The sequence below is a fragment of the Streptomyces canus genome (genome assembly GCF_001514145.1).
GTDB lineage: Bacteria > Actinomycetota > Actinomycetes > Streptomycetales > Streptomycetaceae > Streptomyces > Streptomyces canus.
The window spans coordinates 1-57,671 of sequence record NZ_KQ948683.1; the positions used below are offsets into that span (position 1 = coordinate 1).

Sequence of the window (57,671 nt, forward strand, 5' to 3'; positions counted from 1 at the left end):
GCTTGCGGGTTCCGGACCCGCGCTGACCGACACCGTGCTCCTGGACGGCGGCGGGCTGTCATCCAGGGCCCCACGGCTCGACGCGGAGGAGCTCGTGCCCCTGCTGGACCTCGGAAATGCGTCGCTTCTGGATGAGGGGGGTCCGGCGAACCGGTTCGGCCCATCTGAGGGGAAAAGAACCGCTTGCCGTGCGTATCGGTGGCTCAGCTGTAGAGGTTCTTCTGCCAGCGGTGCCTGGCCAGCAGCGCGAGTTCCTCAGCGGTCAGCGGCGGTGCGTCGGCGATCGCCGCGTCGCGTTCCACGTTCGTCAGGGACCGCATCCCGACGATGACCGTGGAGACCGCCTGGCCGGCGAGTGCGAACCGCAACGCGGTGGACGCCAGCTCATCGACGCCGAGGTCAAGGTCGGCGAGGAGCGTGTCCACCCGCTTCTCGACCTGGTCGGGCCGGTCCTCCCGGAAGTACCAGTTGCGCCAGTCGCCTTCGGGGAACGTGACCCCCGAGCGGATCAAGCCCGTCAAAGCGCCCTCGTCGAGTGCGACCCGTGCGATCACCCCCACGCCGTACTCCTCGCAGGCCTGGCAACAGCGCGTCGGACGGGGCCTGTTCGATGATGTTGTGGATCACCTGGACAGTGTCCAGCACCCCGGTCCGCAGCACCGTGAGCACGTTGTCTGGCCGGTGGTCCTTGACGGAGATCCCGAAGAGCCTGATCTTGCCCTCCTGTTTGAGGGCGTCCACCGTCTCCAGCAGGTCGCCGCGGCCGGTCCACTCGTCCTCCTAGGTGTGCAGCTGGAGCAGGTCGACGTGGTCGCGGCCCAGTTCGCGCAGACTGGTCTCAAGGCTCTCGCGCAGGTGCGAGCTCGGGAACGTCTCCATGACGTCGAGTCCGCTGGGCTCCAGCGGAACCGGGACCTTGGGCCGGGCCTTCGTCGCCACGTACACGCCTTCGCCGCCGCCCGGGAGTTCCTTGAGCGCACGGCCGACGACGCGCTCGCTGCGGTCGTACCCTCTGGCCGTGTCGATGAAGGTGACGCCCAGGTCGAGGGCGCGGTGCAGGGCACGGACTGCGGAGTCGTCGTCGGCGCCGACCCACGCCCCCTGCCCCAACCCCCAGGCCCCGTAACCGATTTCCGACACGGTCAGGTCGGTACGGCCGAGTTCTCGATAACGCATGTGATGTTCAGACTCCTTTGCTGTCGTCAGCGTCGGACGGAGGTGTGGCACCGGCCGTCCAGGACACAGGATTCAGATCGAGCCGGACGGGCTCGTCGCGGTCGCAGTGCAACGTGCCGTCGACGGCCCGCGCGGCGGCGACCTGGAGTGAGGAGCGGCGAGTGGCGTAGGTGTCGTCCTCCGCGGCGTCACCCACGCGCCCCGGGTGGGTGAAGTAGAAGACGTAGGCCGTCTCGCCCTGGACGACCACATCGGCGTGGAGGCCGATGGTCTCGTCGTCGGGGCGGCTGCCCGGCTTGTCGAGGATCAGGCCCTGGTGTTCCCAGGTGGTCAGGTCGTCGGAGCGCAGCACGCCCTGGCCGCGCCACTCGTCGACGAGCATCCAGTAGTGGCCCCCGAGTTCGAAGACGTTGGGGCCCTCATGCGGGCGATGGCCGACGGCGAGGCCGGTGGGGTGCCACTGGTACAGGTCGGGGCTGTCGGCGGCATAGGTGAGCGAGCCGCGGCGGCCGTCCTTGAACCACATGCGCCAGCCGCCGCCCGGCAGCGGGAACACGCAGGCGTCGATGACTCCGTCGGATCCGAGGTCCACAGGGCCGTGATGGGTCCAGTTCAGCAGGTCGGGGCTGGTGTAGTGGTGGATGGCGGCGGCGCCGTTCCAGTCGTCGCGGATGCCGCGGATGTAGCTGACGTACATGTGGTAAAGGCCGTCGTGCCAGATGATCTCCGGTGCCCAGAAGGTGTTGCGGCCCCACTCGGTCTCCAGGCCGGGCAGCGTGCCCCGGTAGGTCCAGGTGCGTCCGCCGTCCGCCGAGGCGGCGACGCCCAGGTCGGTGCCGTACACCCAGGAGACACCGGGGCCGGGGGCGGTGGTGCGGCGATTGGTGTAGACGAGCCACCATTCGCCCGTCTGGCGGTTGAAGACGGCGACGGGGTCGGCGGCTCCGTCGTGGATCGGGTCACGGAAGAGCGGGGCACGGGCCACGCGGTTCACGGGGGTCTCCCTTGTTCGTGCTCGTGCGGTGCGGCGGGTTCAGCCGCCCGTCGACTCCCGGACCACCAGCGAGAAATCGCCGACGAGGTCCCGGTGCCCCGTCGACGGCTGGATCTGCTCGATGCGCCTGGTGAGGAGGTCGACCGCGCGTTCGGCCATGCCGTCGTGGTCCGGGTCCACGGTGGAGAGGGAAGGGATGAAGAACTCGCTCTCCGAGACGTTGTCGAAGCCGATCACCTTGACCTGCTCAGGCACCTGGATCCCGGCGTCTGCCAGCCCCCGCAGCACACCCATGGCCAGGGAGTCGGTGATGCAGAACACCCCGTCGAAGTCGAGCCCGCTCCGAGCCATCACCCGGGCACGCTGCGCGCCCTCCCGCATGCCGAACCTGCCCACCTGCTGGATCAGGGTCGGGTCCGATGGCAGGCCCGCGGCCTCCAGTGCCTGCCGGTAGCCGGTGAGCCGGAGGCTGGAGGTGTCGACCTCCTCCACGGCCCCGCACAGGATCGCGATGCGCCGGCAGCCCCGCTCGACCAGGTGGCGGGTGGCCGCCCGGGCCGCTTCCAGGTTGGGCATGGCGACGTGATCCACGGGACCTCCGAAGATCCGGTCGCCGAGGACGACCACCGGGTGGTCCACCTTGAGACGCTCGGAATCGGCCTGGCTCATGCCGGCGGCGGTGAGGATGAGCCCGTCGTACTGGTGGTTGCGCGACAGGGACAGCGCGTCCAGCTCGTTCTCCCGGGAGGCGGTCTGCTCGATGCCCACCCGGAGATTGCGCCGCTCGGCGGCGGCGATGATGCCGGCGGCCAGCCGTCCGTAGTAGGGGCTGTTGACCTCGGGGACGGCGAGCCCGATGACCCCGGTGCGGCCCTTGCGCAGGTTGCGGGCGGCGAGGTTGACCCGGTAGTCGAGCCGGGCCATCGCCTCCAGGACCTTCTCGCGCGTCGACGGGCGGACGTTCGGATGGTCGTTGATGACGTTCGACACGGTCATCGGCGAGACTCCGGCCTCTTTCGCCACGTCCTGGATCGTTACCACGCTTGCCCCCGGTCTGCGGTGCTGAGATCCCCCGACTCCATTACACCTCGGTCTGGCTCTCCCCGAACGAGGGCCGAGGCCCGGGCCGGGCGAGGTGCGCCGGGCGGACTGAGATGGTGGACGGCCAAGCCGTGGGCAGGCAGGTCGGCGGTCAGAGTCGTGCGCAGTGCTCCTGCTGGGCTGTGCGTCCTCGGCACGACTGTGTGACACGCAGTGGTGCTCTCTGTGGTCCGCTCAGGTTTTTGTGGCACTTTCCCGTGGCTGTCCGTCCGTGAGGTGCAGGAACATGATCGTGCCCCGGGTAACGTCCGTGTCAATGCGAGGCCGGTGAGCGCAGCAATCGCGCTCCCGGTCTCCCTGAGAATCCGCCGCGTGCCCAGGAAAGCGACGCGGGGTCTCCGCCCCGCCCGGGTCCACACCGGAGCGGGCAGAGTTCGGCGGGGCGGATGCCCTAGCCTCCGAAGCGCCACGGGCGGCAGGTGCCGCACACGATGAGCACCCGCACCGCACCCGGTGGCGACGGCCCACGGTCCACCGGCGGGCGTCCACACCCAGCCCGGCACGACGGACCGCCTCCCGGCACCCGGGAAAACCCGGGATCGCCCAAGGAACCTCAGCCCATCAGCGTGGTTCAGGCCGTGGTCGCCGGAGTTCCACTCGTCTACGGAGTCGGTGCCGACGATCTCGTCGGCGGTCCAGCCGGTACCCGCCGCGGGCAGCCGGGCGGCCACGGCACGGTGCGGGATGCCGCGCATGATGTGCGGGCCGAACCGCAGCCGGAGTCGGTGCACACTGGCGGCCGGCGCCGCGATTCCCGCGCCGCCCGCCGCCGAGGGAAACTCGTGCGGCGCGGGTGGCCGACGGCCGTGGCCGTTGAGGACCGGCGGAGAGTCAGGGTTGTAGCTGTGGGCACGGGCGGTCGGCTCGTACGACCGGGTTTCCCCGACGACGGTGCCCCAGCCGTGGGCCGACAGGTGCTCGTGCAGGAATACCACGTTGCCGAGGACCTCTTCGTCGGTGACGGTGGTGCCATGGCAGTCCCTTCTGTTCCAGCCCGTCGGTGGACGCAGGCGCAGCTCGGGGATCGGGCGTGCGGGTGCGGTCACGGTCGGTCGCTTCCGATACGGGTGCGCAGGACGGTGAAGGAGTGCGGCGCCACGGCGCAGTCCGGCCCGGTCAGCCGGTCGTGGGCCGGGGTGGCCGGGGCAGGGCCGAAACGGCTGTCGGCGTCCGGGGAGACGGTGAGGGTGGTGCGCGCGTAGCCGGTGTCGCCCTCGGCGCCGGACAGTCGGACGCGGACCGTGGCGGCTTCCGGCGTGGTGTTCGCGATCTTGACGATCACCTCGCCGGTGGCGCTGTCGCGGACGGCCGAGACGGCGAAGACCTCGGGCTGGGGCCGGACGTCCTCGACGTCGTGGACCAGTTCGCCGTCGCGGTAGCACCGGATGCGCCGGCCGTCGACCTCGACCCGCAGGTCGTACCAGTGGCCGCTCTCGACCGGCTCGGCCCGGCGTTCGCTGAGTTCGTCCGGTACGCCGTCGTCCACGCGCTGCAGCCACGTCGAACGGTTCTCCCAGCCGCCGAGCGTCCAGTGGCACCAGTTTCCCGGCGATGTTCCGGCGAAGCCCAGGACGAAGCCCTCGGCACCGTCCGTCTTCCGGGCCCGTACGGACAGGACGTACGACGGTCCTTTCACCCCGTCCGGCAGCAGCAGCCTGGCATCCGTTCCGGTCGCGGTCTGCCGGACACCGCCCTCACCGTACGGCTCCCATGTGCCGGACTCGGCCTGCCAGCCGCCGAAGTCCGGGGCTCGCTCGGGCTCACCATTCAAGGGGCCGAGGAACACGTCCGTGAACTCCGCGCGTGTGTCGGTGCCGGTTCCGATGTGGACCGTGTGCCGTGGGGTCTGCGGAGCGGACGGCTCTTGGGGTGCGCGGGTGACCGTGACGGGCAGTGCGGTGTCGCCCGAGTTCACCGAGTGCATCTGCTGGACGTGGTAGTTGAGGGTGGGCCAGACGTTCGTGTTGTCGAAGTAGATCAGGTCGGGCAGCCACTGGGTGTGGTCGCGCTTGGCAAGCAGCGGGGCGTAGGAGGCCAGGCGCACCACGTCGCCGTTGCGTTCCATGGCGATCATGTAGGCCGCTTCGGCGATCGCGCTGAGGCCGTGGTTGCGCCAGCTGCCATACTCGCCGATGTAGAGGTGGGGGCCGCCCCGGTCCATCGTCTCGAAGCGGCGGGTGTTCTCCAGGAGCCAGCGGGGCGATTTGTAGGAGTGCTCGTCGACGACGGGAACGTTCCGCTCGCGGGCGAAGGCCCAGCCGTTCTCCCAGTCCTCGCCGAAGGTGGACGGGCCGAGGGTGCCAATGACCGTGATCTCGGGGTGGTGCTCGCGCAAGGCGTCGTGGATGCGGGAGAAGCGGTCGCGGAAGGTGTCGGTGATGGTGTCCTCGTTGCCCACGCCCAGGTACTCCAGGCCGAACGGTTCGGGGTGCCCGGCGGCGGCACGCACGGCTCCCCAGGGTGAGTCGGCGGGGCCGTTGGCCCACTCCACCAGGGCCAGCACCTCCGCGATATAGGAGTCCATGTCCTCGTCGGGTATGCCCGCCTGGCCGGTCACGTCGCTGTTCTGGCAGCAGACCCCGGCCGGCACGACGGGCAGCGGCTTGGCGCCGATGTCCTCGCAGAACTGGAAGTACTCGTAGTAGCCGAGGCCCATCGACTGGTGGTAGTGCCAGATGTTGAACTGCTGGCGGCGCTCGTGCAGCGGGCCGACGGTCTCGGACCAGCGGTACATGTTGCCGAGCCCCTGACCGTGGGCTAGACAACCGCCCGGGAAGCGCAGGAACTTGGGCTTCAGGTCGGCGATCGCCTGCGCCAGGTCGGCACGCAGACCGCCCGGCCGGTTCCGGAAGGTGGCCTGCGGGAAGAGCGAGACCATGTCCAGGTGGACGGTCCCGGTCCCGGTCGCGGTGAGGGTGAATCGGGCGTCCGGGTCGGTGGCCTCGCAGGTGATGACCGCCGCGTGCCGCTGCCAGGACCCATCCACGGGTCCCAGCTCCACCCGGCCGTGCACCCGGCTGCCGTCCCGGCTCTCGATCTGCGCCACCAGCCGGACCACGGTGCCGTGGGCCAGGCGGGCGAAGGCGCTCACGTCGTAGGTCTCGCCCGCCCGGACGGGGATACCGTCGAAGCCCTCGTTGCGCAGGCCCGCCCCGAGGCCCGCCGTACCGGTGGTGGCCGTGTGCAGGACCGCGTAGTGCGGGTTGACCGCGTGCAGTGGGTCGTCGGTGGAGACCGTGAGCCATCCGGCGGCGCCGTCCCGCTCCAGCAGGTCCCACGCGGTGAGGGCGTGCCAGTCCGGGTGGTCGGCGGGGCCGTACTCGAAGGACCTGTTCTGCACCAGCTCGGCGTACAGCCCGCCGTCCGCCGCGTAGTTGAGGTCCTCGAAGAACGCGCCGAACAGGTCGGGCGAGATGGCGGTGCCCGGGGCCCGAGTGTCCACCTCAACGACCGTCTCGACAGGGGGGTTGGCGTCGGGCACGGAGATACTCCTGCGTGGGTGTGGCGTTGCGTGAACGGTGTGACGGGCGGCCCCGCGGGGGAGCGCGGGGCCGCCCGGGACTACTTGGCGTACATCAGCGTGCCGAAGCCGAGCTGGTCGTAGCCAGTGCTTTCGGAGCCGTAGTCGCCGCCTCCGCCCTCGGTCCCGACGAGGTCGTAGTACATGGACGAGATGTACTTGTCGTCCAGATACAGGCGCCGGTTGTAGTGGAAGTGAAGCTGTGCCCACACCGGGCGGATTTGACCGCGGCTGGCGTCACCGATCACCGTCTGGGATGCGGTGGCGCAGCTCTGTCCGGTGCCCCAGGTGTAGGTGGTGAAGGGGACGTCCTGGCCGATGTTGTACTTGGCGACGTACTGCGCGGCCTTCATGAACCTCCGGCCGTCGTAGCCGTACAGGTCCTCGCCCTGGTTCCAGGCCATCTCGCAGATGGCGCCCATCTGGCCCATGCCCATGACGGTGTGTCCCTGGTCGCGGCCGGACTCCTGCCACTGCCCGAGGGCGTAGCCGTCGCTGTCCGTGTACAGGTACGGCACGGCGTGGGCGATGGCGCCGTTGCCCGCGCCGGACTTGAAGTAGGTGACGGCCTGGTCGTACTTGGCGCTGTCCTCGTTGAGGATGCCGATGGCCAGGACCGAGGCGATGTTGCACAGGTCCCAGTTGGCCCAGTAGTTGGTGATGCAGGCGCCGTTGTGGTTGGTCAGGAAGTCGTTGTTGAGGGGGTAGAAGACGCGTTCCATCATCTCCTGGGCCGCGGCGAGGTCGAATCCGGCGTAGTCGCGCATCAGCTCGCAGGCGTTGGCGAACTGCCAGCCGTAGATGCCGGCGGCGAGGAACCGGTCGGCGTTGCCGGTGACCTCGGTCAGCGTGGTCGACCACGCGTTGAGGATGCCGGCGGCGCAGACGGCGTTCGCCTCGGTGCCTTTGACCTTCCAGCGCAGCGCGTTCTGGTAGGCGGCTGCGATGTCGTTGTAGAGCAGGCTGTAGTTCTGTCCGGTGCCGCCGCGGATGATGGTGGCGGTGGCCCGGTTGGTCCAGGTGGACTGGGAGTGGGAGTTGGCGGTCAGCTTGTTCCAGCCGGACAGCCAGGGGTCGATGCCGGCGGCGACCCGGACCTTGGCCCGGTTGATGTCGCCGGCGTTGTGCAGCATGCCGGGGTGCGCCCAGACGGACGGTGCGGCGGCAAGGGCCAGGTTGCGGGCACCGTGCCGCTTGCCGGCGGCGTCGGCCGAGCCCACGGAGGCGGCCCCGAGTGCGCCGGCGAGAGCGGCTCCGCCGGCGGCGCGCAGGATGCCTCGGCGGCTCAGCAGCTCGCCGCGGAGGGGTTGCGGTGTGTTTTGGTCGAGTGGGGGGAGATCGTTGCGGCTCATGGGATGTGCATCTCCAATCAAGCGGGCCCCGACCGGCTCTGGCCGGGGGTGATGCTGACTTGATCGAACTGCGTGGTGCCGAGGGTCAGCGGGCTGCGGGAGCAGACCACGAAACCCACGTAGTAGGGGGCGTCACCGAAGCCGGGGATGTCTCCCGCGGCGAGGGGGGTCCAGGTGACGCCGTCATCGGTGGAGGCGTAGGCGGTGAAGGCGGTCCCGGTGCGCTTCAGCCGCAGCAGGCAGGGGGTGGTGACCGCACCGTTGCCCGTGAAGGCCGATCGTCCGGCCACCGTGGTGCGGAGCATGAGCTGTGCGGTGGTGCCGCCGGTGACGATCGCCCCGGCCGCCTGGTCGAACGGCGACAGGGACTTGGCCATCAGCAGGCCCACCCGGTCGGCGGTGGCGCCGGTGCGGGAGACCAGGCGGGCGGTGACCTCGCAGTCGCCGGTGACGGGCCGGCGTACGAACTGGCCTGTCATTCCCTGGTTGTTGACGGTCAGGTCCACCCCGGCACCGCGCACGGTGAAGGTCCCGTCGGCGCACGACGTGCTGCCGGGGGTACGGATCGCGACCACGCCCAGCGTCCCGAAGGCGCGCTCGTCGAGGACCACGTCACCGAGGTCGCCGTACGTCCAGGGGGACGGCGGGGGTGTGCCGACGGTGAGGGTGAGGGTTCCGGTGCCGTCGCCGGCCGCGTTGCCCGCGGTGGTCCCGACGATGAACTCGCCGGTCTCGTTGGGGGTTCCGGAGATCAGGCCGGTGCGCTTGTCGATGCGCAGGCCGTCGGGGAGGCCGTCCGCGGTGAAGCGTACGGGTTCGTGTGAGGCGCGCAGGAAGTGCCGGAACGGAACGCCCTTGTTGGCGAACGCCATTGCGGCAGAGATGAGTTGGGGCGTGGAGGGCGCTGGCATGGAGGCCGCCGCCGACTCCGAGAGCGGGCCGCGTCCGCCGGCGTTCGTCTTCGCGACGACGTAGTGGTACGCCGTTGCGGGCGTGCCGGTGGCGTCCGCGTGCCGGATGCGGGTGCCGAAGCCGACGGGGCCGATGCCGGTCGCGATGGTGTGGTAAGGGCCGTCGGCGTCGGTGGCGCGCAGCACCTTGTAGCGGGCGGAGAGGTCCGGGTCGGTCCAGGCCAGCTCGACGGCGTCCGCACCGGCGGTCGCCGTGAGGCCGATGGCGGCACCGGCGGGGCGGGGCACGGACCACACCTCTCCCGACTCCGAGGTCACGGTGACGTTGTCGAAGGCACCGGTGCCGGTCTCGGCGTAGGCCTCGTCGACGCCGAGGCACGAGGTCAGGACCAGCCCCGCGCACGCGGTGTGCCCCAACCCGACCTCGGTGGTGCCGACTTCGGTCCAGCGGATGCCGTCCGGGGAGATCGCGCCGGTGCAGCGGCGGCCCTTGCGGGTGACGCGGACCCAGTACGGCGTACGCAGCCGGTAGCCGTCGCCCGCGCCCTCGACGTACGGGGCCTCCAGCGGGGTCGCCGACTCCGGCAGGGTGCCGAGACTGGAGATCGGGAAGGACGCGTTCACCGTGATCGCGTCCTGCTGGGAGGGCGGCACGGGGGTGCTGCCGGTCGCGGAGACGTCAGCGCCGGCTGAGGGGCGTACGGTCCACACGCCGCTCCAGGTGTGCAGCGGCAGTCCCTGGATCAGCATCGAGGCATGGGCGGCGTCCGCGTCGAGGCCCGCCCGGACGGTGACGCCGATCTTGGAGTACTGCGAGCTGAGCGGCCACACGATCCGCGCGGTGACCGTGCCGTCCCCGCGCAGCGGGAGATGGACGAGGCGGTGGGTGTCGGCGGTGCCGGACGCCTCCAGGACGAACCGCTCGCCGTCGAAGGCCGCGGAGCCGGGGATCTCCACCTCGCCGACGTCCCGGGTGGCCCAGGGCTCGGGGAGACCGGCGGTGGCGGCCGCGAGGCTCGAAGTGGCGCTGGTGCCCAGGGAGTTGGTGGCGGTGACGGTGTAGTAGTAGGTACGCCCGGACCGTACGCCGTCGTCCGCGTACGACGTCCCGTCGACCGCCGACGCGATCTCCTCGTACTCCCCTTCGGGTCTGGCCGCCCGGCGGACGGTGTACGTCGTCGCCCCCACGGACGGCAGCCACGCCACGGTGACCGACGTGCCGGCGCCGACCGCGGTGACGCCGGACGGTGCCGTCGGCACGGCCGGATCCGGCGCCTTCGTGCCGGCGTAGGCGAAGGTCCCCCAGCCGGGCAGGTCGTCGTTGCCGCCCTCGACGACCCGCGTGCCGCCGGTGCCGCGGAAGACGGCCGCCCTGGTGTACGGGGTGTCGAGGCCGCGCACTCCCGCGTAGTGAGCGTAGTACATCTCGTAGATCGGCGGCAGATTGCCGCGGACCTTCTCCGAGACGGTCGTCTTGATGTACTTGCCGGTGCGGTCGAGGTCGGGGGCAAAGGAGACGTCGCCGCCGAGGTTGTAGCGGGCGGCGTACTCGGCGTTCGCGAGGATGCGGTGGTCGTCGAAGGCCCACAGGTCCACGCCCTGGTTCCAGGCGACCTGCGCGGCGTCGCCCATCAGGCCGACGGCGAGCTGCTCGTGGGCCTGGTCACGGCCGGACTCCTGGCCCTGGCCGCCGGCAGTGACGACACGGCCCCGGACGCTGCCGTTGCCGGCGCCGGCCGCGGCGAACCGCAGCGCGTCCTCGAAGAGAGTGCGCTCCTCGCAGAACACGCCGATGGCGAGGATGGACTGAAGAGCCGTCAGGTCCCAGTTGCCGTTGGCGTAGAGCATGTACCCGGAGACGGCCGGATACCAGACGTCCAGGAAGGACCGCTCGCAGCGCGCGATGTCCGCGGCCGCCCAGCCGTCATAACCGCTGTGCCTCAGCAGTTCGGCCGCGTTGACGAACTTGAAGGCCTGCAGGCCCGCGCCGAGCGGCCCGTCCGCACCGGTGATCATGGTGAGGGAGGCCGACCAGGCGCTCAGGATGTCGCGGGCCTTGTCCGCGTGGGCGCGCTCGCCGGTGACACACCACATCAGCGCGTTCTGGTAGGCGGCGGCCGCGTCGGCGGGGGCCTGGTTCTGGAAGTTGGCGGGACCGCGGCCCCAGGAGGTGATCTGCCCGGTGTTCTGGACGGCGTACGTCGACTTCGAGCGGGCGTGGGCGGCGAGGGCGAGGTAGCCGTCGTAGACCGGCGACTCCTTTGCGGCCACCGCGGCCTGCATGCGGGCCAGGTCGTCGGCGGTGTGCAGGAGGCCGGGGTGGGCGAAGCCGCCGGCTCCGGCGTCGATCTGTGCGGCCGCCCGGGCGGCGCCGGGCACGAGCAGTCCGCTCGCGCCCGCCGCCAGCAACAGGGCCGCCGTGCCGCCGAGGAAACCCCGGCGGCTGGTGGCGGGAAGGCTCATGACGCGGCGGCCGCCTCGGCCTGGGCGGTGGTCAGGAACTTCATGTTGGTCACGTGCTCGTTGGCGTGCCACTGCACCATGTCGGTGGTGTAGTACCAGGTGGGCTTGCGCATCGTGTCGGCGATGACCAGGCCGTTGACCACCAGGTTCTCGAAGGTGACGTTCTTGATGGCGTGGTCGGCGTCGTAGCCGAGGAACAGCGACGGGTGGGCGTGGGTGCCCGTGTAGGTGAGGTTCTTGATGTAGACGTCCTCGATGCCGCGGCCGACCGAGGTGTTGTACTTCTTGTTGTACATGATCCTGAAGTTGAGGAGCTGGCCCCAGCGGAAGTCCTCGACCCGTACGTCCTCGATGCGGATGTTCTTGATCAGGTTGGAGTCGCCGGCGTTGAGGGCGATGCAGCCCTGGTAGTTCATCTGGGGCTCGCGGTGGTCGACGATGTCGACGTTCTTGATGACGATGTTCTCGATCATCTCCGGGTTGTCACTGTTGCCGTGCGTGCCGATGTTGACCGGGTGCGCGACGTCCGCCCACAGGGTGGCGTTCTCGATGGTGACGTTGCGGGTGTCGCCGTACCACTCGCCGCGGTGGGCGTAGATGGAGTGGCAGTCGTCGGAGCTGCGGACGAAGCAGCCGTTGTAGGTGATGTTCTTGGAGCTGTAGAGGGGGAGGCCGTCACCCCACTGTCCCCACGTGAACACGCGGACCTTCTTGACCAGGCCGCCATCGGCCTCCCAGCAGCCCAGGCCGTTGCCGAGCAGGATGACGTCCTCGACGCGGATGTTCTTGCTGCGTTCGAGCTGGACGCCGCCGATGTTGCCTCTCGGCCGCAGCACGCCGCGGCCGCGGAGGGATGCCTTCTCGGCTCCCCTGAAGTTGATCTGCCCGGTGACGACGGCGCCGCCCGCCAGGTAGACGGTCTTGCCGCTGGGGACGAGAAGGATGTCGCCGGGGATCGAGTGCGTACCGGGGCCGAAGTAGATGACGTCCGGGTCGTCCGCGGCCGGCACGTTGTGTTCGACGCGGTTGGTGATGACGTGCAGGCAGTCGAAGATCTCGTCGTTGATCTGGACGACGACGTCCTTCGGCTCGTCGAGGGTGAACCGCACGGTGTCACCGAGGAGTTCGGGCTTGATGCCGTGCGAGTCCGGACGCACCCGGGCCTTGGTGGTGCCACCCTTGAGGTAGGTGACCTCCAGCTCCACGGTGTCCTGGAAGTCGAAGTACACCAGCGACGAACCCCAGACCTTGCCGGAGCCGGTGGTGGCGTTGATCTCCTTGACACCATGCTCGTAGCAGGCGAGCGTCTGCCACTCGCCGTCGGGGGCGGTGCGCACCCGCACCTTGAAGGTTCCTCTGGTGCCCACGCCGGTCGGTATCGGGTAGGTGACCAGCTTCGGCTTGGGGGCGGTGTCGCCGTCCGCCGTGCCGTCGGCGTGGGCCGCCGTCGCGGTCAGGGAGGACAGTCCGGCGGCAAGGGCGGCGGCTCCCGCGGCCTGGAGGGTTCTGCGGCGGGTCAGGTCCGTGCTCATGTGCGGCTCCTTGTCAGGATGAAATATGGCTGGGAACGGGTTTCTTGAGGCCGGGGCCGACGGCCGGCAGCGGTGCGCGGCCGGCCCGGCCCAGGTGGATCACAGCGCTGGGTAGGTCAGCCCAGCGGCGCCCGGACGGTGACGAACGAGTGGGGCGGCAATGTCAGGGTGAGCCCCTGCTCGGTCACCTTCAGGTCGTCGAAGGGGCGCGGGCTGACCGCCTCCGGTGTGCCAGGAGTGTTGTGGTCCTGGAGGCGGCCGGCGGTCAGGATGCGGGCGGTCGGCTCGCCTGTGGTGCGGCCGCGCAGGTCGAGGGTCACCTCGACGGGCTCTTCGGCGTCGAGGTTGGACAGCGAGATCAGCACCGCCCCGTCCTTGACGCTGGCGGAGGCGGACAGGGTCTCCAGCTCCGTGTCCCCGACCGTGCGGCGGGTGTCGTCGCCGCCCAGGTGCACGGCGAGCGAGGTGGCGTCCTGGTGGCCCTTGTTCATCTCGAAGACGTGATACGTCGGGGTCAGGACCAGCGCATCGCCGTCGGTGAGGATCATCGCCTGCAGGACGTTGACGGTCTGGGCGATGTTCGCCATGTACAGGCGCGCGGCGTGCTTGTGGAAGATGTCGAAGTGCGTGGAGGCGACAAGCGCGTCGCGCAGGGAGTTCTGCTGGAACAGGAAGCCCGGGTTGGTGCCCGGCTCGACGTCCCACCATGTGCCCCACTCGTCCAGGACCAGGCCGACCGTACGCCCCCGGTCGTAGATGTCCATGACCGTGGAGTGGCCGGTGAGGATGGTGTCGATCTTCCGGGCCGCGACCATGGTCCGGTAGTAGTCGGCAGTGTCGAAGTCGGTGGCACTGCCCTTCGCCTCCCACGGGCCGGCGATCGTGTAGTAGTGCACGGACAGGCCCTGGAAGAAGTTCTTCGGGGTGGCCTCGCAGCCGAAGCAGCTGATCTGCTGCATCAGCGTCTCGGTCCACTTGTAGTCGTCGTTGGAAGCGCCGGACGCGATGCGGTAGAGCTTGTTGTCGCCATGGTCACGGCAGTACGTCGCGTACTGCCGGGCCAGGTCGGCGGAGTACTCGGCGCGCATGTTGCCGCCACAGCCCCAGGTCTCGTTGCCGATACCCCAGAACCTCACGCGCCACGGCTCGTCACGGCCGTTGGCCCGGCGCAGCCTGGCCATCGGACTGTCGCCGTCGCGGGTGAGGTACTCGACCCACTCACTCATCTCCTGCACGGTGCCGGAGCCGACGTTGCCGCTGACGTAGGGCTCGGTGTCCAGGAGTTCACACAGGGCCATGAACTCGTGGGTGCCGAAGTGATTGTTCTCCTCAACGTCGCCCCAGTGCGTGTTGACCATCCGGGGGCGCTGGCCGCGGGGGCCGATGCCGTCCTTCCAGTGATACTCGTCGGCGAAACAGCCCCCCGGCCAGCGCAGATTGGGGATGTTCAGGGCGCGCAGAGCCTCGACGACATCGAGCCGGATGCCTCCTTCGTTGGGGATCGGCGAGTCCTCCCCCACCCAGAACCCGCCGTAGATGCAGCGGCCGAGATGCTCGGCGAAGTGGCCGTAGAGATGGCGGCTGATCGTCGGGCCCTCGATGTCGAGGTTGATGACCGCGGTGGCGTTGGGCACGGAGGTACTCCTGCAAGGGATGTGGCGGAGTGTGAGCGGGCGTGGGGCGCGGTGCGCAGCCGGAGGTGGCGCGGGGTCCCCACCCGTGGTGGCTTCGTCGGAGGCGTCACGAATGCTTAACAACCGGTTTCTTGTAGCGATACAAGAAGCTGCCATCGCGCCGCCTCAGGAGTCAAGAGGGTTGCACCAAGCTCTCGCTCGGCGGGCACGCCCGCGGTCGGACCCATGGAATACGGGGCGTTCCAACCTCTTGACACTGCCTTGGAGCCGGTCCTAGCGTTCGCCGAGCAATTACAACCGGTTTCTACCCGTGGGCGTTTCGGGGCGTCACGCCACACGGTCGAAGTACCGGACCCGCAACGCCCGGCACCCACAGTGCGGGCGGTGTCGCCGACCCCTTGCCCGCCAGGCCGCCCACCACGGCCGGGCGCACACCGGGCTTCCTTCTCTCCCGCCCCCTGCGCCTTCCTGCGCGGCAGCACCCGTCTCCCGCATCCCAGCATGCTCACCGCACGAAAGGCTGCACCGTCATGCCCGTTGCACCCAGAAGCTCCCTCGACCGGCGCCGCTTCCTCACCGCCTCCGCCGGCGCCGCCTTCACCGCTGCCGCCCTGCCCGGCTGTGCCTCCTCCGTCGACTCCGGGGGCGGTGCCAAGGGCGCCAAGGAGACGCTCACCATCATGGACGTCGCCTGGGAGAAGAAGGACAAGCAGAAAGCCGAGCAGGAGCTCGGCATGAACCTCAACATCGTCACGTACGACGTCACCAAGCTCAACGCCATGCTGGCCGGCAACAACCCGCCGGACGTGGTCCGCGGCATCGGCGCGACGGACGTGCCCTACTTCGCCGCGCGCGGTCTGATGGCCGACCTGGACACCTACTTCGCCAAGAGCGACGTGCTCAAGCCCTCCGACCTCGCCGCGGCCAACGACGTCTGGCGCTACGACAGCGAGACCAGGAAGCAGGGCACGGGTCCCCGCTACGGCATGGCCAAGGACTACTCGCAGGACTGCATGTTCTGGTACCGCACCGACATGTTCGAGGCGGCCGGACTGGAACTTCCCAGCGACACCGAACCGCTGTCCTGCGACGAGTGGCTGGACCTCGGCAAGCGACTGGTCAAGCGCAGGCTCGGCAAGGTGAAGGTGTACGGCCTGAGCGCCGGGCCCGTGGTCGCCCCCCTCACCACGATCATGTGGATGACCGCGTCCGCCGGCGGGAGTCTGTTCGCCGAGGACCTGGCCACGGTGGACTTCTCCTCGCCCGAGGCGCTCAAGGCGCTGCAGTGGTACCTGGACTACGCGAAGGCCGACATCGGCCCCAGCGTCGTCAACCCCAACCCGGACGGCTGGGACTGGCCCACCTACCAGGCCAACCGGATGGCGATGGCCAACGACGGCTACTGGTTCGGCGGGACGATCGGCGGCGACGCCAAGATCGCCGAGGTCTCGCGGTTCGCCCCCGCACCCCAGCTCGGCAGCAACCGCGTCAGCCCCTGTTTCGGCGGCACCGGCTACTGGGTCCCCAAGGGCGCCAAGAACAAGGACACCGCCTGGAAGTACTTCGAGTGGTACTTCGGCGGCAAGCTCGCCCAGGACCGCGCGACCACCGGCTGGGGCATCCCCTCCCTGAAGTCGCTGGTCCCGAAGATGCCGCAGGACACCGCGTTCCACAAGCAGTCCTACGAGGTCCAGCAGCGCGAGCTGCCCCACTTCTCGGTGCTGCCCGTCAGCCCTTATGCCCAGGTGGACGCCCTGAACGTGGTGCTCACCAAGGTGCTGCCGGACGCGGTCAAGTCCGGCACCGCGGCAGGTAAGATCGCCGACGCGCTCAACTCCCGGATCAACGACCAGCTCGCGCGGGGCAAGGAGCTGGTGGGGTGAGTACCGATCAGCTCGCCGGGCCGGACGCGCGTTCGCCGATGCGGGCGGCACTCGCCCGGCCCGGCTCGCGCCGGTCGCGCCGTCCCCGCTCCCTGCGGGCACGCCGGACCGGGGCCTTCTATGTGTTCGCCGGCCCCTGGCTGCTGGGCTTCCTGGCCATGACGGTCTTCCCGCTGGGCTACGCGCTGTGGCTGAGCTTCACCAACTCCGACGGCCTGTCCCCCAACGCCCGCTTCGTCGGCCTGTCCAACTACCGTGAGGTCTTCACCGACCCGGAGACACTGGCGTCGCTGGGCCGCACCGGCCTGTTCACCGTAATCACGGTGCCGCTGACGATCGCGGCGGGCCTCCTGCTCGCGGTGCTGCTGAACCAGCCGATCCGTGCCCGGGGCGTGTTCCGCACGCTGGTCTATCTGCCCGCCGTGGTGCCACCGGTCGGTTCTGCCCTCGTCTTCAAGCTGATCTTCGACCGTGACTCGGGCTCCGCCAACGGCCTGCTGGACCTCTTCGGCGTGAACGGACTCTCCTGGCTGGCGGATCCCTACGCCCGCTGGGTGCTGATCACGCTGACTGTGTGGGGCTGCGGGAACGTCATGATCATCTCGCTGGCGGGGCTCCAGGACATACCAGCGGAACTGCTCGACGCGGCGCGCATGGACGGGGCGAGCTGGTGGCAGTCCTTCACCCGGATCACCCTGCCCCTCCTCTCCCCCGTGCTGTTCTTCCAGCTGATCACCCAGATCATCGCCACGCTGCAGAGCTTCCTGCCGCTGCTCATCTCGGTCGACCCCACCCCCAAGGGCGTAGGGGCCGTCCCCGAGAGCAACCAGCTGATCATGATCGACGTCTTCACGCAGTACTTCTCCAACGGCCGCTACGGCTACGCCTCCGCCCTGCTCTGGGTGCTCTTCGCGTTCGTCATGGCCGTCACCTTCGTCGTCTTCAAGCTGAGCCGGGGAGTGGTCTTCTACTCCGTGGATCCCGAGCAGACACAGAACAAGCCCCGGACGATCGGAGACAGCTGATGGTCCTGGCCCGACGCAAAGTCGTCTACATGCTCCTGGTCGCGATCCTGGTGCTCATGCTCAGCCCCTTCGGCTGGCTCCTGATCAGCGCCTTCAAGGACCCCTCCGAACTGCGCGCGGTGCCCATCCACTGGTGGCCGCACCACCCGACCTTGGAGAACTTCCACCTGGCCCTGACCCTTTTCGACTTCTTCGGCTACGCCCGCAACTCGCTGACGATCGCCGGCATCTACTCGGTGCTGATCACCCTGGCCTCGGCCTGGGCCGGCTACGGCTTCGCGCGGCTGACCGGGCCCGGCAAACGGATCATCTTCGGGTTGATGCTGTCCACGATGATGACGCCGCAGATCATCACCCTCATCCCGACCTACCTGCTGTTCTCCAAGGCCGGCCTGCTCAACTCCTACGTGCCCTGGGTGCTGTGGGGACTGGCCGGCGCCCCGTACCTGATCTTCCTCTTCCGGCAGTTCTTCACCAACATGCCCAAGGAACTGGAGGAGGCGGCGATCATCGACGGCTGCGGGCAGATCCGCATCTTCTGGCGGATCTTCCTCCCGCAGTCCTGGCCCGTCATCGCCACCAGCCTGGTCCTCTCCTTCAGCTGGAGCTGGGGCGACTACATCACGCCCGCCCTGCTGCTGGACGACGACCACACCACGCTCGCGGTGAAGATGGCCACCGGCTACGTCACCGAGCAGGGCACCGGGCTCTACACCGTCGTCGGAGCGGGCGCCGTCCTGTACATCGTGCCCTCGCTGCTCCTGTTCCTGATCCTGCAGCGCAACTTCGTCACGAGCACCGCCACGTCCGGACTCAAGTGACCGGCCCGGCTCCTCGAAAAGGGGCCCCTCCACAGCCGACACCCGAGGCACCGCGGACCGGGTGGACGCTCTCGGTGTGTGGCGCCCCCGCCCCGCACCCGGCTCACGGCCATCCCCCGGCCGCCCGACGCCTCAGGGCTGCCCGCCCTGGCGCGGGCGCCGGTGACATCACCTGACTGGAGGTCATCCTCACCACGCCGGGCGGAATCGCGTACGGCCCGGTCCGCGCTATGCCCCGGACCCGGACCCGAGGCCGCGGACGGTGCCGCTGCCGCTGCCGGACAAGCGCATCGGCCTCCCCTTCGATGAGTGGAACGTCTGGTACCGGAAGCGGCCCGGCGGGCGTGTCCCCGACGACCGGCACGTGGCGCCGCGCCTCCCCGGAGGCCGTGCGCCCCGTCGTCGCCGGCTCGGTGTCCATCGCCCTCCCGCGGCACGCCGACCGGGTCACCGGCGCCGCGCCCACCCGACCCGTCGGCACCGCCCCGGTCATGGCCGAGCCCGGCAGCCCGGGGGCGGCTCACCTTCCTCGCTGCGCAACCAACTTCACGTGGCGCATTGCCCTCCTCGTCGGCGCCGCTGCTCTGGAACGTCATCCGAGGGTCACCGTCGACCATCGCCATCATCCCGATCCGAGAAGGAATCCCCAGCCATGACCATCGTCACCGCACAGGACGGCGTCCTCGAACGACGCACCCCGCACGAGGTCCTCCTCATCGAGCCCTGGGGGCCGCACTCGGTCCGGGTCCGCGCCCGCGCCGGTCACGCCCCCGACGACACACTTCCCGGCGCCCTCGACATCCCCGCCGCGTGCGCCGACGCCACCGCGACCGCGCACGCGGACGGCACCGCCCGCCTCGTCAACGGCCGCCTCACCGTAGAAGCCGACCAGGACGGCTCGCTGCGTTTCCTGCACACCGAAACGGGCCGCGAACTGCTCTCCGACAAGCGCCCCTACCAGGCGTGCCCGCAGGCGCGCTCCTACGCGCCGCTCGCCGACGGCACCCACCGCGTCGAGCAGCGCTTCGAGGCATACGACGGCGAGCGCATCCACGGCCTGGGCCAGCATCTGCACGGTTACTTCGACCAGAAGGGCCTGGTGATCGACCTGGTCCAGGGCAACACGGTGGTCACCATCCCGTTCCTGCACTCCTCCCGCGGCTACGGGCTGCTCTGGAACAACCCCGCGATGGGCAGGGTCGAGCTGGGCAGGGACGCCACCCGCTGGGTCGCCGACTCGGCCCACCAGATCGACTACTGGATCACGGCGGGCGACACCCCGGCCCAGATCATGGAGGCGTACGCCGAGGCCACCGGGCATCCGCCGCTGCTGCCCGAATGGGCCGCCGGTTTCTGGCAGTCCAAGCTGCGCTACAGCACGCAGGACGAACTCCTGGCGGTCGCCCGGGAGTACAAGGAGCGCGGGCTGCCGCTGTCGGTGATGGTCTGCGACTTCTTCCACTGGACCCACATGGGTGACTGGGACTTCGATCCCACCGACTGGCCCGACCCGGACGCCATGATCAAGGAACTGGAGTCACTCGGCATCAAGTTGGCGGTGTCTGTCTGGCCCACCGTGGATCCCGGCAGCCGCAACCACGACCCGCTGCGCGACGGCGGGCTCCTCGTCGGCGACAGCCACGGCGGTCTGCTGACCTTCCCCTGGCCCGCCCGCGGCCACGGCACGGACTACCAGCCGATGACCTACTTCGACGCCACCCATCCGGCCGCCCGCCGCCACCTCTGGCAGCAGCTGAGCGCGCACTACCACCAGCTCGGTGTCTCCGCCTTCTGGCTCGACGCCTGCGAGCCGGACCTGCCTCTCGAACTCGCCGCCCGCGCCCTCTACTCGGCGGGCCCCGGTACCCAGGTGGGCAACGTCTACGGGAAGTTCGTTGCCCGCGCCGTCGCCGAAGGCCTCAACGAGACCGGCGACGAGCGCCCGCTCAGCCTCGTCCGCTCGGCATGGGCCGGCAGCCAGCGCTACGGCGCCGCCCTGTGGTCCGGTGACATCCAGCCCACCTTCGAGTCACTGGCCCAGCAGATCCGGGCCGGGCTGAACGTCGCGATGAGCGGCATCCCGTGGTGGAACACCGACATCGGCGGCTTCCTCGGCGGCGACCCCACCGACCCGGCGTACCAGGAGTTGCTGGTCCGGTGGTTCCAGTACGGCACCTTCAGCCCCCTCATGCGGCTGCACGGCGACCGTGCGCCCAACCACCCCACCTTCTCCGCGGACATGACCGGCGGACCGAACGAGGTCTGGTCATACGGACAGCAGGCCTACCCGATCCTGACGGCGCACCTGCGCCTGCGCGAGCGGCTGCGCCCCTATCTGCTGGAGCTGTCCGACCAGGCGCACCGCACCGGGGCGCCGGTGATGCGTCCGCTGTTCTTCGGCTTCCCCGAGGACGCGCACGCCTGGACCGTCGACGACCAGTTCCTCCTCGGGCCCGATGTCCTCGTAGCGCCGGTCGCCGAAGCCGGAGTCCACAGCCGCCCCGTCTACCTCCCGGCCGGCGCACGCTGGACCGACACCGCCACCGGCGAGCTCCATGAGGGCGGCACCACTGTCGACGTTCCCGCGCCACTGGAACACATCCCGGTCTTCGTCCGCGAAGGCGCCGCCGTCGCGGACGCGTTCACGGAGTTCAGCGCCCGCTGACCTGTTCGCCTGCCCTCACAGGGCCGTGAACCGATCTGCAGCGGATGCCTTTCGCAAGCCGAGAGGTGTGGCTCCCGCCCGGAGTTCCGGCGGGAGCCACACGCATGTGAGGGAGGCTGAGGAGCGGGTCGCCGAGGTGGCACCGGATCTGGACTCAGTGCAGACACGCCCTACGACTCGGCGAGTGCGCGGGAACCCGGCGACCGGCAGCCCTGCGATCCAGCGCGGGCGGGGTCCGGGTGCGCCCACCGTCCGCGGGGGCCGTGGGATTGCACGGCCCAGGCCCACGCCGTAGGGCATCGGCAGAGTGCCGCCGGACCCGATCAGTCCGACGCCTCGCCCCGGAAAGATCGCCGCAGCGCTCAGCCCGATATGTGCGTGACGCCTCGGCGGCGCTCTGATCCTCGACACATCGTCGAACCGGTTCGACGAAGCTAGCACCGAGGAAACCGGGCGGCAATACCCGCGACACAGCGCCCTCGGCCGCACACGGGCGGCCATCCTGACCGGTTCGGGGTGATCCCGTACGTGGAATCCGGCACCTGGCCTGCCGGTAAGCGCGGGCCCTCCGCACCCCGACGTTTCCGGGCCGTTACGAGAATTTCCGTTCGAGGCGTTGACACCCACCCAGGTTGCTCCTACCTTCACTTCACGCGAACCGGTTCGACGATCGGCACCTGGCCGATTTCGCCCCCTGGAACCATCGAACCGATTCGACCGATCTCGGTAAGGAGCCTCCGTGAACATCGGTGAGATCGCCAAGCGGGCGGGTGTCTCGCGGAGCACCGTGTCCTACGCCCTGAGCGGGAAGCGCCCCGTGTCCGAGGACACCCGTCAGAAGATCCAGCGGGTCATCGACGAGCTGGGCTACCAGCCCAACGCGAGTGCACGGGCCCTGGCCAACGGCCGGACCAACACCATCGGTCTGGTCTTCCCGCCGGCCGGCAACCACTACACCGGCATGCAGCTGGACTTCATCGGCAGCGTCACCGAGGCCGCCGCGAGCTACGACTACGACGTGCTGCTCTCTCCCAGCGGCGCGGACAGCGACCGCTCCTTCCAGCGGCTGCTGGGCGAGCGACGGGTCGACGGCGCGATCCTGATGGAGATCCGGCTGGCGGACGACCGGCTCGACCACCTCACCGCGGTGGGCTTCCCCTCCGTCGCCATCGGCCGCACCGCCCACCCGGAAGGCAGCTGGTGGGTGGGCCTGGACCACACGGCACTGGCGGCGGCCTGTGTGCACCACCTCGCGGACCTGGGCCACCGCAGGATCGCCTTCGTCAACCGGCCCGAACAGCTCTTGCGGGCCGGATACGAGTCGGCCCACCGGGGTCTTGACGGATTCACCAAGGCCGCGGCGGAACGCGGCCTCACTGTCCGGACCTACTGCTGCGGGGACGATCCCGCCTCGGGCCATGCCTGTCTGGAGCGGATCCTGCACGACGACCCGGCCACCACGGCCCTGGTCACCCTGAACGAGGCCGCGCTCGGCGGACTCTACCGAGGGCTCGCCCAGGCCGGGCGTCACGTACCGCGCGACTTCTCCGTCACCGGGGTCGTGGCCAGCAGGTGGGCGGAGACGGTGACCCCGCAGCTCACCGCGGCGGACGTACCGGCCGAGCAGATGGGCCGCCTCGCCGTCGACCTACTCGTCGAGCGGCTCGACCACCCCGACACACCGGCCCGGCACCACCTGCTCACGCCGCCGATCTCGTTGCGCGCGAGCACCGCACCCGCCGGCACCACACCCACAGCCCCCGCCGCGGACCCGGGTCCCGCTTCCACACATCCCTGACCCTCCCCTTCACCTCCCGCACCCCATACCGCCGACTCCGCAACTACCACGCGGGTGCGGCGAGTCAGCAACCCTTTTTCACCCCTCCCCGGTCACACCTGTGCCGATCGCAGGGCACGCCTGTGCCAAAACCCATGAGGAACGCAATGAACACATCTGCCAGACGACGTCTCACCGCCGCGGTCCTGACCGTCCTCGCCGTCAGCTCGGGTGCCACCGCCTGCTCGTCCGGTTCCGGCAGTTCCTCGGCGAAGGATGCCGACAGCAAGACGTACACCATCTGGGACCCGTACCCGCAGTTCGACAAGACCTCGGCGTGGGCGAAGCTGCTGGACGGTTGCGGCACCAAGGCCGGGGTGAAGATCAAGCGGACCCCGTTCGACACCAGTGACCTGACGAACAAGGCGCTGCTGGCGGCGCAGCAGGACAACTCCGCGGACGTCCTCATCGTCGACAACCCGGTGGTGTCGACCCTGGCGGAGGCGGGCGTGCTGACGTCCACCGACGACAACAAACTGGATGTCTCCAAGGTCAGCCCCAACCTGCTCGCGGCGGGCCAGTCGGGCGGGAAGACGTACGGCACGCCGATCGGCGCCAACACCCTGGCCCTGTACTACAACAAGGCGGTGCTGAAGAAGGCCGGCGTGGACATAGCCTCGGTCAGGGACTGGACGTCACTGACGGCGGCGCTGGAGAAGGTCAAGAAGGCGGGCAAGAAGGGCATCACCTTCTCGGCGATCGGCACGGAGGAGGGCAGCTTCCAGTTCCTGCCCTGGTTCTGGGGTTCGGGTGCGAAGCTGACCCAGCTCGACTCGTCCGAGGGCGTCTCGGCGCTGTCGCTGTGGAAGAACTGGCTGGACAAGGGCTATGCCCCCAACTCGGTGATCAACAACACCCAGACGACCAGCTGGCAGGAGTTCGCGAGCGGCGACTACGCGTTCGCGGAGAACGGCACCTGGCAGCTCGCCAATGCCGAGAAGGCGGGCTTCGAGTACGGGGTCATTCCCGTCCCGGGCGCTTCGGGAGGCGAGGCCGCGGCCCCGACGGGCGGTGAGTTCGTCACCATCCCGGTGCAGAGTGACACCGGCCGGTACGCCACCTCGCAGAAGCTCGTGTCCTGCCTGACCAGCAGCCAGAACCTGCTCGCCACCGACACGACGCTGTCGTACGTGGCCCCCACCACCGAGGTCCAGGACGAGCAGGTGGCGGCGAACGCCGAGCTGAAGCCCTGGGTCGCCGCGGTCAAGGCGGCCAAGGGCCGCACCAGTGACGACCTGGGCACCAAGTACCCGAAGATCTCCGAGCAGATGTGGAAGGCCGTCCAGTCCGCACTCAGCGGGTCGGCGTCCCCGAAGGACGCCCTCGGCTCCGCACAGTCCGCCGTCAAGTAACCAGGACCCCGGCCAGCCGATGAAGCACACGACACCGTTGCCGGATCACCGGCCGGCGCGCGACCGGAACGGGGCGGCGACCGCCGCCCCGCCCCCGGCCCGCACCACGGCCCGGCGCCGACCCGCCTCCCCGCAGTGGGCCGCCTGGGCGTTCCTCGCCCCGGTCACCCTCTACCTCGTCCTCTTCTATGCCTATCCGCTCTACCGCAACCTCGACCTGAGCCTGCGCAACTACACCGTCCGCTCGTTCGTCCAGGGCAACGCCCCCTTCACGGGCCTGACGAACTACCGGACCGTCTTCGACGACCCGACCTTCGCCCCCGCCCTGCTGCACACCGCGGTGTTCACCGCCGTCTGCCTGGTCTTCCAGTACGCCATCGGTCTGGCGCTCGCGGTCTTCTTCCACCAGAACTTCCGGCTCTCCGCCACCCTGCGCGCCCTGTTCCTGGTGCCCTGGCTGCTGCCGCTGATCGTGTCGGCCTCGACCTGGTCGTGGATGCTCAACAGCGACTCCGGCATCGTCAACGCCGTGTTGAGCGGCCTCGGCCTCGGGCCGGTGAACTGGCTGACCTCGCCGTCCTGGTCGCTGGCCTCGGTGATCATCGCGAACATCTGGATCGGCGTCCCCTTCAACCTCGTCGTGCTCTACAGCGGTTTGCAGTCCATCCCGGCCGGCCTGTACGAGGCGGCCGCCCTGGACGGGGCGGGTGCCTGGCGGCGCTTCTGGAGCATCACCTTCCCGCTGCTGCGCCCGGTGTCCGCCATCACCCTGCTGCTCGGGCTGGTCTACACGCTCAAGGTCTTCGACATCGTATGGATCATGACCAAGGGCGGCCCGGCCGACTCCTCCACCACCTTCGCCACCTGGTCCTACCAGCTCGGCTTCGGCAACCTGCTGCCCGCCTTCGGCCCCGGCGCGGCCGTCGGCAACCTGCTCGTCGTCGCCGCCCTGGCCTTCGGCCTGGTCTACGTCCGGGTCCAGCGGAAGCAGGCACTGTCATGAGCAGCAACGACCGACGTACAGGAGGGAAGACGGCCGTCGGCCTGCTGCTGACCGCAGTCATGCTCTTCCCGGTCTACTGGATGCTCAACGTGTCCTTCACCCGCGACCAGGACATGCGCAAGAGCCCACCGGACCTGTTCCCCGCCCACGCCACCCTGGAGGGCTACCGGGCCGTCCTCGACCAGCAGTTGCCCTACCTCGGCACCAGTCTCGTCATCGGCCTCGGCACCGTGGCCCTGACCGTGGCGCTGGCGGCACCGGCCGGGTACGCCCTGGCCAAACTGCGCCCGCGCGGAGGGAGCCTGCTCAGCTTCCTCTTCCTGGTCGCCCAGATGATCCCCGGCATCATCATGGCGATGGGCTTCTACGCCATCTACCTGCAGCTCGGCCTGCTCCAGTCCGTGCCCGGCCTGATCGTCGCGGACTCCACTCTCGCAGTCCCCTTCGCCGTACTGATCTTCACGGCGTTCATGTCCGGCATCCCCGGCGAACTGCTCCAGGCCGCACAGATGGATGGCGCCGGGCCGTTGCGCACCTTCCGGTCGATCGTCCTGCCGATGAGCCGCAACGCCGTCGTCACGGTGTCGCTGTTCGCCTTTCTGTGGTCGTGGTCCGACTTCGTCTTCGCCAGCACACTCGCGGGCGGCGGCGCCCACGAGCCGATCACCCTGGGCATCTACCACTACATCGGCAACAACAACCAGCAGTGGAACGCCATCATGGCCACCGCCGTCGTGGCCTCCCTGCCCGCCGCGGTGATCCTCGTCCTCGCCCAGCGCTACGTCGCCGCCGGCGTGACCACCGGTGCCGTCAAGGACTGAGCCCATCAACCCACCACAACGACCGGCCAGTTGTCGGTCGGCTGCTGCCCCCTGCTCCAGAAACGAGTCACGCCACCATGACCGCCGCACCGACCGGCCCGGCCTTCCCCGTCCACGACATACCCTTCAGCACGCCCGGATCGTGGTTCGGCATCTCTCCCGTGCTGGCGGAGAAGACGCGCGCCGAGGACCTCCACCTCGTCTCGCACCAGAACGGCATGCACGCCGTCCTGCGCCTCCTCCCCCTCGACACGGCGACGGGCGACCGCGCCGAGACCCGCGTCGAGGCGACACCGGGCCTGCTCAGCTGGACCGGCGCGGCAGGCCGCATCGACCTCGCCTACGAGTCGCCCGACACCGTACGCATTCACGGCCAGGAGCTGGATCTTCGCGTCACCGCGGCGGCGCAGAAACTGACCCCCTTCGGCGGCACCTACTTCTACCGCGACCCGGTGGACGACGCGCACGTGTTCACCTCCTACGAGACCGGGCGCCGCTACCGGATCACCGTTCTGTCCGGCACGGTCGCCGACGTGTCCGGTTCCCAGGCCCTGGGCACAGCTGACCGCGGTCTCACGGTCATCGCCGAACCCGACGGATCATGGGAGATCGCGGTCGAGGAACTCGACAGCGCGCGACGGCCCTACCGCTCGTCGGCGACGTTCGGCGAGGTCCATGAGGCCGCGCGGCAGTCGTTCGCCGAGTTCTCCGGCACCGTCGCCCCGTGGTGCTCGGCCGTCACCCCGGCCGCCGAACTCGCCGCCTACGTCGTCTGGTCGGCGACCGTGCGCCCGGCGGGTCTGGTCACCCGGCCCGCCGTGCTGATGTCCAAGCACTGGATGGACAAGGTGTGGAGCTGGGACCACTGCTTCAACGCCCTTGCCCTGGCCCCCGGTTCCCCCGGTCTCGCCTGGGACCAGTTCTCCCTCCCCTTCGACCACCAGGACGACAGCGGCGCACTGCCCGACTCCGTCACCCACTCCGAGGTCCTCTACAACTTCGTCAAACCGCCCATCCACGGCTGGGCCTTCGGTCACCTGCGCCGCCTGCTCCCCGAGCCGCTCACCCCGGCGCAGCTGACCGAGGCGTACGACAGACTGACCCGCTGGACGGACTTCTGGCTGACCGCGCGGCGCGCATCCGGCGCCACCCTGCCCCACTACCAGCATGGAAACGACAGCGGCTGGGACAACGCCACCACCTTCGACCCCGGACGCCTCGCCGTCACCGCCGACCTCGCCGCCATGCTGATCCTCCAGCTCGACGAACTGGCCCTGCTGGCCGGCGAACTGGGCTTCCCGGACGACGCCCGGCGCCGCACCGAGACAGCCGACGCCATCCAGGCGGTACTGCTGGACGAGCTGTGGGACGGCGAACGGTTCCTGAGCCGGCCCGCTCACGGCGGAGCCCCAACCGAGAGCGCCAGCCTGCTCGACCTGATGCCGATCGTGCTCGGTGACCGCCTGCCCGCCAAGGTCCGTGACCGGCTCGCCGAACAGATCGAGACCCACCTCACCGCGTTCGGCCTGGCGACCGAACACCCCGGCTCCCCCCACTACGAGCCCGACGGCTACTGGCGCGGCCCGATCTGGGCCCCCTCCACCGTCCTCATCGAGGACGGCCTGCGCCGCGCGGGACATGAACGCCTCGCGGACGAGATCAGCGCCCGCTTCCGCGCCCTGTGCGAAACCTCCGGCTTCGCCGAGAACTTCGACGCCCTGACCGGCCAAGGACTGCGCGACCGCGCGTACACCTGGACCGCATCCAGCTACCTGCTGCTGGCCCGCGACCACCTTCGCCGCGCGGACACCGCGACCGACAGCACTGTCACCGCCACCGCCTGACCCGCGAGCGACAACCCCACCCAGACGTCCGGCACGGGGGCCGGCGCAGCAACAACCAGCCGCTCATCTCTGAAGGGACACGAGCACATGCCAAGAATCGGGCAAAGACGCTCGACCAGGGGACGCCTTCTCCACGGCATCGCCAAGTCGCTGCTCTCGCTGACCGTCATAGCCGGGGCCACCACCGTGATGGCGACGCCGGCCTCCGCCGCCACCCCCACCCTCACCGTCGACCTGGGCACCACCACCGGAGCCTTCCACGGCGGTGCCTCCGGGGCGCTGTACGGCCTGGCCGCCCCGGACGTACCGACGAACAACCTCATCGAGGGGATGGGGCTGCAGACCACCAACACCAAGTACCAGGACGGTCAGCAGCACCCCGGCTCGGACGCGCTGGAGGTCGCCAAGCCCTTCGTGGACAGCGGCGGCAAGGACGTCTACATCTACATGACGGACGTGTACCGCACGTTCTCCTACGAACGCGCCAGCTACGCCGCTTACCAGGCGGCGATGAAGACCCAGGTCGAGCAGGCGATGGCCAGCCCCTACAAGGACCGGATCGTCCTCGTCCCCTACAACGAGCCCGACGGCATGTGGTACCCCGGCATGCGCACCCAGGCAGGGCCGCTGGCCGCCTTCAACGCCGAGTGGCTGCAGACCTACAACTTCATCAAGGGCATCTGGCCCGAGGCGCGGCTGGCCGGCCCCAACCTCTCCAGCTACACCAGCTTCGCCTTCAACGGCTTCCTCACCTACTGCAAGGCCAACAACTGCCTGCCCGACGTCATGACCTGGCACACCCTGGGCAGCCCGGCGGCCGTACGCAGCACGGTCGACTCCTACCGCGCGCTGGAGACCGCCGCGGGAATCACCACACCGCTGCCCATCAACCTCAACGAGTACGCCTACCGGTACCACCTCACCGACCCCGGTCAGATGGTGCAGTGGATCTCGGCCCTCGAGGACGAGAAGGTCGACGGCAACCTGCCGTACTGGAACATCAACGGCACCCTCGGCGACTCCGCCGCCGGCCAGAACACCCCCAACGCCCAGTGGTGGCTGTACAACTGGTACAGCTCCATGAGCGGCAACACCGTCAAGGTCACCGGCGCCTCCAACAACGACGCGTACACCCTGCAGGGCCTGGCGAGCCTCGACACGGCCAAGAAGCAGGCCCGTGTCATCCTCGCCGGCGGCGGCACCAGCGGTGACTCGAACACGGTCATCCAGAACATCGACCCCGCGGTCTTCGGCAGCACCGTCCACGTCAGCGTGTTCCAGGACCGCTACAGCGGATACATCGGCGCGGCGGGCACCCCGACCCGGCTGTCCGACGCGGATGTCGCCGTCGGTTCCGACGGCTCGATCACCCTCCCCATCACCCTCGACGCCATGTCCGCGTACGAGGTGATCGTCTCCCCGGGCGGCACCGGCAGCGCCACCGCCTCCGACAACACCTGGTCGGCGTCGTACGAGGCCGAGAACGCCACCCTCAGCGGCAGCGGATACAACATCAACACCGAGGGCACGACCGGGAGCATCGCCAAGTTCGCCACTTCCGGCACCAAGGACGTCGGCGGTCTGCGCACCGGCTCCAGCACGGTGATCTCCTTCCCCGTCTCCGTGCCCACCACCGGCGACTACAACCTGTCGGTGTTCGGCAACAGCTCCGCCACGTCGACCGCCGTCAAGGGCCCGACGAACGTGTACGCACGGGTCGACGGCGGCGCCTCCACCAGGATCGACATACCGGTGGGCTTCCAGTGGGTGGTGTGGGGCCACAGCGACACCACCGTGCACCTCACCTCGGGCAGCCACACCATCACGTTGGCCACCACCGGCGACAACGGCGCGGCCACCGACGGCGACGCCATCATCGACAAGATCGACCTGCAGTACAAGGACGCCTCCGTCCAGGGCACCACGCTCTACGAGGCCGAGCAGGCCGTTCTCTCCGACAGCGGCACCGCCACCTACACGTCCCAGGGCCAGTCCGGGGCCGGTGCGGTGAACCTGACGAGCGGCAAGTCCGCGACGTTCTGGGTCTACTCCGCGCGAGACGGATACGCCGACCTGACCTCCCGCTTCCGCAACACCGGTCAGGCCGACCTCACGGTCAACGGCAAGACCGTCGACGACCAGACCCTCTCCGGGGCGACGCCCACCGCCTGGTCCACCTCCACCAACCGGGTCTATCTGGACTCCGGCATCAACAAGGTCAAGGTGACCGGCACCAGCGGCACCCTGGCCCTGGACGACCTGGCCGTCACCCCGTTCAGCGCCACCGACGCCGTCACCACCGGCAACGTCGTCACCTACCAGGCCGAGGACGGCACCCTCACCGGCACCGCGGCCGCCGACACCACCTACAGCCAGGCCGACGGCGGCGTCGTCACCGGCATCGGCGACGGAACAGCCAACTCGCTCACGCTCAACGTCGACGCGCCCTCGGCGGGCACCTACGCCATGACCATGCGCTACGCCAACGGCGAGAAGATGACCGTCAGCCGCGGCAACCCCGACATCCTGGTCGAGCACGCCGACGTCAGCGTCAACGGCGGCGACACCACCCGCGTCAACTTCGCCAACACCCTGCACTGGAACCAGTTCGCCGACTACACCGTGCCCGTGACCCTCACCAAGGGCACCAACACGGTCAAGTTCACCGCCTCACAGCTCTACAACTACGACGGCACCACCATCGGCCTGGTCTACTCCGGCGGCGGCGCCGACATCGGACAGCCGATGCGCTCCAGCTCCGCGCCGCACTTCGACGAAATCTCCTTCGCACCGCAGAGCCTGCACATCGGCGCCTCGACCGGCTTCTCCTCCACGGCCGTCGCCCAGCACAGCTCGCTCTGCCTCGAAGACCCCTCCCAGTCCAGCGCCGACGGCACCCAGTACCAGCAGAACACCTGCGGCAGCGGCCAGGAACAGGTCTTCGACTTCCACCCCGTCAGCGGCGCCACCGACACCTACACCGTCGTCAACCACTCCAGTGGCAAGTGCCTCGACATCTCCGCCTACTCCAAAGCCAACGGGGCCGCCGTCCAGCAGTGGACCTGCCACGGAGGCACCAATCAGCGGTTCAAGCTGAACGCGGTGACCGCGCTCGGCAACAGCCACGACTACCAGCTCGTCGCCGTCAACAGCGGCAAGTGCGTCGACGTCAGCGACATCTCCACCACCGCCGGCGCCCTCGTCCACCAGTGGACCTGCGACGCGACAAGCGCCCTGACCACCAAGAAGAACCAGATCTGGCGGCTGCTCGGCAAGGACTGACCAGCAACGGATTCCGCTGAGTCGCCCAGCCGGTCGACAGGAACAGGCCCCGCTCCCCTGCAGGGCCCAGGAGAGGGCCACGACACCCGGTCGTGGCCCTCTCCACATGCATACCAGCGTCTCCAGCCCCCGCCGACTGCCGTGGTGCGGCCGGGAGGGCCCCGCGCCCGGCAAACACACCGGGCCGGAGCCGGTGGGCCGCCTTCTCGCCCGTCACCCACGCCTGCTTCTGATCGTGGCGCACATGGGAACGCCGGAGTACACCGACTTCCTGGACCGCCGTGGTGTCGGACAACAGGGGGATGCGCGACTTCCTGGACCTGGCCGAGCGGTACGACGAGGTGCTCTGTGCACGACCCTGGCATTCGCGGATTTCAGCGAGCGCTTCCACCCCTTCCCGGGGACCGAACGCGGCCGGCTCGCCGACCTGGGCGATCGGATTCTGCTCGGCTCCGGGGTCCTGGCCTCCGGGGAGCTCTTGGAGATGGCGTCCAGGGCCACGAGCCTCAGGAGGCCGACGCAATTTCACCAGAGCGTCTCAGTCTTCTCGGCGCCGTCATGTCCAGCCCTGGGCAGTGGCACCGCGACCCTAGGATATTTAATTTAAGATAGGATAGATTTCTTCTGTCGAGCGCGACACGGGAGCAGGCCTTGGCGACACCACTGTTGGATCAGCCCGACGACTGGACCGAGCCCGGCGCCCACCCCGTCGTGGAGCATGTCTACCGCGTCCCTCTGGCGCTGCCCGTGGACGGACTGGCGGCGGTCAACGTCTATCTGATCGAGGATCCCGGCGGACTGGTACTGATCGACGCGGGCTGGGCCAGGCCGGAGACCGAGAAGGCGCTCGTCGAGGCACTGCAGAGCCTGGGACACGGACTCGGGGACATCGACCAGGTCATCGTGACCCACGCCCACTGGGACCACTACACCCAGGCACTGGCGTTGCGCGAATCGCTGGGCACCCGGGTGCGGGTCGGCCGGGAAGAGCGTCACACGATCGAGGGCTTCGACCTGGACGACGGGATATGGCCCCGCCAGGTCGACCTGCTGCGCGAGTGCGGTGCGCCCGGGCTGGCGGCCCTGGTGGATGCCGTGCCGGTAGAACAGCAGGACCGGGACATGCCGTTCGGCCCACCGGACGCATGGCTGTCGGACGGTGAACGGATCGTCCTAGCGGACCGCCGTCTGGACGTGCGGGCCACACCCGGCCACACCCGCGGTCATGTGGTGGTCGGGGACCCCCGCGCAGGCCTGCTGTTCTCCGGTGACCACGTACTGCCGCACATCACCCCGTCGCTGGGATTCGAACGGTCGCCGGAGAAGTACCCGCTGCGGTCCTATCTCGCCTCCCTGCGCATGGTCCGGGAACTGCCGGACGCGCTGCTGCTGCCCGCGCACGGACCCGTGACCAGGAGCGTCCACACGCGGGTGGACGAACTGATCGCGCATCATGAGGAGCGGCTGGACGAGGTGCTGCGCCAGGTGGCTTCCGGCGCGGAGACGGCCTACGCGGTGGCGCGCGCTCTGCCGTGGACCCGGCGGCAGCGCCGGCTGGACGACCTTCCACTCGTCCACCAGATGACCGCGGTGCTGGAGATCGACGCCCACCTGGACGTCCTGGCCCAGCAGGGCGCGGTCCTCTGGCAGCGTGCCGACGGAGTCCGGCGGTTCGCTCCGGTCCGTTGACCCGCCGTGCTTATCAGGCGAGCACGACGGCGTACCTCCAGTCCAGGACGTCGCGCGGCGGTTCGTCGGCGTGGACGGCGCGGACCTTCGACCGCAGATGCACCAGCCCGCCGTGACCGTCCAGCGGGTGTACGCGCTCCACGGCGACGGTGCTGTGCAGGGTGTCGCCCTCGTGGACGGGGCCGAGGTGGTCGCAGCCGTGCCACCCGGCCACGGTGACAATGGACGGGAGAGCCCGGGCCGCCTGGGCGAGGGCCACGCCGATCGTGTGGCCGCCGTAGACCAGCCGCCGGCCGCCCGCCGCGCTCTGATCGTGATGCGCCATGGCCACGTTGAGCGTCAGCCGCGCCAGCTCGGGCGCGCTCGACACGACGTCCCCGCCGCCGACCTCCCAGAGGGTCCCCTCGGCGAGGTCGGTCGGCCGGGGTCCGGCCACCCGTTGCGCGAACCGGTCGAGTCGCCATCCCTCAGCGACGGCGGCGAGCGCGGCACCGCCGGGCGCGGCACCCACCACGTCGAGGTCGGCGGCGTGGCCGGTGTCCGTGTCCGGGTTGCGCAGCGGCAGCATGGCGCAGCGCCAGAAGTCCAGCACCGGGCGGTCGTGCTGATCGGTGGTGGTGATCCTCAGGGCGGCCAGTCCGGTGGGGCGACGCCCCTCGCGCGCCCTGTTCTGGCGCAGCGCGACGACTTCCGTGGTGGTGCGCAGGGTGTCGCCGATGAGGGGGGCACGGCGCAGGACCAGCCCGCGGTAGAAGAGATTGGCCTTCACATGATGGGTGGCCAGCGTGGACTGGCCGATGGCCACGTCCCAGACCAGGGCCGGGTGCGCAAGTGGGGCCCGGCCGGTCACCGCGCGGCTCAGCTCCTCGTCCAGCGGGAGCGCGAGCCGGTCCCCCACGATCGCCTGGTGGGTGGCGGCGTGCCCGGCGGTGAGCGTCATCGCGGGTGCCCCGCCGAAGACCTGACCCACCGCCAGTTCGTCGAAGTACGGCCCCTCGGCCGTACGCTCCGTACGAGCCGTGGATGCCGTGTGCACCGTTTCCACCGTACGTTCCTCGCTCATGCCCGCGAGCCTCCCGCCTTCGCCAGTACGCGTCGCGCCGACAGCGCGACGGCCTCGTCGAGCATCCGGCCGTCCAGAGCGACGGCACCCTTGGCTTGCACCCTGCCCCGCTCCAGCGCGGCCAGCACCGCCCGTGCCCGCTCCACCTCGTCCGCCGTCGGCGTGAACGCCTCGTTCACCGGCTGGATCTGGCCGGGATGGATGACCCACTTGCCGTCGAAGCCGAGCTGCGCGGCGCGCTGCACGTGCTCGGCGAACCGCTCGTCGGCCGCCACCCCGAGATACGGCCCGTCCAGGGCGGCGAGACCCGCGCTGCGGGCTGCCGTCAGGACGCCGTCCTGGGCGCGCAGCCAGGTCTCGGCCGGGACGTCCGCCGCGCGGCCCAGTGAGGCCGCCAGGTCGGCGTAGCCGATGATCAGGGTGGTCAGCCGAGGAGTGGCCGTTACGATCTCCCGCAGGTTGGCCAGGCCGGCCGCCGTCTCGATCAGCGCCTGCACGGTGACGGGCTCGACGCGCCCGGCGGCGGCCTCAACGCCGTCCAGCAGCCGCTCCACAAATGCCAGGTCGCCGGCGGACTCCACCTTGGGCAGCACGATCGACGCCGCGCCCGCCCGGCCCGCGCAGACGATGACATCCTCATGGCACCACGGCGTCCGTGGCGCGTTGACCCGTACGGCGATCCGCGGGCCGATCTCCGCGGACCTGTTCAGCCAGGAGGCGACCAGGTCCCGCGCTCCGGCCTTGCCGGCCGGGGGCACCGAGTCCTCGATGTCGAGCACGATCTCGTCCACTGCGGATGCGGCCGCCTTCGCGATCTTGCGATCGTCCGATCCCGGCACCGACAGACACGACCTGACCGCACCAACCGGGTTGTCCTCAGCCATCCGAACCCCTCTCGTCACTTAATTTAATTTAGACTATAATCGGAGGCCAAGCAGCGGAAGCCGAGCGAGGAGACCCGTATGCCCATCCTGTCCGACGAGGAACAGGCCGTCGTCGACATCGTCCGGGAGTTCGTCGACCGGGACGTACGGCCCGTGGTGCGGGAGCTGGAGCACGCCAACGCGTATCCCGAGAAGCTGATCGAGCAGATGAAGGCACTCGGCGTCTACGGCCTGGCCATCCCCGAGCCGTACGGCGAGGCGCCGGTCTCCACATCCTGCTACGTCGGCGTGACCGAACAGCTGGCCCGGGGCTGGATGAGCCTGGCCGGAGCCATGGGCGGCCACACGGTGGTCGCCAAACTGCTGCTCGCCTTCGGTACCGAGGAGCAGAAGAACCGCTACCTGCCGAGGATGGCGACCGGCGAGGTACGGGCCACGATGGCGCTGACCGAGCCGGGCGGCGGCTCCGACCTGCAGGCGATGGGCACCGGTGCCCGCCGCCTGCCGGACGGCGGGTATGTCGTCAACGGCACCAAGACCTGGATCAGCAACGCCCGCCGTTCGCAGCTCATCGCACTGCTGTGCAAGACCGACCCCGGCGCGTCACCCCGCCACAAGGGCATCAGCGTCCTGCTCGTCGAGCACGGTCCGGGTCTCACCGTCTCGCGGGACCTGCCCAAGCTCGGCTACAAGGGTGTCGAGAGCTGCGAACTCTCCTTCGACGACTATCACGCGCCCGCCGAGGCGCTCCTGGGCGGCGTCGAGGGACACGGCTTCGCCCAGATGATGAAGGGTCTGGAGGTCGGCCGGATCCAGGTGGCCGCCCGGGCGCTCGGCGTCGGGCAGGCGGCCTTCGACGACGCGCTGCGCTACGCCCAGGAGCGCGAGAGTTTCGGCAAGCCGATCTGGAAGCACCAGTCGATCGGCAACTACCTCGCGGACATGGCCACCAAGCTCACCGCGGCCCGCCAACTGGTGCTGCACGCCGCGGAGAAGTACGACTCCGGAGGCCGCTGCGACATGGAGGCTGGCATGGCCAAGCTGTTCGCCTCCGAGACGGCGATGGAGATCGCGCTCAACGCCGTACGGATCCACGGCGGCTACGGCTACTCCACGGAGTACGAAGTCGAGCGCTACTTCCGGGACGCGCCCCTGATGATCGTCGGCGAGGGCACCAACGAGATCCAGCGCAATGTCATCGCCGCCCAGCTGATCAGCCGGGGTGGCCTCGTGTAGGGCCACGCACCAACCGCGGCACCCCGCCACCGCCGTACATCGGCGACGCCCACGTTCGCACAACCGCCCGGAGGACCAAGTGAAACTGTCGATGCTGCTGTCCAGGTACACCGGTGATCCGGTGGAGACGGCCCGGCTGGTCCGGGACCTGGAGTCGGCCGGCCTGGACATGGTGTGGGTCCCGGAGGCCTACGGCTTCGACGCCATGACGCTCGTCGGCTACCTCGCCGCGACGACCGAGCGGATGCAGATCGGGACCGGCATCGTCAACGTCTTCACCCGCACCCCCACCCTGCTGGCCATGAGCGCCGCCTCCGCGGACAGTCTCTCCCGCGGCCGCTTCGCCCTCGGCCTCGGTGCTTCAGGACCGCAGGTCGTCGAGGGCTTCCACGGCGTGCCGTTCGATCAGCCGCTGCGGCGGATCACCGAGACCATCGAGATCTGCCGCAAGGTGTGGCGCCGGGAGGCACCCCTGACGCACGACGGAAAGGTCTACCAACTCCCCCTGCCCGCCGACCGGGGAACAGGGCTCGGCAGGCCACTACGGCTGATCAACCACCCGTACCGCAACAACATCCCCGTCTACTGTGCGTCGCTGATGGAGCGCTCGCTGCGCGCGACGGCCGAACTGGCGGACGGCTGGCTGCCCTTGTTCTTCATGCCGGACAGGGCGAAGGAGGTCTTCGGACCCGCACTCGCCGCGGGGACCGCGCGCCGCTCACCCGACCTGGCACCGCTGGACATCGTCGCCGGCGGCCCGGTCGCCGTCGGCGAGAACCTCCCGGTCGACGATCTGCTCGACCGGGAACGGCCGACAGCCGCCCGGTACATCGGCGGTATGGGCGCCCGGGGCAAGAACTTCTACAACGACCTGGCCTGCCGGTACGGCTTCGAGGCCGAGGCCAAGGTCATCCAGGACCTCTACCTGGACGGCAAGCAGCGGGAGGCCGAGGCCGCAGTCCCCCGGGAGTGGCTGGTCCGTACCACGCTGATCGGGCCGCCCGGTCATGTCGCGGAACGGATCCACGCCTACCGGGAAGCTGGCGTGACCACTCTCAGCCTGGACCCGGTCGGGCCGGACCCGGCCGGCACGGTCGAGGCGGTACGGAGCCTGGTGGACCACCTATAATTGATCCGTGTCTAGAAAATCCGCGGGCAAGCCGCCGACCGAGACCTCCGACTCCAAGTCGGTGCGTACCCGCGAACGCATCCTGGACGCGGCGGCCCATGTCCTCAGCCGCAAGGGCTATGCAGGAACACGGCTGAGCGATGTGGCCGACCAGGCACAGATCCAGGCTCCCGCCATCTACTACTACTTCTCGTCCAGGGAAGTGCTGATCGAAGAGGTCATGTGGGTGGGCGTGGCCCGCCTGCGGGAACATGTCGCGGAAGCGCTCGACGCGCTTTTGGCGGACACCACCCCCATGGAACGCATCGACGCGGCCGTCGAGGAACACCTGCGCTATCAGCTGGCGATCTCGGACTTCGCCACCGCCGCGATCCGTAACGCGGGCCAAGTCCCCGAGGACATCCGCACCCGGCAGCTCGCCGAGGAGGCCAAGTACGGGGACATCTGGCGCGCACTCATCCAGGACGCCCAGAAGGCGGGCGAGCTCCGTGCCGACCTCGAACCCCGGGTCGCCCGCATGCTGATCCTGGGCGCCCTGAACTGGACGACCGAATGGTGGAATCCCCGCCAGGGCTCGCTCGACGTCGTGGTACGCACCGCGCGGTCCCTGGTGCGTCACGGCCTGGGCGCGCCGGCCGTACAGGAAGAGGGCGCTACCCCGCCGTCAGGGACGTCCCGGACCCGGCGCACGGCCGCCACGACAGGCCGAACGGCCTGAGAGGCGCTTGCGGGCAGGGCTTCCGCCCAAACCGCCGGCGTGCCGATCAAACGGACCTGAACGGATCGGACTCGCAAACCCGGAGGTCACAGGTAGAAGCATCGCTCGAGCAACGAGCCCAGCGCTCATTCGGGCAGTTCGATGACGAGCTTGCCGAAGTGCGACCCGTTCGCGAGGGTGGTCAGTGCGTCGCCCACCGATTCCAAGCCGGAGAACACGTGGTCGACCACGGGGGTCACCTGGTGCCGCCCGACCGCGCGAGCCATGTCCTCGAACAGTTCGCGCGGACCGACTGCCACGCCTCGCATGGTGACGGCACGCATGAACACCGGCGGCAGCGAAAGGTTCTCGACGACGGCGCCCGTGACCGAGCCGACCATCGCGACGGTTCCACCTCGGCGCACCGCGCGCAGCGACTCCGGCAGAGTGGCGCCTCCCCCGAGTTCGACGACGAGGTCCGCACCGGTACCGTCGAAGATCGTCCTCGCCGTTCGTCCCCATTTCGCGTCGTCGCGGTAGTTGATCAGATGGTCGGCGCCCATCTCGGAAGCGCGTGCCAGTTTCGCGTCGTCCTTGGACGTGATCGCGACCTCGGCGCCCGCGAGCTTGGCGAACCGCAGAGCGAACAGCGCCACTCCCCCGGTCCCGAGGATGAGTACGCGCCCGCCCGGCCGCAACGGCTCCGCACCGCCGAAGAGCGCGTTCCACGCTGTGACACCGGCACACGGCAAGGTCGCGGCCTCGACGGCGGACAGGTGCGCGGGAACTTCCACCAGGTCGCGCTCGTCGAAGACGACGTGCTCGGCCAGCACGCCGGGTGTCTCACCCCCGCGGGCGCCGCCGGATTCCGGTGCACGGCCGGCGATCCAGCCCGGCGCGTGGATCGGCATGACGCGGGTGCCCACCGGAAACTTCGTGGCCCCGGCGCCTGACTCGACGATGGTTCCCGCCGAGTCGGACATCGGAACCAGCGGCAAGGCCATCCTCGGGTTGTACTGTCCCGCCACGACCAGAAGATCCCTGTAGTTCAAGGACACCGCCTGGTTCCGCACGAGGACTTCACCCGGCCCCGGACCGGGCCTGTCGACACGCGTGACGGCGAGGTTCTCCACGCCCCACTTGGCGAGTTCGACACGACGCGTCTGCTGGACATCAGTGCTCATTGATCATCTCCGAACAAGAACGAGTGGTTGGTGGCATGCGACTCGCACTCGATGCGTCATGGCCGCGCAGCGGCCCGGATCGCAGCCGCGACCGGCGCCGGAGCCTCGGCCTGGGGGAAGTGCCCCGCCCGGTCGAGCGCGGTCACTGTCGCGTTCGGCAGCAACTCGGTCGCGCGTTCGAGCACGTGGCTGCCGGACACCGGGTCCCGCAGACCCCACACCAGGCTGAGGGGGCCGTTCCACGACTGCAGCGCGGTTTCCCAGCGCTCGTGGTGAACATCCCGTTCCGCGTTGTAGCGGATGAGCAGGTGCGCCAGCTTGTGCCCCTCATCGCGGGACATACCGGCCCACAGGTTGTCGAACTCCACGTCGGTCACCTTGGCGACACCACGAAGGCCATCGAGTACCGCCCGCATCCACGGGCTCGTGATGCCGCTCGCGACTCGCTCCCCGTGCTCGGGATCAGCCAGTTTCTCCTGCAGCGCCATGGGGCGGTACTCGCTGTAGACGATGGCGCAGTTCATGAGCGTCGTGCTGCTGGGATCGAATCCGAGAGCCCCGCGGTTATGGCGGTCCAGCAGCTCTTGTCCGACGATCGCGCCGTAATCGTGGCACACCAGGTTGACGCGCTCGAGCCCGAGATGGGACACGAGCTGCTCCACGATGTCGGCGGATTCGGCCACGCTGTATTCGTAGGGGTTGGGCTTGTCCGATGCGCCATAGCCCAGGAAGTCCATGGTGATGACGTCGTGGTCCGCCTCGAGGTCGGCCGCGACCGCCGCGTAGTCGTAGGACCAGGTAGGGAATCCGTGCAGCATCAGCACGCTGTGCCCGTGCCCTCGACGCCGGTAGGCGATGTGGTGACCAGCGGTCGTCACGAGCGTCTCACAGTCCGCGATCCACTTCGCGCCGGCATCGTCGGCCGAATGCGGGTACGAATCTTGCGTCTCTGCCATGAACTGCCTTTCTTTCCTTGTCAGTTGCTGGTTGGCGCGAGGTGGGCGAGCGGCCCCGTCATCAGCCGGATCCGATCTGGAGGATCAGCTTCCCGAGCGCGCGGCGATCATCAAGCGCGGCGAGGCCTTCGGCGACGTTCTCCATCGGGTAGGTCTGGCCGATCAACGGAGCGACGACGCCCTCACGAGCCATGTGAGCCAGCGCAGTCCCGATACTGCGGAAGACCTCGGGCCGTGTGTTCACGTAATGCCCCCAGGCGGCACCGATGACGGACACGTTGCGCAGCAGTACACGGTTGAGCGCCAGCGACGGGATGGTGCCATCGGCGAACCCGATGACGATCAGCCGTCCCTGCTGAGCGAGAACGCGCAGGCTTTCGCTGGTGCGCTCACCTCCCACGGGGTCGTAGACGACGTCGACGCCACGTCCACCGGTCGACCGGCGCACCTCCGCGCTCCAGTTTTCTGTCAGCACCACGTCATGAGCACCCGCACGTTGCGCGATCTCGGCCTTTTCCGCGGTCGACACGACCCCGATGACGTGCGCACCCAGGCCGCGGGCAACCTGGACCGCCGCGGTTCCCACGCCGCCGGCCGCGCCGTGCACGAGAACCGTCTCGCCGGCCTCGACCCCGCCGCGAAGGCGCAGTCCGAAGTAGGCGGTCTGGTAGTTCAGGACCAGCCCGGCGCCCTGCCCGTCGCTGAGTTCGTCCGGCAGGAGGAACGTCGATTCCTCCGGCACGAGCAGCCGCTCCCCGAAGGCCCCGAACGTGAAGGCCGCCACCCGATCGCCCGGCTGCAGCGTGCTCCCGGCCGGGGCTCGCAGAACGCGGCCGGCCGCTTCGAGCCCGAGCGTGAACGGCGGGTCGGGCTGAACCTGGTACTTGCCCTGGCTCATGAGCAGGTCGGGGAAGCAGATGCCCGCTGCGGCGACCTCGATCAGCACACCATCGCCGGGCTCAGGCTCGGGAACGTCGGCGACGACGATTCCCGACGGTCGCGCCAGCTCGGTCACTCGTACGGCACGCATCAGCCAACCTCGATTCCCGCGCTTCGCGCACAGAGTTCATCGATCAACTCGGCATATCGGTCCACGATCGACTTGCGTCGCGGGTCCCGGTCCACAGGACGATCCACCAGCGCCCGGACGGAACGCCGCGGCAGTACCGCATCGCGTGTCTCCACAGGCATGCCTCCAACTTCGATCGCATCCTACCCTATTATTCTAATCTAGAATTGATTAAGCTCCCCGGCTAGACATCGACTGAAGATGCTCGTCACAGGAAGGGAGGGAGGGAGAGTGCTCACGCAACAGCTCGGTGAGCTCGTCGACCCGGAGGGCATGCGACTGGTGGAGATCGACGAACCCGACGACGGGCGGATGGTGGCGAATCCGCACGCCGCGGGCGTCAGCCACCCCGACCTGCTCCACACCCGGGGCCTGCGCCAGAACAGGAACAAGGTGCCCTGCATCCCGGGCTCCGAGACTGCGGGCATGGTGCGCCGCGCACCTGCGGGCAGTGGGCCGGCACCGGGGCAGCCGGTCGCGGTGCCGACTCCCAGCGGGGCCTGGCAACAGGTCGTCGCGGTCGACCCCGGCCAGGTGTTCACACCGCCCGGCACCATGCCAACCCTCTCCGCCACCAGGATGCCGGCCAACTACCTCACCGGCCGCTTCGCGTTCACCCGGCGCGCCAGGACCCAGGCGGGCGAGACGGTGCTGGTGCACGGCGCAGCCGGCGGCATCGGCGCCGCCGCGCTGCACCTGCGCCACGCCCTGAGGCTGCTCAGCACCGCGGTGGTCAGCGGACCTCGCAAGACCGAGACCGCACGGACCGCCGACGCCGACATGGTCATGCGGGTGGACGGCCGGCTCGACCGGGTCCGCGAGCATACGGGCGGCCGGGACGTGGATGTCGCGCTCGACCCGGTGGACGGCGACCGGTTCGCCGACTCCCCGCGCGCCCTGGCCCCTGAAGGCGGTGAACGTGCGACAAGGGTGATCAGCGGGGGCGGGCTGCGTCGCAGCTCCACCCTTGCCACCTTCGAGTACTCGCCCTACAGTCGGGATGCCCCACCGCGTTTTTACTCTGAAATAAAATCTCACCATCCTGTTGTGGCGCGTCCGGAGTTCACCCGACATCGATCGCCGATCGAGCTCGCGGATGGCGAGGCGCTCACCTTTCGCGCTTCAGCGTGCCCTTCACAACAAGGGGAATCATGCAGTTCGACGAAGTCATCCTCGGTCGCCGTAGCACTCGGGGATACAAACCTGATCCCGTTCCTCGGGCGCTGATCGAAGAGATCATCGCCCTGGCCATGCGGGCACCGTCGTCCTTCAACTCGCAGCCCTACAACTTCTACGTGATTTCGGGCGAACCGCTCGAACGTATTCGGGCGGGCAACATCGAGCGCACCCTGGCCGGTGTTCCGGATTCGCGTGAGTTCCGCACCGCACCTGCCTATACCGGTCCACACCGTGACCGACAGATCGGCGTCGCCAAGCAGTTGTTCTCCGCGATGGGTATCGTCCGCGACGACAAGCGGATGCGCGAGGACTGGCTTATGCGCGGATTCCGGCAATTCGATGCGCCGGTCTGCGTGATCGTCACCTATGACCGTGTCATGGACAGCACCGATGACACCCCCTTCGACTGCGGCGCGGTTTCGACAGTACTGGTCAACGCAGCCTGGTCCCGCGGCCTCGGAACGGTGATCAACAGCCAAGGCATCATGCAGTCGCCGGTGGTCCGCGAACACGCCGCGATCCACGATGACCAGGTGATCCTGAAGGCGATCGCTCTGGGCTGGCCCGACGAGAGCTTTCCAGCCAATGCGGTGGTCTCGGAACGCAGATCGGTAGCAGAAGCGACCACGTTCGTCGGATTCGACGACTGAAGGTGCAGGAGGTTTATCGAAGTAGCGTTTCCGCGAGTCTGCCGAGCAGGTCCTCCAGGCCGACCGAGATCCGCACGACATCGTCCGTGATACCCACTGCCGCACGACCTTGCGGCATCGTGACCCCGTCGTCCTGACCGCTTGGAGGCGCGCGAAGCCGTCATGACTCACGACGACGTCCGCGACGTGGAGGCCCGGGTGGCCGTAGAGCCGCTGAAGGCGCCAGTCTCCGCATCAAGGGCGCTCTGCGACCGGGACCGGGACCGGATCAACGCTCGCACGAGCACCGTAAAGAAGCTGTTCCTTCGCAAGGTCGTTTCACACCTACAGCCTCAGCAACGTGCTGTTGCTCGCCCCGGCAGGCCAAGCGGTGACAGGTCCGCAAAGGCGAACAGGGCATCAAGATCGTCGGGTGCTCAACAAAAGAAGATCGCGGCCGAAGTGGGTCAGTTTTGGCCGATGTCGAACAACGTCAGGATCGGGAACCGGCGCACGATGCGTTCTTTGTCGCCACCGTTGTCGTCCACGGCGTAGATCTGACGTGCGTGCCTAGGTCGCGAGCGATGACCTGCCCCTGTCGGCCTGGTCGACGCCGTGGCGGATCCGGGGCTCGCGCTTCTCACGCACGCTGTCGACGGCGCGACGCGCCTCACAGCCGGGCCCCCACCGGCGTTGCCGTCCTCACGACGAGTTCTCCGGTGTGGAAGTTCGGCTTCGCCGGAACCCGCTGCACCTCGCCTCGAACACGGCGCCCTGACCCTGTACTTCCACAGCCACCGCGCCCACGCCGATGGGCCCCTGCAGCACGATCCGGGCACCGGCAACCCCCTGCACACCGTCGGCGGCGGCGATGGCATTCGAATCCCGTTGTCCGACTTGGACAGCAAAAGGCCCGCGGCGCAATGAGGCGACGCGGGAAACGCCAGAGGAAGGCGAGAACTATGGCCACGATCGTCTCCGGAGACCGTCGGCTCGACGCGGCGGACCTCCAGCTCAGGATCGGGCGGGCAGCCACAGGGTTCGCGGCTCTCGGCCTGGGACCGGGTTCCAGTGTCGCGTTCTGCCTGCGCAACGACATCGAGTTCTACGAGGTGAGCCTGGGCGCGGGCGTGCTCGGCGCCTACGCCGTCCCGATCAACTGGCACTTCTCGCCGGAGGAGATGCGGTACATCCTCGAGGACAGTCAGGCCAGGGTGCTCGTCATCCATGCCGACCTCCTGCCGAGGCTGCGAAGTGGCATTCCGGACGGTGTCCAGGTTCTGGTGGTCCCGACCCCCGCCGCCCTGCGAACGGCATACGGCATCGAGGAGGCCGCCGGCGCCGTCGCGCCAGGAGAGACCTGCTGGCACGACTGGGTCGACGGCTTCGCGCCCCGCAGTGAGCCGCCCAAGGAGACGCCGATGGCCGTCTTCTACACGTCGGGCACGACGGGACGTCCCAAGGGGGTGCGCCGGCCGGCCTTCACACCGGTGCAGCAGGCCGCGGTCGTACGCATGGTGTCCCTCAGCTTCGGCCTGACGATCGTCGACGATCCGGGCGAGATCGTGACCGCCGTGGCCGGGCCGACCTATCACGGCGCCCCGAACATGCACGCGTTCTTCTCGTTCCGGGCAGGGGCGAACATCGTCATCCTTCCGCGGTTCGACGGCGAGGAACTGCTGCGAGCCATCCAGGACGAGCGGATCACCCACCTCCACCTCGTTCCGGTCATGTTCAACCGGCTGCTCAAGCTTGCGCCGGAGGTGCGTGCGCGCTACGACCTCTCCTCGCTGCGGTTCGTGACCCATGCCGCCGCACCGTGCGCACCCGACGTGAAGCGAGCCATGATCGACTGGTGGGGACCCATCATCCACGAGTACTACGGCTCGACCGAGGGCGGGAACGTGACGTTCTGCGACTCGGCGGAGTCGCTGGCGCACCCCGGCACGGTGGGGCGAGCCGTCGACGGTGCCGAGATCCGCATCCTCGGCGAGGCGGGCCAAGAGCTCGGTCCGGGCGAGGTCGGCGAGATCGCCGTCCGCTACGCCGGTGTCGGTGATTTCAGCTACCACAACGCCGACGCCAAGCGCCGCGAGGTCGACCGCGACGGGCTCGTCACGGTCGGCGACGTCGGCTATCTCGACGAGGACGGGTACCTCTACATCTGCGACCGCAAGATCGACATGGTCATCTCCGGCGGGGTGAACATCTATCCGGCCGAGATCGAAGCGGTCTTGTGCGACATGCCCGGGATCGCCGACAGCGCCGTGTTCGGTATCCCCGACGAGGAGTTCGGCGAGTCGGTGTGCGCGGTGATCCAAGCCGAACCGGGCTGCGCCCCGACCGCGGAGCAGGTGCGGGCGTTCCTGCGCGAGCGGATCGCCGGCTACAAGGTGCCGCGCCGCATCGAGTTCGCTGAGACGCTCCCCCGGGAGGATTCCGGGAAGATCTTTAAACGCAAACTGCGCGCGCCCTACTGGGAGCAGGCCGGCCGCGCGATCTGAGCGGCGAAGACGATTGCGATCACACTAATCCGATCACAGTAAGGAGCCCGGGCATGGCAACACGCTCGTACTCGGCGGGACAGGCGCCGCGGTCCATCGCCGGGGCGGCGCTGCTGATCACCGGCGCGGGAAGCGGCATAGGTGCCGCCGCGGCCCGACTGTTCGCGTCGGAGGGTGCCTGGGTAGCGGTCACGGACCAGGACGCGGCAGCCGCGGAGGCGGTCGCGTCCGGCATCGCGGCCCAGGACGGGCGCGGGCGGGCCTGGCGGCTGGACGTCGCGGACGGCACCGAGATCGAGCGCGTGGTCGGCGAGGCCGCCACCGAGTTCGACGGGCTCGACTGCCTCATCAACAACGCCGGCTTCGCCCCGCAGGCCGCGATCGGCGACGCCGGCTACGAAGACGTCTGGCAGCGTGCCCTCGACGTCATGCTGACGGCGGTTCCGCGCACCGTCCGCGCCGCCCTGCCCTGGCTGCTTCGCTCACCGTTCCCCCGGATCCTCAACGTGGCCTCGACCGAGGCCTGCGCCGCCACGGCGGGCCTCACGCCCTATGCCGCGGCAAAGGCCGGTGTCACCGGCCTCACCCGCGCTCTCGCCGTCGAACTGGGCCCGGAAGGCGTGACCTGCAACTGTCTGCTTCCCGGGCCCGTCGAGACCGGGCTGACCGCCGGCATCCCCGACCAGCACAAGCAGGCGTTCGCGCGCAGACGCACCGCGCTGCGGCGCTACGGCCGGCCCGAGGAGATCGCGCACATCATGCTCGATCTGTGCCTGCCCAGCGCCTCCTACCTCACGGGCGCCACCGTCCCGGTCGACGGAGGCCTGCTCATCCGCAACGGGTGAGCAGGCCCTGACGCTGTCGGGGATCTTGGAGATTGGCAGGTCGGGTGCATGGGTGGCCGTCGGGTCCCGTCTTCCCTCACAAAGCCATTTCTGCAGCTCAACGCGGTGTTGTGGTCTCCGTGACCCCGTGATCACGCCCCCTGTAACGGTTTCGCGAACGCCAGAACTGTGCCCTGCGATGTTGCAGTGGCGGGTGGTACTTACGTCAACCCGCACCAGGGTGTAGCCCTTGCGGTGTCAGTTCGAGCGAACTGTGCTCTTCGTTGTGGGTGCTGCTGCGACGGTGAGTCTCCGTCCCACCGGAGGAGACCGAGTTGTGCATTCAGCCCCGTTCCGGCTCGGAGGTGCCGGAGCTGACCGCGAAGGTCGCCCGCGCCAGTCAACCCCCACGGCACCACCGCCATGGCCATCCGCGACCATCTCGACGGTCTTTGGCGGGACGAGGACTTCGTCGAGTGGTACCCGCGGGACGGCAAGCCAGGGCTCTCACCGGCCCAGCTGGCGACCGTGTCGGTCCTCCAGTTCCTTCTGGAGCTCTCCGACCGCCAGGCCGCCGAGGCCGTCCGCTGCCGGATCGACTTCAAATACGCCTTGGGCATGGAACTGGACGACCCCGGCTTCCACCACAGCGTCCTGACCGACTTCCGTGAGCGCCTGGCCGAGGACGGCAGGGCGGACAAGCTGCTCGACCTCGTACTGGAACAGATCAAAGTCGCCGGACTGGTCAGGGAACGAGGACGGCAGCGGACCGACTCCACCCACATCCTGAGTGCGGTCCGGGACCTGACACGCCTTGAGATGGTCACCGAGGCCATGCGAGCTGCCCTGGAGGAAATCGCACGTCAGGCACCGCAGGAGCTGGTCGGGCTGGTCACGGACGAATGGGGCGAACGCTACGGACGGGCGTCCCGGCTGGGCCGGACCCCGACCCGGCCGAAGACCCGCATCAAGAACACCGGGGACGACGTCTACCTCTTGCTGCGCTACGTCCGCACCTACCTTCGCGCACTGTGGCAGGGGCCGCAGGTCCAGGCACTACGGCAGATCTTTCTCCAGAATTACTGGGTCGACGACCGAGCACGAGTCCAGCGGCGCGAACCTGATGAGGCCGGACTACCGCCCTCGTCCACCGCGATCGTCTCGCCCTACGACCTGACCGCCCGGTACTCCCGCCGGAACGACACCCGCTGGAAGAAGTTCCTGGCCCACGTCACGGAGACCTGCGACGACGACACGGTGAACATCATCACGGACGTGACCACCACCCCGGCCACGCTCTACGACATCAGGGCCCTGCCGGCCATCCACGACCGGCTGGCCCAGCGAGACCTTCTGCCCGACGAGCATCTGGTCGACGGCGGCTACACCTCGATCGTCCAGCAGGACCAATCCGCTCGCGAGCACGGGATCACGCTGGTGGGACCGGTCCGGAAGAAGCGCATCCGCCAGTCACGCCAGGGCAACGTGTTCGACCGCGACGCCTTCACCATCGACTGGGAACGACGGCAGGTCGTCTGCCCGCAGGGCAAACCGAGCCGGGAATGGTCGACGCCTCTGTCGATCACCCCCTACACGCGGGTCAGGTTTGCCAAGGAGGACTGCGGCCAGTGCCCGGTCAAGTCCAGCTCCACCCGCGGCGACCGACGGCAGCTGAACTTCCTGCCCCAGCAGCTCTACGAACGGCAGGCTGCCGCCCGAGCCGCCCAGCAGACCACTCCCTGGAAGGCGAACTACGCGATGCGCGCCGGCATCGAGAGCACCGTCAACGAGTTCGTCAACGGCCACGGCATGCGACAAACCCGCTACCGGAGTCAGACCAAGACCCACGTCCAGCACGTCCTCACCGCCATCGCCGTCAACATCGAACGCGTCAACGCGGAACTCGCTACACCAACGGCTGAACGCCGACCTCGGACACCCACGGCCCTCCAGAACTTCCTGGACTGGCAACAGATCCCACGGCCGACCGCATGGCGCACCGCAGGGAAATCCTGACCTCCAAGATCCCCGACAGCGTCACCTACTGGTGATGAGCGGCTTCGACAGGCTGCGGCAGCCGGCCGGCCGGCCGGGCCAGCCATCTCGGGACCGGAGTCATCGGCGCAGGTGGCACCAGTGGCGCGTCCCGCGGGTCAGGCGTGCGACGACGTCATCCCGCCGTCGACCGTGATCGTCGCGCCGGTGGTGTAGCTCGACGCGTCGCCGGCCAGGTACAGCGCCGCTCCGGTGATCTCGGCCGGGGTGCCGATCCGCCCCAGCGGGAACTCCCGGCGGGCGAACTGCTCGAACGCCTCGAGGTCCCACGCCTTGGTGACGTCGGTCCGGAAAGCACCCGGCATGATGGTGTTGACCCGGACGGTCGGCCCGAAAGCGCGGGCCATGCCACCGGTGAGGACGTTCAGCCCGGCCTTCGCGGCCGCGTAGGGGAGTTCCCGTGGCGACGGTGACACGGCGCCCGCGCTGCTGATGTTGATGATGGACCCGCCGCTGCCCTGGGCCATCCGGGTGCCGACCAGGGCGGCCAACCGGAACGGGCCTTTCAGGTTCACCGCGATCACCTTGTCGAACAGTTCCTCGGTCACCTCGTCGAGCGAGGCGTACAACGGGGATACGCCGGCGTTGTTCACAAGGACGTCGATCCGGCCGAACCGCTCGTACACGGTGTCCACCAGCTCCGTACAGTCGGCCCAGCGCCCGACGTGGCAGCCCAGGCCGACAGCCTGCTGCCCGGTGTCCCGGGTGATCTGCTCGGCCAGTTCACGGCAGGCGTCCGCCTTGCGGCTGACCACGACGACGGTCGCGCCGTGCTCGGCGTAGGCCAGGCAGATCTCCCGGCCCAGCCCGCGGCTCCCGCCGGTGACGACGGCGATCCTGCCGCTCAGGTCGAACAGGTTCGTTGTCGTCATCGCCGGCTGTCCGGGTACTTGGCGAGTGCGGCTTGGCGCAGCCGGGGCAGGTGCGCGCTGGGAAACAGGTCCGGGGCGGGCTGGTAGTCCCGCAGGATCCGCTTGGCCAGTGTCGCCTCGTGCACCTCCGTCGGGCCATCCGCCAGTGCGAGCCACTCGGCTTCCATCAGCAGAGCGCCCAGGGGCAGCTCGGGGGTCACCCCCAGCGACCCGTGCAGGTGCAGGCTGCGGCGCGCGACGCGGTGGAGCATCTCCGGCATCGCCGCCTTGACCGCCGCGATGTCGCCCCGGACCTTGGCGTAGTCGTTGTGCTTGTCGATCAGCCATGCGGTGCGCAGCACCAGCAGCCGGAACTGCTCGATGTCCAGCCAGCTCTGCGCGATGCGTTCCTTCGTGGTCGACAGGTCGGCGAGCGTGCCGCCGGGAAGCAGGCGGGACAGCGCGCGCTCGCACATCAAGTCGAACGCCTTGCGTGCGGAGCCGATGGCACGCATCGCATGGTGGACGCGGCCACCGCCGAGCCGGACCTGCGCGACCTCGAATCCGCCGCCTTCCGGGCCGAGCATGGCCTGAGCCGGGAGCCGGACGTCGTCGTAGCGGACATACGCGTGCGCCGCGATCGCCGGATCCTCGCCGAACACGCCGACGTTGCGGACGATCTCCACACCGGGTGTCCCGGCGGGGACGAGGAACATCGAGGCCCCGCGGTGGATCGGCACGGACGGATCGGTGACGACCATGACGATGGTGAAGGCGGCGAACCGCGCGTTCGAGGCGAACCACTTCTCGCCGTTGAGGACCCAGTCCGTGCCGTCGCGTTCCGCGCGGCAGGTGAACATCCGCGGCTCGGCGCCGGCCTGGGGCTCGGTCATCGCATAGCAGGAGACGGTCTCTCCGTCCAGCAGCGGCTGCAGATGCCGCGCCCGCTGCTCGTCGGTCCCGTAGTGGGCGAGGATCTCGGCGTTACCGGAGTCGGGCGCCTGGCAGCCGAAGACGGTGGGCGCCCAGGCCGAGCGTCCGAGGATCTCGTTGAGGAGCGCGAGCTTGACCTGGCCGTAGCCTCCGCCGCCCAGCTCGCGCGGCAGGTGACATGCCCACAGCCCCTTCTCCCGCACCTGCCGCTTCAGTGGACGCACGGCGCGCACGGCTTCCTCGTCGGACCGGTCATAGGGGTTGGCGAAGACGTGGTCGAGCGGCTCGACCTCTTCGCGCACGAACTCCTCCGCCCAGTCGAGGAGCTTCTGGTACTGCGGATCGGTCTCGAAGCTGACCATCACAAGCCTTTCGTCATGTCGATCACGTCCTCGGCCAGAGCCAGCAGACGCAAGGTCACAGCCCGGAACGTCTTCCCCAGCTCGGCCGGTGCGTGACCCAGCACCGCACGCCCGACCGTCTCCTCGAGGATCGCGGTCAGCCGTAGGCACGCGAGCACGCGGAACCAGGACAGGTCCGCCTCGGCGGTGTCGCCGGTGAGCTGCTGGTATCGCTGGATCACCTCGTCCGGCCCCGGCATGCCGGGCAGGTCGGGCAGCCCGGGAATCGGCGGAAAACCGAGCACGGCCAGGAAATGGCCCAGATCGAGCCGAGGGTCGCCGATCGATACGAGTTCCCAGTCGACGACGGCCACGATCTGCGGGCGGGCCTGGTCGACGAGCACGTTCGCGAAATGGAAGTCACCGTGCACGAGCCCGGTCCGCATCCGCGCCGGGCGGTGCGCGCCGAGCCACTGCCCGAGTGCCTCAAGACGTGCCTGCGGCAGCGGCCGGTAGCCAGGGATCTCCGCCGTGACCGCCAGTCGCCGCAGCCACCGGGGGGCCTGCCGTTCGAGCCAGCCCTCCGGCCTACCGAGGTCGCGCAGGAGCGGGTGCGACACGTCGACATCCCGGAGCGCGACGAGCGTGTCCACCATGGCGAAGCCGAGATCACGCTGCAGCGCCGCGTCGCGGACGAAGGGCTCCGGCAACGCGGTCGCCGGATTGACGCCCGGTACCGGCTCCATCAGATAGAACGCGGCCCCGAGCACCGACTCGTCCGCGCACGCGGCCACCAGCCGGGGATGTGGCACATCCGTGTGCTCGAGCGCGTCGAGCACCGCCGCCTCGCGGAGCATCGTCGCGGAGCCGTCGGTACGTCCGGACACCGGTGGCCGCCGCAGCACGTACCGCTCCCGACCTCGCCGGAACTCGGCCACGACGTTCTGCGTGCCACCACCGAGCAGGCGGACCTCCGCCACAGGACCTGCGCCGATCCGCCGCTCGTCCATCCATCGAGCCAGCCGCGGGGCGTCGATCCCGTGCACCTGCGGCGCATCAGATACCTCGTTATAATGCACGTGCATTACAATGGCACTGGCGCGCCGGCAATGCAACTGGTGGGCAGTGTCCACGTTGCTGGTTCAGCGGCTTGCGGCCCGGCGCCCGCTCAGCACGCGCCCGGCCTCCCGGACCGCCACCCGCGGACGGAAAAGGACGGTGACCGCCCTGACGACCGAGGGCCGTGGCCGGGTGGACGGGCATCCCTGGGTCGTGGAGGTCGTCATGACCACCTCCACGACGATCCTGCCGAAGGCGCCCGCCATTCGGCCGGCGCCGCTCGCGAGGGCCGACGCCGCGGGATATTCAGCGCGGGATACTCAGGCCGATGACCTGGTCCGGGCACGCCGGGCGTCGCGAGCCCGGACCGCGCGTGCCGTCTCCGCCGAGACCGGTGCGGACAGGATCGCGGCGACGACGTCGACCGTGGCGGCCGTGACGACATCCGTGTCGGTGTCGGCCTGCGGTCCGGAGCGTGCGCAGCGGGCCATTTCGACACTGGCATAGAGCGTCGCGGAGAATCGGCGGTGGACGTGGGCAGCTCCGCGAGGCAGCAACGGATCGAGCATGCGCCGCCAGCGTTCCATGCTGTCGTCGATGTCACCGCCGGTGGGCTGGAGTGGCTCGAGCAGCGGCCGGGGCCGGTTGACGAGGTCGGCGAAGATCTGCAGGAAGGCCGGACCGCCGTCCTCGTGCAGGCACGCCGCCAGCGGGACTACGAGGGCCTCGGCGAGCGGCCGTAGTCCGGGCCGGTCACCGCACGCGTCGAGCCGCTCGTGCCGACGTACCTCGATCCCCGTCCGGTACCTTTCGACGATCGCCCGCAGGAGGCCGTCGCGATCGCCGAAGTGATGTTGCAGCGCGACCGAGTTGCGGGCACCGGCGGCGCGCGTGATCTCGCGCAGGCTGACGTTGTCGATGCCGTGCTCGGCGAACAGCCGGACACCGGCGTCCATCAGACGGTTCCGAGTCGCTTCCGATGACGGCGGCATCCGCGGTGCGCTCTCCTCGTCGGGGACATCCGAACCGGATCCTACAGCGCCGTGCCTCGCGCCCTCACGAGCAGGGATGCCCCAGGCGCGGCCAACAGGGAACGACAGGTGCTACTGACCTGGGACTACAGGGCTTGCCCAAGGTCCGCTTCGTCGTCGGGAGCGCGTAACTCCGCACCGGAACAAGCGCATCGGGTTACCCGCGTGTCCGCGTCGAAGGCGATGGCCGTGACGTCGTCTCTCAGCTGCTCGCCGTGCGGCTGGGCGAGACCGCCCGCCAACGGGCCGGACCAGGCGCGGCGATGACCACAGCCCCTGGCGGCATCACGCGGGACGCCGTCCCAGCAGCCGGCGCCCCCGGCCTCCGGCGAACGGTGACAGTTCCGTGCGCCGCGCATTCCCAGGGGCCTCGGCGTCTCCGTAACCGATCGCCGTATCGCCGTATCGCCGGGCAATGGCGGTCAGGGCCAGGGCCGACGGTGGAAGCAGGGCGGAAACGTGTACGCGGTCCCATCCGGCTTCCACCGTCTTCCGGCACAGAAGCACACCGTTCGCCTGGTCAGAGGGCCTGTTCGTCACATGCGGTCACTGGTACTCCTCCGCGTTCGCGGCCCTTCGGACGAGCGAATCCGGGGGCGTGAACCGCTCACCGTGGCGCTGCGCCAACTCCCCTGCCCTGGCCACGAAGCCGGGCAGGCCGCCCTGGTACTGATTGACGTACTGAATGACCCCGCCGGTCCACACGGGAAAGCCGATGCCGAGGACCGACCCGATGTTGGCGTCGGCGACCGAGCGCACCACGCCCTCGTCGAGGCACCGGACGGCGTCCAGCGCTTCGGCGAAGAGCATGCGCTCCTGTATGTCGATGAGCGGCACATCGGTTCCGGTGCCCCCGAAGGCGCCCTTGAGGCCCGGCCACAGGCCCTGCTTCCTGCCCTCGGCGTATTCGTGGAATCCGGCTCCGGCGGCGCGCCCCTCGCGGCCGAACTCGTCGATCATGCGGTCGAGCACAGCATCGGCCGGGTGCGCGGGCGTGTCGATGCCGGCCGCGCGGTGGGCGGCTGCGGTCTCCTCGCGGATCTTGCGCATCAGAGTCAGCGACAGTTCGTCCATGAGCGCCAGTGGCCCGACCGGGTAGCCCGCCTGCAGGGCTGCCTGCTCGATCGAGGCGGCCGGTATGCCCTCGCCGAGCAGTGCTGCGCCCTCGTTGATGAACTGCCCGATGACGCGGCTGGTGAAGAAGCCCCTGCTGTCGTTGACCACGATGGGGGTCTTGCCGATCTGCCGGGCGACATCGATCGCCTTGGCCAGTGTCGCGTCGCTGGTCTTGTCGCCGACCACGATCTCCAACAGCTTCATCTTGTCGACGGGGGAGAAGAAGTGCAGCCCGATGAAGTTCTCCGGGGCAGCCAGCCCTTCAGCCAGCCCGGTGATGGGAAGGGTGGAAGTATTCGAGGCGAGGAGTGCATCCGGAGCCAGTTGACCCGCTGTTTCCGCCATGACCTTCCTCTTCAGCCCTGGCTCCTCGAACACCGCCTCGATGAGCAGATCCGCGCCGGCGGCGTCGGCCGGATCGGCCGTCGGCGTGATCCGGGCCAGGATCTCCTCCTTCTGCTCCGGCGTGCTCCTGCCCTGCTGAACGGCTTTGTCCAGGATCCTGGCGCTGTACGCCTTGCCGCGTTCCGCCGCCTGCGGTGTCACGTCCTTGAGGACCACCTCCAGGCCGGCCTTGGCACTCACGTAGGCGATCCCGGCGCCCATCATGCCGGCGCCCAGCACGACCACCTTCCGCGCTCGGTGACGCGGGTGGCCCTCCGGCCGGTTGGCCCCCCGGTTGATCGCCTGCATGTCGAAGAACATCGACTTGACGATGTTCTTCGAGATCTGCCCGCAGATCAGGTCCACGCAGTACCGGGATTCGATCGTCAGAGCGTTGTCGAAGTCCACCTGGGCGCCCTCGACCGCGGCGCAGAGCAGGCTGTGCGCCGCGGGAGCGGGCGAGCCGTGGGACTGCTTGCGCAGTACGGCGGGCAGCGACGGCAGGACACCGGCGAGTGCGGGGCTGCCCGGGCTGCCGCCGGGAACACGGTGGCCCGGACGGTCCCACGGCTGCACAGGTTCAGGGTCGGTGGCGATCCATTCCCGGGCGGCCACGGCGAGGCGGTGCGGATCGTCGACCAGTTCGTCGACCAGTCCCCTGGCCAGCGCGTCGGCCGGACGGAACTTCCTGCCGGTCAGCAGGATCTCCTGAAGGGCGGTCACCAGCCCGAACATGCGGACCGTGCGGGTGGTGCCTCCCGCGCCCGGCAGGAGCCCCAGCGAGACTTCGGGGAGCCCGACGCCGACGCCCGGTGCGTCGACGGCGATGCGGCGGTGGCAGGCCAGCGCGATCTCGTATCCGCCGCCGAGTGCCGCACCGTTGATGGCCGCGACGACAGGGCGCCCCAGGGTCTCCAGACGCCGGAGTTGAGCCTTGACGCCGTCCAGCCGGGCGGTGATCTCAGCCGACTGGTCCGGCGTGGCACGGATCATCGAGTGGAGGTCGCCGCCGGCGAAGAAGGTCTTCTTCGCCGAGGTGATGATCACGCCTTTGACCGAGTCCCGTTCGGCGTAGAGGTGATCGATGAGGAACGGGAATTCCAGGTGGAACCGGTCGTTCACGGTATTGGCCGACTGGTCCGGGTCGTCCATGGTGACGGTGACGATGTCGTCCGCGTCTTTTTCCCAGCGGAACATCGGGTGTTCGGGGGTCGTCATCGGTGTCTCCGAGTTGTCAGCCGACCCCGAAAGGGCCGGGCGCTGCTGATCGGGTGCTGCTGACCGGCGCTCTACGGGAGTGGCCGCACGGTCCTTGAGGGTTCGGCTGCCTGCACTCGGCGGGTCTTCGACCCAGCGGCAGGGTTCACCGGACGGTGGACATCCTCGGCAGGTCCCTCACGCTGCTGGCGGTACGGCCGGCGGACCGGCTGCGTGCGCTGCCGCACCGTCACCGCATCGCGGGGCGTACTGCCGCGAGGCCAGGACTGACGCACGCAACGCTTGCGTGCCGGCCCGGGCGCGCGTCACCGGGGCCGCCGGCCCGGTGGCCGACCGGATGCGGACGGGGCATCGGCTGCGTGGCGCGGTCCTGGGATCTTCGCTGCCCGTGGCGCGGGGCCGTGCTCCTGCGGCGGAACCCGCTTCAGACGCGTTCGATGAGAGTGGCCACGCCCATGCCGCCGCCTATGCACAGAGTGATGACCGCGCGGCGGGCCTGGCGACGCTCCAGTTCGTCGACCATGGTGCCGGCCAGCATGGCTCCGGTCGCTCCCAGCGGATGCCCCATGGCGATGGCACCGCCGTTGACATTGACCTTTTCCGCAGGGATCTTGAGGTCTTTCGCGTACTTGAGCGGTACAGCGGCGAAAGCCTCGTTGATCTCGAAGAGGTCGATGTCGTCCACGGTGAGGCCGACGTGGTCGAGCAGTTTGCGGGTGGCGGGGACGGGGCCGGTCAGCATGATCGTGGGGTCGGCTCCCGATGTGGCGGTGGCGACGATACGTGCCCGAGGCGTCAGCCCGTGCTCGGCGCCGATCCGCTCGTCACCGATCAGGACCAGAGCGGCGCCGTCCACGATGCCGGAGGAGTTGCCTGCGTGGTGCACGTGCTCGATCCGCTCAACCCAGTGGTACTGCTGGAGCGCCACGGCGTCGAAGCCGCCCTTCTCGCCCAACTGCGCGAACGAGGGCTTGAGTGCCGCGAGCGAGTCGGCGGTCGTGTCCGGCCGCATGTGCTCGTCGTGGTCGAGGGTGGTGATGCCGTTGCGGTCGCGGACCGGGACGACGGACTTGGTGAAGTACCCGCCTGACCACGCGGCTGCGGCGAGCCGCTGGGACCGTTCGGCGTAGCGGTCCACCGTCTCACGCGTGAAGCCCTCGATGGTGGCGATCAGGTCGGCCGCCACTCCCTGAGGCACGAACGAGGTGACGAGGTTGGTCTCCGGGTCGTTCATCATCGCGCCGCCGTCGGAGCCCAGCGGCACCCGGGACATCGATTCGACGCCTCCGGCGATCACCAGCCGGTCCCAGCCGGAGCGCACCTTCTGCGCGGCGGTGTTGACCGCTTCCAGGCCGGAACCGCAGAAGCGGTTGAGCTGCAGGCCTGCGACGGTGTCCGGAAGCCCGGCCGCCAGGGCGGCGACGCGAGGCAGCACCCCTCCCTGGTCACCGACCGGCGACACGATTCCCAGCACCAGGTCGTCGATCGCGGCGGGGTCGAGGCCGGGGTGGCGGGTGCGCAGTTCGTCGATCAGTCCGACCACCAGGGACACGGGCTTGATCGTGTGCAGGGAGCCGGAGGTCTTGCCCCGGCCGCGCGGGGTGCGGATGGCATCGTAGATGAACGCCTCTGGCACCGTCGGTGAGTTGGGCATCGCCGTGTTTCCTTTCGAACGTGTCCCGCCTCATTCGATCTCGCCGCTGAGTGGTGCTGTGACCTGCGCAGAGACAAAGTCGCGCGAGACGCCGGGGTGCCCCGCCGCCCCACATGACGCTGTCGCTCCGATGTGGCCTCCGGGGCCGGCCGCCGCGGGCGGTGGGCTGCCTCTGTCCCGCAGCGTCCCTCGACACCGAATCGGACGGCCTCCGGTGGGACGGAGGCAAGTTCTCACAAGACCGACAAGGCGGCTTCTGATCGTGCTTGACCCCGAAGGTAGCCTAGTTAATATTCACTAGGCAAGGTGCGGCAGCGTCGGACCCGGTCGGCACCGGCGTCGCAGCGGGATGAGAGGCTGAGGTGTGGCAAGAACGACGACACCGCGCGGTGATCGCACTGGCGGGGCACGCCTGACGGCCGAGCAGCGCAGGCGGCAGCTGGCGGAGGCAGCGGCCCGGCGGTTCCACCGTCACGGCTTCCACGCGGTGGCGCTGGCCGATGTGGCCGCCGATGTCGGTGTCACGGCGCCGGCCGTCTACCGGCACTTCCGCAACAAGAAGGCACTGCTGGCGGGTGCCATCGAAAGCGGGCTCGATCTCGCGGACGCCGACCTGCTTGTCGCCGGGGAGTCGCTGGACCACCTGCTGCTCGCGCTGGCGGGGGCGGCGCTCGACCGCCGTGACATGTGGGTGCTGGTGCAACGGGAGATGCGGCACCTGGACGGCGAGGAGTTCGCGGCGGTCAAGGCCAGGTTCAACGGGTTTGTCG

Annotated in this window: 41 protein-coding genes and 1 pseudogene (1 of these 42 running past the window's edge); 22 read left to right on the top strand and 20 right to left on the bottom strand. The window is 69.3% G+C overall.

Annotated elements, in window-relative coordinates; genetic code table 11:
* Nucleotides 1–203: 203 nt before the first annotated feature.
* The 9 genes from AQJ46_RS58900 to AQJ46_RS47520 all read right to left on the bottom strand — a co-directional run bounded on the left by AQJ46_RS58900 (nucleotide 204) and on the right by AQJ46_RS47520 (nucleotide 14,683).
* A complete protein-coding gene (locus AQJ46_RS58900) occupies nucleotides 204–560 on the bottom strand; it encodes a hypothetical protein (RefSeq protein ID WP_318656748.1) in 357 nt (118 codons plus the stop codon).
* Nucleotides 561–780: 220 nt separating this feature from the next.
* Nucleotides 781–1,176, bottom strand: a complete 396-nt coding sequence (locus AQJ46_RS58905; RefSeq protein WP_318656749.1) for an aldo/keto reductase — start codon at nucleotides 1,174–1,176, stop codon at nucleotides 781–783.
* A 7-nt stretch (nucleotides 1,177–1,183) separates the two neighbouring features.
* Entirely contained in the window at nucleotides 1,184–2,170 is a 987-nt protein-coding gene (locus AQJ46_RS47490) for a glycoside hydrolase family protein (RefSeq protein ID WP_059211572.1), read from the bottom strand.
* Between the two features lie 39 nt (nucleotides 2,171–2,209).
* Complete coding sequence (locus AQJ46_RS47495) at nucleotides 2,210–3,193, bottom strand: LacI family DNA-binding transcriptional regulator (RefSeq protein ID WP_263972916.1); 984 nt, start codon at nucleotides 3,191–3,193, stop codon at nucleotides 2,210–2,212.
* Nucleotides 3,194–4,313: 1,120 nt separating this feature from the next.
* Nucleotides 4,314–6,752, bottom strand: a complete 2,439-nt coding sequence (locus AQJ46_RS47500) for an alpha-L-arabinofuranosidase C-terminal domain-containing protein (RefSeq protein ID WP_059211574.1) — start codon at nucleotides 6,750–6,752, stop codon at nucleotides 4,314–4,316.
* 80 nt (nucleotides 6,753–6,832) lie between these two features.
* The gene (locus tag AQJ46_RS47505) at nucleotides 6,833–8,143 is read right to left on the bottom strand and encodes an alginate lyase family protein (RefSeq protein WP_079072790.1); all 1,311 of its coding nucleotides are present in this window, start codon (nucleotides 8,141–8,143) and stop codon (nucleotides 6,833–6,835) included.
* A gap of 17 nt (nucleotides 8,144–8,160) precedes the next feature.
* Nucleotides 8,161–11,517: an alginate lyase family protein gene (locus tag AQJ46_RS47510; RefSeq protein ID WP_059211575.1), complete on the bottom strand. Its 3,357-nt coding sequence runs from the start codon at nucleotides 11,515–11,517 to the stop codon at nucleotides 8,161–8,163.
* Nucleotides 11,514–13,049, bottom strand: coding sequence for a glycosyl hydrolase family 28 protein (locus tag AQJ46_RS47515; protein WP_059211576.1), 1,536 nt, complete (start codon nucleotides 13,047–13,049; stop codon nucleotides 11,514–11,516). The genes AQJ46_RS47510 and AQJ46_RS47515 overlap by 4 nt, the downstream gene beginning before the upstream one ends.
* A 116-nt stretch (nucleotides 13,050–13,165) precedes the next feature.
* Entirely contained in the window at nucleotides 13,166–14,683 is a 1,518-nt protein-coding gene (locus AQJ46_RS47520) for an alpha-N-arabinofuranosidase (protein WP_059211577.1), read from the bottom strand.
* 530 nt (nucleotides 14,684–15,213) lie between these two features.
* On the opposite strand from AQJ46_RS47520, the gene AQJ46_RS47525 reads away from it, so the two are divergent.
* From AQJ46_RS47525 to AQJ46_RS47580, 13 genes and pseudogenes are all read left to right on the top strand, one after another.
* Nucleotides 15,214–16,566: an extracellular solute-binding protein gene (locus AQJ46_RS47525; protein WP_059211578.1), complete on the top strand. Its 1,353-nt coding sequence runs from the start codon at nucleotides 15,214–15,216 to the stop codon at nucleotides 16,564–16,566.
* Nucleotides 16,563–17,591 (top strand): carbohydrate ABC transporter permease, encoded by a 1,029-nt coding sequence (locus tag AQJ46_RS47530; RefSeq protein ID WP_059211579.1) that lies wholly within the window; start codon nucleotides 16,563–16,565, stop codon nucleotides 17,589–17,591. Before AQJ46_RS47525 ends, AQJ46_RS47530 begins: the two co-directional genes overlap by 4 nt.
* Nucleotides 17,591–18,412 carry a carbohydrate ABC transporter permease gene (locus AQJ46_RS47535; RefSeq protein ID WP_059211580.1) on the top strand — a complete coding sequence of 274 codons (822 nt, stop codon included), beginning with the start codon at nucleotides 17,591–17,593 and terminating at the stop codon, nucleotides 18,410–18,412. The genes AQJ46_RS47530 and AQJ46_RS47535 overlap by 1 nt, the downstream gene beginning before the upstream one ends.
* 305 nt (nucleotides 18,413–18,717) lie before the next feature.
* A complete protein-coding gene (locus AQJ46_RS47540; RefSeq protein ID WP_208617106.1) occupies nucleotides 18,718–19,068 on the top strand; it encodes a hypothetical protein in 351 nt (116 codons plus the stop codon).
* Nucleotides 19,065–21,077: a glycoside hydrolase family 31 protein gene (locus tag AQJ46_RS47545; protein WP_059211582.1), complete on the top strand. Its 2,013-nt coding sequence runs from the start codon at nucleotides 19,065–19,067 to the stop codon at nucleotides 21,075–21,077. The genes AQJ46_RS47540 and AQJ46_RS47545 overlap by 4 nt, the downstream gene beginning before the upstream one ends.
* Before the next feature lie 739 nt (nucleotides 21,078–21,816).
* A complete protein-coding gene (locus AQJ46_RS47550; protein WP_059211583.1) occupies nucleotides 21,817–22,875 on the top strand; it encodes a LacI family DNA-binding transcriptional regulator in 1,059 nt (352 codons plus the stop codon).
* A gap of 146 nt (nucleotides 22,876–23,021) precedes the next feature.
* On the top strand, nucleotides 23,022–24,266 hold the full coding sequence (locus tag AQJ46_RS47555; RefSeq protein WP_059211584.1) for a sugar ABC transporter substrate-binding protein: 1,245 nt from the start codon (nucleotides 23,022–23,024) through the stop codon (nucleotides 24,264–24,266).
* 19 nt (nucleotides 24,267–24,285) lie between these two features.
* On the top strand, nucleotides 24,286–25,269 hold the full coding sequence (locus AQJ46_RS47560) for a carbohydrate ABC transporter permease (RefSeq protein WP_059211585.1): 984 nt from the start codon (nucleotides 24,286–24,288) through the stop codon (nucleotides 25,267–25,269).
* Nucleotides 25,266–26,090 carry a carbohydrate ABC transporter permease gene (locus AQJ46_RS47565; RefSeq protein WP_059211586.1) on the top strand — a complete coding sequence of 275 codons (825 nt, stop codon included), beginning with the start codon at nucleotides 25,266–25,268 and terminating at the stop codon, nucleotides 26,088–26,090. The genes AQJ46_RS47560 and AQJ46_RS47565 overlap by 4 nt, the downstream gene beginning before the upstream one ends.
* Before the next feature lie 77 nt (nucleotides 26,091–26,167).
* Nucleotides 26,168–27,934, top strand: a complete 1,767-nt coding sequence (locus AQJ46_RS47570; RefSeq protein ID WP_059211587.1) for an amylo-alpha-1,6-glucosidase — start codon at nucleotides 26,168–26,170, stop codon at nucleotides 27,932–27,934.
* Nucleotides 27,935–28,021: 87 nt separating this feature from the next.
* Nucleotides 28,022–31,216 (top strand): RICIN domain-containing protein, encoded by a 3,195-nt coding sequence (locus AQJ46_RS47575; RefSeq protein WP_059211588.1) that lies wholly within the window; start codon nucleotides 28,022–28,024, stop codon nucleotides 31,214–31,216.
* A gap of 154 nt (nucleotides 31,217–31,370) precedes the next feature.
* A pseudogene (locus AQJ46_RS58015) lies at nucleotides 31,371–31,670 on the top strand (hypothetical protein); the annotation flags it as partial.
* A 197-nt stretch (nucleotides 31,671–31,867) separates the two neighbouring features.
* The gene (locus tag AQJ46_RS47580; protein ID WP_059211589.1) at nucleotides 31,868–32,905 is read left to right on the top strand and encodes an MBL fold metallo-hydrolase; all 1,038 of its coding nucleotides are present in this window, start codon (nucleotides 31,868–31,870) and stop codon (nucleotides 32,903–32,905) included.
* Nucleotides 32,906–32,918: 13 nt separating this feature from the next.
* On the opposite strand, the gene AQJ46_RS47585 is transcribed toward AQJ46_RS47580, so the two are convergent.
* Both AQJ46_RS47585 and AQJ46_RS47590 read right to left on the bottom strand, forming a co-directional pair.
* The gene (locus AQJ46_RS47585; protein ID WP_208617107.1) at nucleotides 32,919–33,968 is read right to left on the bottom strand and encodes a MaoC family dehydratase; all 1,050 of its coding nucleotides are present in this window, start codon (nucleotides 33,966–33,968) and stop codon (nucleotides 32,919–32,921) included.
* The gene (locus AQJ46_RS47590) at nucleotides 33,965–34,852 is read right to left on the bottom strand and encodes an HpcH/HpaI aldolase/citrate lyase family protein (protein ID WP_059211590.1); all 888 of its coding nucleotides are present in this window, start codon (nucleotides 34,850–34,852) and stop codon (nucleotides 33,965–33,967) included. Before AQJ46_RS47590 ends, AQJ46_RS47585 begins: the two co-directional genes overlap by 4 nt.
* Nucleotides 34,853–34,930: 78 nt before the next feature.
* On the opposite strand from AQJ46_RS47590, the gene AQJ46_RS47595 reads away from it, so the two are divergent.
* The 3 genes from AQJ46_RS47595 to AQJ46_RS47605 all read left to right on the top strand — a co-directional run bounded on the left by AQJ46_RS47595 (nucleotide 34,931) and on the right by AQJ46_RS47605 (nucleotide 37,935).
* Nucleotides 34,931–36,088: an acyl-CoA dehydrogenase family protein gene (locus tag AQJ46_RS47595; RefSeq protein WP_059211591.1), complete on the top strand. Its 1,158-nt coding sequence runs from the start codon at nucleotides 34,931–34,933 to the stop codon at nucleotides 36,086–36,088.
* A gap of 79 nt (nucleotides 36,089–36,167) precedes the next feature.
* Entirely contained in the window at nucleotides 36,168–37,217 is a 1,050-nt protein-coding gene (locus tag AQJ46_RS47600; protein ID WP_059211592.1) for an LLM class F420-dependent oxidoreductase, read from the top strand.
* 7 nt (nucleotides 37,218–37,224) lie between these two features.
* Nucleotides 37,225–37,935: a TetR/AcrR family transcriptional regulator gene (locus AQJ46_RS47605; RefSeq protein WP_079072791.1), complete on the top strand. Its 711-nt coding sequence runs from the start codon at nucleotides 37,225–37,227 to the stop codon at nucleotides 37,933–37,935.
* Between the two features lie 125 nt (nucleotides 37,936–38,060).
* Here the strand turns inward: AQJ46_RS47605 and AQJ46_RS47610 are convergent, their stop codons facing one another.
* The 3 genes from AQJ46_RS47610 to AQJ46_RS47620 form a co-directional block, all read right to left on the bottom strand.
* Nucleotides 38,061–39,098, bottom strand: a complete 1,038-nt coding sequence (locus AQJ46_RS47610) for a zinc-dependent alcohol dehydrogenase family protein (protein ID WP_059211594.1) — start codon at nucleotides 39,096–39,098, stop codon at nucleotides 38,061–38,063.
* A gap of 56 nt (nucleotides 39,099–39,154) precedes the next feature.
* Complete coding sequence (locus tag AQJ46_RS47615) at nucleotides 39,155–40,054, bottom strand: alpha/beta fold hydrolase (RefSeq protein WP_059211595.1); 900 nt, start codon at nucleotides 40,052–40,054, stop codon at nucleotides 39,155–39,157.
* A gap of 61 nt (nucleotides 40,055–40,115) precedes the next feature.
* Nucleotides 40,116–41,069 (bottom strand): NADPH:quinone oxidoreductase family protein, encoded by a 954-nt coding sequence (locus AQJ46_RS47620; protein ID WP_208617108.1) that lies wholly within the window; start codon nucleotides 41,067–41,069, stop codon nucleotides 40,116–40,118.
* Nucleotides 41,070–41,354: 285 nt separating this feature from the next.
* On the opposite strand from AQJ46_RS47620, the gene AQJ46_RS55850 reads away from it, so the two are divergent.
* The 5 genes from AQJ46_RS55850 to AQJ46_RS47645 all read left to right on the top strand — a co-directional run bounded on the left by AQJ46_RS55850 (nucleotide 41,355) and on the right by AQJ46_RS47645 (nucleotide 48,275).
* Nucleotides 41,355–42,350 carry an alcohol dehydrogenase catalytic domain-containing protein gene (locus AQJ46_RS55850; protein ID WP_159064207.1) on the top strand — a complete coding sequence of 332 codons (996 nt, stop codon included), beginning with the start codon at nucleotides 41,355–41,357 and terminating at the stop codon, nucleotides 42,348–42,350.
* Complete coding sequence (locus AQJ46_RS47630; protein WP_059211598.1) at nucleotides 42,275–42,952, top strand: nitroreductase; 678 nt, start codon at nucleotides 42,275–42,277, stop codon at nucleotides 42,950–42,952. Before AQJ46_RS55850 ends, AQJ46_RS47630 begins: the two co-directional genes overlap by 76 nt.
* A gap of 941 nt (nucleotides 42,953–43,893) precedes the next feature.
* Nucleotides 43,894–45,435: an acyl-CoA synthetase gene (locus AQJ46_RS47635; RefSeq protein ID WP_059211599.1), complete on the top strand. Its 1,542-nt coding sequence runs from the start codon at nucleotides 43,894–43,896 to the stop codon at nucleotides 45,433–45,435.
* Nucleotides 45,436–45,488: 53 nt separating this feature from the next.
* A complete protein-coding gene (locus AQJ46_RS47640) occupies nucleotides 45,489–46,280 on the top strand; it encodes an SDR family NAD(P)-dependent oxidoreductase (RefSeq protein ID WP_059211600.1) in 792 nt (263 codons plus the stop codon).
* Between the two features lie 402 nt (nucleotides 46,281–46,682).
* Entirely contained in the window at nucleotides 46,683–48,275 is a 1,593-nt protein-coding gene (locus AQJ46_RS47645; RefSeq protein WP_059211601.1) for an IS1182 family transposase, read from the top strand.
* Between the two features lie 137 nt (nucleotides 48,276–48,412).
* Here the strand turns inward: AQJ46_RS47645 and AQJ46_RS47650 are convergent, their stop codons facing one another.
* The 6 genes from AQJ46_RS47650 to AQJ46_RS47680 all read right to left on the bottom strand — a co-directional run bounded on the left by AQJ46_RS47650 (nucleotide 48,413) and on the right by AQJ46_RS47680 (nucleotide 56,901).
* Complete coding sequence (locus AQJ46_RS47650; protein ID WP_059211602.1) at nucleotides 48,413–49,186, bottom strand: SDR family NAD(P)-dependent oxidoreductase; 774 nt, start codon at nucleotides 49,184–49,186, stop codon at nucleotides 48,413–48,415.
* On the bottom strand, nucleotides 49,183–50,460 hold the full coding sequence (locus AQJ46_RS47655; protein ID WP_059211603.1) for an acyl-CoA dehydrogenase family protein: 1,278 nt from the start codon (nucleotides 50,458–50,460) through the stop codon (nucleotides 49,183–49,185). Before AQJ46_RS47655 ends, AQJ46_RS47650 begins: the two co-directional genes overlap by 4 nt.
* Entirely contained in the window at nucleotides 50,460–51,572 is a 1,113-nt protein-coding gene (locus tag AQJ46_RS47660) for a phosphotransferase family protein (RefSeq protein WP_159064208.1), read from the bottom strand. Before AQJ46_RS47660 ends, AQJ46_RS47655 begins: the two co-directional genes overlap by 1 nt.
* Nucleotides 51,573–51,818: 246 nt before the next feature.
* On the bottom strand, nucleotides 51,819–52,454 hold the full coding sequence (locus tag AQJ46_RS47670; protein WP_059211606.1) for a TetR/AcrR family transcriptional regulator: 636 nt from the start codon (nucleotides 52,452–52,454) through the stop codon (nucleotides 51,819–51,821).
* Nucleotides 52,455–53,075: 621 nt separating this feature from the next.
* Nucleotides 53,076–55,247, bottom strand: coding sequence for a 3-hydroxyacyl-CoA dehydrogenase NAD-binding domain-containing protein (locus tag AQJ46_RS47675; protein ID WP_059211607.1), 2,172 nt, complete (start codon nucleotides 55,245–55,247; stop codon nucleotides 53,076–53,078).
* A gap of 424 nt (nucleotides 55,248–55,671) precedes the next feature.
* Entirely contained in the window at nucleotides 55,672–56,901 is a 1,230-nt protein-coding gene (locus AQJ46_RS47680) for an acetyl-CoA C-acetyltransferase (RefSeq protein ID WP_059211608.1), read from the bottom strand.
* A gap of 364 nt (nucleotides 56,902–57,265) precedes the next feature.
* Here AQJ46_RS47680 and AQJ46_RS47685 point away from each other — a divergent pair, with 364 nt between their 5' ends.
* Nucleotides 57,266–57,671 carry the start of a TetR/AcrR family transcriptional regulator gene (locus AQJ46_RS47685; protein ID WP_059211609.1) on the top strand. It continues 797 nt past the right edge of the window, so only the first 406 of its 1,203 coding nucleotides appear in the window; the start codon lies at nucleotides 57,266–57,268; its stop codon lies off the right edge, out of view.

What these genes read in the sequence shown, in the direction of transcription:
- AQJ46_RS58905 (WP_318656749.1), bottom strand. Translation starts at nt 1,176, where the DNA reads ATGCGTTATCGAGAACTCGGCCGTACCGACCTGACCGTGTCGGAAATC.
- AQJ46_RS47505 (WP_079072790.1), bottom strand. Translation starts at nt 8,143, where the DNA reads ATGAGCCGCAACGATCTCCCCCCACTCGACCAAAACACACCGCAACCC.
- AQJ46_RS47510 (WP_059211575.1), bottom strand. Translation starts at nt 11,517, where the DNA reads ATGAGCCTTCCCGCCACCAGCCGCCGGGGTTTCCTCGGCGGCACGGCG.
- AQJ46_RS47515 (WP_059211576.1), bottom strand. Translation starts at nt 13,049, where the DNA reads ATGAGCACGGACCTGACCCGCCGCAGAACCCTCCAGGCCGCGGGAGCC.
- AQJ46_RS47525 (WP_059211578.1), top strand. Translation starts at nt 15,214, where the DNA reads ATGCCCGTTGCACCCAGAAGCTCCCTCGACCGGCGCCGCTTCCTCACC.
- AQJ46_RS47535 (WP_059211580.1), top strand. Translation starts at nt 17,591, where the DNA reads ATGGTCCTGGCCCGACGCAAAGTCGTCTACATGCTCCTGGTCGCGATC.
- AQJ46_RS47540 (WP_208617106.1), top strand. Translation starts at nt 18,718, where the DNA reads ATGAGTGGAACGTCTGGTACCGGAAGCGGCCCGGCGGGCGTGTCCCCG.
- AQJ46_RS47545 (WP_059211582.1), top strand. Translation starts at nt 19,065, where the DNA reads ATGACCATCGTCACCGCACAGGACGGCGTCCTCGAACGACGCACCCCG.
- AQJ46_RS47555 (WP_059211584.1), top strand. Translation starts at nt 23,022, where the DNA reads ATGAACACATCTGCCAGACGACGTCTCACCGCCGCGGTCCTGACCGTC.
- AQJ46_RS47560 (WP_059211585.1), top strand. Translation starts at nt 24,286, where the DNA reads ATGAAGCACACGACACCGTTGCCGGATCACCGGCCGGCGCGCGACCGG.
- AQJ46_RS47565 (WP_059211586.1), top strand. Translation starts at nt 25,266, where the DNA reads ATGAGCAGCAACGACCGACGTACAGGAGGGAAGACGGCCGTCGGCCTG.
- AQJ46_RS47570 (WP_059211587.1), top strand. Translation starts at nt 26,168, where the DNA reads ATGACCGCCGCACCGACCGGCCCGGCCTTCCCCGTCCACGACATACCC.
- AQJ46_RS47575 (WP_059211588.1), top strand. Translation starts at nt 28,022, where the DNA reads ATGCCAAGAATCGGGCAAAGACGCTCGACCAGGGGACGCCTTCTCCAC.
- AQJ46_RS47585 (WP_208617107.1), bottom strand. Translation starts at nt 33,968, where the DNA reads ATGAGCGAGGAACGTACGGTGGAAACGGTGCACACGGCATCCACGGCT.
- AQJ46_RS47590 (WP_059211590.1), bottom strand. Translation starts at nt 34,852, where the DNA reads ATGGCTGAGGACAACCCGGTTGGTGCGGTCAGGTCGTGTCTGTCGGTG.
- AQJ46_RS47595 (WP_059211591.1), top strand. Translation starts at nt 34,931, where the DNA reads ATGCCCATCCTGTCCGACGAGGAACAGGCCGTCGTCGACATCGTCCGG.
- AQJ46_RS47610 (WP_059211594.1), bottom strand. Translation starts at nt 39,098, where the DNA reads ATGAGCACTGATGTCCAGCAGACGCGTCGTGTCGAACTCGCCAAGTGG.
- AQJ46_RS47615 (WP_059211595.1), bottom strand. Translation starts at nt 40,054, where the DNA reads ATGGCAGAGACGCAAGATTCGTACCCGCATTCGGCCGACGATGCCGGC.
- AQJ46_RS47630 (WP_059211598.1), top strand. Translation starts at nt 42,275, where the DNA reads ATGCAGTTCGACGAAGTCATCCTCGGTCGCCGTAGCACTCGGGGATAC.
- AQJ46_RS47635 (WP_059211599.1), top strand. Translation starts at nt 43,894, where the DNA reads ATGGCCACGATCGTCTCCGGAGACCGTCGGCTCGACGCGGCGGACCTC.
- AQJ46_RS47640 (WP_059211600.1), top strand. Translation starts at nt 45,489, where the DNA reads ATGGCAACACGCTCGTACTCGGCGGGACAGGCGCCGCGGTCCATCGCC.
- AQJ46_RS47645 (WP_059211601.1), top strand. Translation starts at nt 46,683, where the DNA reads ATGGCCATCCGCGACCATCTCGACGGTCTTTGGCGGGACGAGGACTTC.
- AQJ46_RS47650 (WP_059211602.1), bottom strand. Translation starts at nt 49,186, where the DNA reads ATGACGACAACGAACCTGTTCGACCTGAGCGGCAGGATCGCCGTCGTC.
- AQJ46_RS47655 (WP_059211603.1), bottom strand. Translation starts at nt 50,460, where the DNA reads ATGGTCAGCTTCGAGACCGATCCGCAGTACCAGAAGCTCCTCGACTGG.
- AQJ46_RS47670 (WP_059211606.1), bottom strand. Translation starts at nt 52,454, where the DNA reads ATGGACGCCGGTGTCCGGCTGTTCGCCGAGCACGGCATCGACAACGTC.
- AQJ46_RS47675 (WP_059211607.1), bottom strand. Translation starts at nt 55,247, where the DNA reads ATGACGACCCCCGAACACCCGATGTTCCGCTGGGAAAAAGACGCGGAC.
- AQJ46_RS47680 (WP_059211608.1), bottom strand. Translation starts at nt 56,901, where the DNA reads ATGCCCAACTCACCGACGGTGCCAGAGGCGTTCATCTACGATGCCATC.